We start from the raw sequence: 50,580 nt of genomic DNA on the forward strand, positions 1-50,580 counted from the left end.
CATCCCAGGACATGACGGCTTCGATGGCGGCGAAATCGGCGCGGAGGGGGTCGCCTATGCGCGGCATGCGGGTTTGGCCTTCGAGACCCAGCACCTTCCGGACAGCCCGAACCAACCCAATTTCCCATCGACCGTGTTACGGCCTGGGAGAGCATTCCGGTCGATCACCATCCTGCGCTTCGCGGTGAAATGACGGGGCGGAGCGATGGCTGAGCTACAGCGCTGGCGCCGGCGGCCCTGCGAGATTCTCTCCGATTGACGCGAACACGACGCGCGTGTGGTCCACGAACACGCTCACTTTCAGCGTCACGTCTCTATCCAGCTTCTCCGTTTCGACTGTGCAATGACGCCGCCGTCTAAGCAAACCTCGCCTTTCTGGAGGGGCGCAAAAGTCCGCTAGTGGCGCATTCTAAGTCTTCGAGATGGGCCTCAAGGTGTGTAGCTCACCTGCGTGCAACAGTTTACGAAGGTCACGCGGGTGCGGTTGTTCGAGCGTCGTGCCGGCTTCCATTCGGTGACCGCCTTGCCTTCGCTATGGTAAGCGTCGCGCGATAATTCCCACTCGGTTTCATCCGCGCGCGCCAAGATTCCGTTTGCGAGGGTCCAGCACGCTTGAACATGCGGTCGATCCAGACGATCGCCAATCGTGCAGCGCTTTAGGCTGGGCGGCTATCGCCCTTCTCGATTCCTCCCCACCGATGTCTCCGTCGCTATTGTTTGACGGAAAATTCCTGGCCGTGCATCGCTGTACGTGACGACCACAAGAACAAGGGCGGGAAACGGTGTCGGAGGGACGCGCGCGCGTCGTGGCTTGGCTGGGGCGGGAGATTCTGCCCCATGAAGCCGCCGTGCGCGCCTGGCTGAGGCGCTCGTTCGCCGCGGCCGGGGATGTGGACGACATCATCCAGGAGACCTATTGCCGCTTGGCCGCGCTGACCACCACCGAGCATATCGATCAGCCGCGCGGCTATTTCTTCCAGGCCGCGCGCAGTGTCGCCTTGGAGCAGATCCGCCGCGCCCGCGTGGTGCGGATCGAGACCGTTAGCGAGATCGAGGCCTTTGATCTGGCGCTGGAGGACCCTTCGGCGGAACGGATCGTGTCCGGGCGTCGCGAGCTCGAGCGTGTCAGGGGGCTGATCGCCGATCTGCCGGAGCGCTGCCGCCGGATCTTCGAAATGCGCAAGATCGAAGGCATGCCCCAGCGCGAGATCGCCCGGCGGCTGGGCGTCAGTGAAAACGTGGTCGAGAACGAGGCGGTGAGGGGGCTGCGCGCCATCCTCGCGGCGATGACCGAGCAGGACGCAAACCCGAGCGTCCGCGGAAAGAGAGATCGAGAAGGGCGAGAGAAGACCGATGGTCGAACGCGAAAGCGCCGCTGACATCGAGGCGGACGCCGCCCGATGGGTGGTCCGCGTCGACCGTGAGGGCGAAAATCCCGGCCTCCGCGCCGAACTGCAAGCCTGGCTCGCCGGCGACCGCCGTCGCGTCGGCGCCTACGCCCGGGCGGAGGCGGCCTGGACCCACATGGACCGCGCCAGCGTGCTGGCGTTCGTTGACATGCCGCGGAAGGCGGGACCGTCCCTGGTCCGCCGTCGGGGCGTGATCGCGGGCTTTGGAGCCTTGGCCGCGAGCCTCGCCGCCGCGGTCGTGGCGCCGCGCCTGCTAAGTCGCCGCTACGACACGGCGCTTGGCGAGATCCGGCGCGTGCCGATGTCCGATGGATCGGTGGCGGCGATCAATACCGACTCGGTCGTCGAGATCGCCATGCGGCCCCGCCTGCGGGCCGTGAAGCTCGAGCGCGGCGAGGCCTGGTTCGCCGTGGCCAAGGATCCCGAGCGCCCGTTCGTGGTTGAAAGCGGTCCCGTGCGCGTGCGCGCCGTGGGCACGGCCTTCTCGGTGCGCAAGCGTGATGGCGGCAGCGACGTCCTGGTCACCGAAGGGGTGGTCGAGGTGTGGACGCAAGGGGATGCGGGGCCTCCGCGTCGGGTGGCGGCCGGCCAGAGGGTCTTCGCCGAGAACGAAGCGGGTGGTCCCACCGCGCCAAGCGCCGACGCCGATCTGGGGCGGCAGCTCGCCTGGCGGGATGGCCAGATCGTGCTGGACGGGCAGACGCTGGCCGAGGCCGCCGCCGAGTTCAACCGCTACAATGACCGCAAGATCGTGGTGGCCGACCCGCGCCTCGCCAATGAGCGCTTCGTCGGCTGGTTCCGCACCAACGACCCGGAAGGTTTCGCCGAGGCCGCCGCCACGACCTTTAAGGGCGGCGTCACGCGCGGGCGGGACACGATCGTTCTGCGGGGCGGCTGACGCTGGCGCGAACGCGGCCGCGAAAAATTTTTGACGGTTGATGACGGAAACCGGTTTCCGGCTCATCGCTTCAGGCAGGTGCTCCAAGAAGCGCCGTTTGAACGACACCAAGAGGGAGGGGCCGTATGCGGACGTCGCTGCGCTACCACAACACCAAGTCCTGTCTGATGCTCGCCGCCGGGGCGACCGCCGTGATGGCCGCCGCCAGCGCCCACGCGCAGGTCCGGACGTTCGACGTGGCGGAGCAACCCGCCGCCACCGGCATCCCCCAGTTCGGCAAGCAGGCCGAGCTGCAGATCCTGGCCCCGCAGGGCGCTGTGCAGGGCAAGCGCGTCAACGCCGTGCGCGGCGCCTACACCGTCGAGGAAGGCCTGGCGCGCCTGCTGCGCGGCGGCGACCTGACCGTCGTCTCCAACAACGGCCGCACGGCGGTGCTGGGCCAGACCGCTTCGCTGCAGCTGACCTCGACGGCGCCCGCGCCGCTGATCGCCGCCCAGGCCGCCGCGCCCGCCGCCGCCCAGGAGCCAGAGGCCGCGGCACAGGTCGAAGAGATCGTCGTGACCGGCTTCCGCGCCAGCTTGCAAAGCGCGATGAACATCAAGCGGCGCGCCAGCGGCGTGGTCGACGTGATCAAGGCCGAGGACATCGCCGACTTCCCGGACGCCAATCTGGCGGAGTCGATTCAGCGCGTGCCTGGCGTGTCGATCGCCCGCGACGCCGGCGAGGGCCGCCAGATCACGGTCCGTGGCCTTGGGCCTCAATTCACCCGCGTGCGCATCAACGGCGTCGAAGGGCAGAGCACCACCAGCGGCACCGACAGCTCGGGCGGCGCCAACCGCAACCGCGCGTTCGACTTCAACGTGTTCGCCTCGGAGCTCTTCAACAGCATCACGGTGCGCAAGACCGCCTCGGCCCAGACCGAGGAAGGCTCGCTGGGCGCGACGGTCGACCTGCAGACGGGCCGTCCGTTCGACTACAAGGGCGCGACGCTCGTGGTCTCGGCCCAGGAAGGCTACAACGACCTCTCCAAGTCGTGGGATCCGCGCCTGGCGGTCCTGGCGTCGAACACATGGTTCGACGGCAAGCTGGGCGCTCTGGTCTCGCTGGCCTACACCAAGCGTGAGCTGCTGGAGGAAGGCCACGGCTCGGGCGGCTGGCTGAACGGGACGGAAGTGGGCGGCTTCAACAAGGCCTCGCCCTTCGCCCAGGCCAGCTCGGCCTCGGTCTTCACCCCGCGCTTCCCGCGCTATGGCCGCCTGACCCACAACCAGGAACGCCTGGGGATTACCGGTTCGTTCCAGATGCGTCCGAATGATCGCACCCTGATCGGCCTCGACGTCCTCTATTCGGACTTCAAGGCGACGCGCGAGGAGAACTGGCTGGAAGCCCTGTCGTTCGCTCGCAACGCCTCCCAGGGCGGCCGGCCCGAGATCATCGCCCGTGACGGCGTCGTCAACGCCAAGGGCGACATGGTCTACGGTCTGTTCGACGACGTCGACGTCGAGAGCGAGACCCGCTTCGACAAGCTGGACACCAAGTACAGCCAGGCGACCTTCACCGCCGAGCACGAGTTCGGCGACCGCTTCAAGCTGAGCGGCCTTGTGGGCTTCTCGAAGTCCGACTTCGACAATCCGATCCAGACCACGGTCATCCTGAACCGCGAAAACGCCGACGGCTTCTCGTACGACTACCGGAACAACGCCAAGCTGCCGGCGATGAACTTCGGTTTCGATGTCACCGACCCGCTGGCCTATAACTTCGGCGCGGCGCGCTCGGAGATCCGCCTGCGGCCGCAGGGCGTGATGAACAAGATCGGCACGGCCCAGCTGGACGGCGACTACCGCATCAATGACGCCTTGTCGCTGAAGGTCGGAGTCAACTTCAAGAAGTACAACTTCAACTCCTGGGCCCAGGCGCGGGTCAACGAGTCCGTGGTGCCGGCCCTGCCGGCGGGCGTCACGCTCGCCACCCTGACCAAGATGGTCTCGGGCTTTGGTGACGGACTGGGCGCTTCGGGTGTTCCGACCCGCTGGGCGGCTCCCGACCTCGACGCCTTCGCCAAGCTGTTCGACATCTATAGCGGCAAGGGCCTGTTCGAGCTTTCGGGCGCGACTAACTCCAACGCCCGCGGCAACATCCGCAGCGTCGAGGAAAAGGACAGCGCCGCGTACGCCCAGCTGGACTTCCGGACCGACAGCTTGGCTTGGCCGATCCGGGGCGATGTGGGCGTCCGCTACGTGAAGACCAAGCAAAGCTCCACGGGCTACCAGCTGGTCGCCGGAGCGGCCCAGCAGACCACGGTCAACCGCGACTATGACGACATCCTGCCGGCCCTGAACCTGACGGCGGAAGTGACGCCGGACTTCCTGCTGCGCTTTGGCGCGGCCAAGGTGATGACCCGGCCGAACCTGGGGAGCCTGACCCCCGGCGGCAGCCTGTCGACCGTGGGCGTGTTCAGCGTCAGCTCGGGCAACCCGTACCTGAAGCCGATCCGCGCCACGACCTACGACCTGTCGGCCGAATGGTACTTCGCCAAGGACGCCCTGCTGTCGGTCGGCCTGTTCTACAAGGATATCGACAGCTACATCCAGACCTCGCGGATCTCGCAGCCGTTCAACGCCTCCGGCCTGCCGGTAAGCTTGCTCGACGGCCTGGGCGTCTCGGCCAGCGACACCTTCCTGTTCAGCCAGCCGGTCAACACCAAGGGCGGGCCGCTGAAGGGCGTCGAGATCAGCTATCAGCAGCCGTTCAGTTTCCTGCCTGGCCTGCTGCGCCACACCGGCGCGATCTTCAACGTGACGCTGGTCGACTCCAAGATCGACTACATCTCGGCCCGCTCGCCGACCGGCTTCGTCCAGAACGATCTCGTCGGGCTGTCGAAGAACGCCTTCAACGCCACGCTGTACTACGAGGATGAAAAGTTCAGCGCCCGCGTCTCGGCGGCCTACCGCGCCAAGTACCTGACCGCCGTCCCCAGCGGCACCAGCACCAACGACATCGACGGCGTGCGCTCGACGACCACCATCGACGCTTCGGCGTCCTATGCGGTCAACAAGCGCCTGAAGCTGACCTTCGAGGGGCTGAACCTGACGGACGAGTTCAACGACCAGTACACCGACAGCGTTCGCAACAGCGTCTACGTCTATTCCCACACGGGGCGGCAGTTCAATTTGGGGCTGCGGTACTCGTTCTAGGCCATTCCTCCTCCCGAGGAATCTGGGCGCCGGTCCTTCCCGTCCGGCGCCCGCTCTTTTTCGGACTCACGCTCGTGGACGGACGCATGCCTGCTTCGCACCTTGCTCGCCGAACGGTCCTGGCCGGGGCGGGCCTGTTGGTTCCAGGCCTCGCCCTGGCCGCTCCCCGCTACGACGCGGTGCTTTGGCGCGGGGAGGGGAGGAACCCCTATGGCGCGCCCGGCTATCGGAGCCTTTCGAAGGCCGTTGCGGCCGCTCCGGCTAACGGCGCCCGGCCGTTCAGGATTCTCGTGACGCGCGGCGTCTGGGATGAGCAGGTCGTCATTGACAAGCCGTTCATCCACCTCGTGGGCGAGGACCGCAGGGCCTCGGTGATCAGCCATCTCGCCGCTTCGGGCCTGACCGCGCCGGACGGCAAGCGCTGGGGGACGTTCCGCACCCCGACCCTGTTCGTGCGGGCGCCGGACTTCGCCGCCACCCGTCTGACGATCCAGAACGCCTTCGACGGGCTTGCCGAGATGACCAAGCCCGGGGGATTGCACTCCCACGACGGCGCGGGTCCGCAGGCCGTCGCCCTGATGCTGGACAAGGGCTCCGACCGCGCTCGCCTGAGCGAGGTCGATATCCTCAGCTACCAGGACACCCTGTTTCCCGACGCCGGGAGCAGCCTGTTCGAGCGCTGCCTGGTCACCGGCAGCTACGACTTCATCTTCGGGGCGGGGCGGGCGCTGTTCGATCAGTGCGAGATCCGCTCGCTAGTCCGCCCCGTGGATCCGGTCGAGGGCTATATCGTCGCGCCCAGCACGCCGATCGACCAGCCGGTGGGCTTCGTCTTTCACCAATGCCGCCTGACCAAATCGGGGGCGACCAAGCCTGGCTCGGTCTATCTCGGCCGGCCCTGGCGGCCCTCCAGCGCATTTCCGGACGGCCGCTACGGTGATCCCAGATATGTCGGCATGTCCGCCTTCATCGACTGCTGGATGGACGACCACATCGCGCCAGAAGGCTGGACGGAGATGTGGTACACCGGCAAGGACGGCAACCCGCGCACGATGCTGCAGCCCGAGGAGGCCCGCTTCTCGCAGTTCCGTCCCAGGGGACCGGGTGTGGGCCCCTTCAAGCGCGGCCGCTGGCTGTCGTCGCGCGAAGCCAAGGCCCTGGTCGCGGCCGCCCGTCTCTAGGTCACGGCGCGGTCTTCATGGCGCCCGGGCCTGAAGCCTAAGCGCCATGAAGAGCCGTCGCCTTCGCTATTCGCGCGCCGAGGACGCGGCCTTGCGGTAGTCGAGCGCTGGGGGACGGTCGCCCAGCATGGCCTTGTAGGTGAAGTTGGGGCCACGGCGTTCCGCGAGCTCGGCCTTGGCCTTCTTGACGATGTCGGGATTGGCGAACAGATCCGCGCCCGTCAGCGCCAGGGTCTTGGCGGCGTTGACCGCGCCTTTGACGCCGATCGACGAGCCCGCCGCGGCGACGTTCTGCCAGCTGTGACCCGCCGAACCGGGCACGAAGGTCGCGGTGCCCAGGCCCACGGTCGGCGTGACCCAGCTGATGTCCGAGACGTCGGTCGAGCCGCCGCCGCCTTCCAGTTCGATCTTGTAGGGCTCGACCGTCTTGACCGAGTCGATCGAGGGCGGGTTGACCAGCGAGGTCTGTATCTTCTTGGCGAAGGCGATTTCTTCCGGCGTCCAGGTGATCCCGCCGACCTTGCGCAGGTTGGCGTCCATCACGCGGCCCAGCGTGTCGTTGGGCAGCAGAGCGTAGACGCCGCCGGTGATCTCCTTCTCGACCGTCGTGCCGGTGGCGAGCGCCGCGCCGTCAGCGGCCTTCTCGACCCGCGACCAGACATCCTTGACCACCGCTGGATCGGGATGGCGAACATAGTAATAGACCTCGGCGAAGTTGGGCACGACGTTTGGCGCCGTGCCGCCGGCGGTGATCACATAGTGGATGCGGGTCTTGTCCGGCGTGTGCTCCCTGAGGAAGTTAGTGGCCACGTCCATGACCTCGACCCCATCCAGGGCCGAGCGGCCTTTCTCGGGCGCGGCGGCGGCGTGGGCGGAAACGCCATGGAAGCGGAACTTGCCGCTGATATTGGCCATTGAGACGCCCTGGACGGCCGAATTGCTGTTAGCGGGGTGCCAATGCAACGTGGCGTCGACGTCGTTGAACAGGCCGTCGCGGACGAAATAGACCTTGCCCGAGCCGCCTTCCTCCGCGGGTGTGCCGTAGACGCGCAGCTCGCCCTTGACGTTGTTCTTGACCATCCAGGCCTTCAGCGACACCGCGGCGCCGACCGAGGCGGCGCCGAACAGGTTGTGGCCGCAGCCATGCCCGGCGATCTGCCCGGGGATGCCGGTCTTCACCGGATCGGCGGTCTGGGCCAGGCCGGGCAGGGCGTCGAACTCCGCCAGGATGGCGATGACCGGGCCGTCGCCGTTCTTGTAGCTGGCGATAAACGCCGTCGGCTCGCCGGCCACACCGGCCTTGACCGTAAAGCCGGCCGCCTTCAGCTGGTCTTGGAGCAGGGCGGTGCTCTTGGTCTCCTGGTAGCCGACCTCGGCGAAGCTCCAGATCTTCAGAGCCGCGTCCTGGATGTTTACCGCGTTGGCGTCGACGGTCTTGAGGATCTGGGCCTTGTCGGCCTCGCTGATCGGCTTGGCGAAGGCGTGCGGCGCCAAGACCGCGGTCGCCATCGTCGCCGACAGCAGGGCGGCCTTGTGGGTGGATAGCTTCATTGGAACGTTTCCCCGGGAAAGCGAAGGATCGCGCCGCCCGACAGCAAGCGGAGGCGGTCGTTTGGTAAGACGCGGCGCATGGCCTCGTCCTCACCCCAGGGGGGGAGAAAACCTGCTGGGCGACGTCAGAGCTTTCGCGCGGGCGGAACCAACTCGATGGCGCGCGGATCGCTGCGGCCGATCTCGGCCAGGCCGTAGGTGCGCAGGGCCGTCGCGAACGCCTCGACCTGACCGGTCTTGAAGACGCCGCTGACCGGGGTCGCCGCCAGCGCCGCATCCGATACCGTCAGCTTGCGCGTCGAGAAGCGGTTCATCTCGGCGACCACCGTCGACAAGGGCTCGCCATCGAACACCAGCCGACCTTGCACCCAAGCGGCCTCCTTGGCCGTGTCGATCGAGGCGATCGTCCAGTCCGCGTTGTCGGCGGCCACGAACCGCGAGCCGGCGGACATCTCCACGCGCCTGGGACCGTTGGGCGAGGCGCCGGCGATCCGTACGCGTCCCTCGACAAGGGTGACCGAGAGCTTGCCGGGGTCCAGCCTGACGTCGAAAGCCGTCCCGACCGCAGTAACCGCCTTATCCCCGGCGGCGACGATGAACGGACGCGCCTTGTCTTTGGCCACCTCGAAATAAGCCTGCCCTCTAAGTAGGGTCAGACGTCGCTGCTGGTCCCAGTGGTGGACGCGAATGGCGGAGTCGGTGCCAAGGGTGACCACCGAATTGTCGGGCAGGCGGAACGTCGAGCGTTCGCCCACGGCGGTGGTGAAGACAGGCTCGTCGGGCGCGGGAGGGACGGCTTTGTCGCCGGTGAGCCAGCGCCAGCTCAGGGCGGCGCCGCCAGCGGCGGCGATCAAGCCGGCCGCGGCCAGGCCGAAATCGCGCCGGCTCGGCCGCCGCGGCCGGGAAGCGTCGATGCTCAAGGCGTCTGCTCGCATCGCGGCCAAGGCCGGATCGTCTTCCAGCCGTGAAAGGTCGTCCCAGGCGGCGTTGACCGCGCCCCAGGCGTCGGCGTGCCGCGGATCGGCGTTCAGCCAGCGCTGGAAGTCGCGCTGGTCTTGCAGCGAGACGTCGCCGTCTTGCAGCCGCGCGAACCAGGTCGCCGCCGCGCTAGCCGGGTCTGCGGGTCTCTCGTGCTCCGACGGTGTCGACGTCATCCTGGTCCCGCAGGCGTTCGTGCAAGTGCCGAAGCGCCTTCATAACGTGTTTCTCGACAGCGCTGACGGAGACACCCAGGCGCTGGGCGACGAGCTTGTAGCTCATCTCCTCGAAGCGCACGAGAATGAAAACCCGTCGCGTGCGTTCCGGCAGCGCTTGGATGGCCGCCATCATCCGCGCTACCTGCTCGCGTCCCTGTAAGACGCGCTCGGGAGACATTTCATCAACGGGGTGATGCGATTCCTGCAGTTCGCAGTGGTCGGAGCGCCGGCGGGCGCGGTCGCGGCGACCGCGATCGATCAGGACATTGGCCGCCACCTCGAACAGGTAGCCCTCGACATTGCTCACGACGGAGGCCGGGTCGCGCTTCTGAATCCGCAGCAGGACTTCCTGCACAAGGTCCTCGACGTCGGAGGAAGGCGCACGGCGGGAGAAGAAGGCGCGCAGCGCCGGTATGAAGCGCGTGCCGCTATCGACGAGCGGGGTCGCCTGCGCCTTCGGCGCTTTGTCGCCCCAGATCATGAACATCGCCTCGGCATGTGACGGTTAGGTGAAATGCTGCCTTCTTGCCTGTCAAGCGTCGTGGGGCGATCGCGGCGACCGCGCGGATGCTTTCGTCTGTTGCCTAAAGCCTGTGCAACGGGCGATCTTGGCGAGGACGCACGACAACGCCGGAGCGGGCGATACGAAAGTGCGTCATGGTGCGCGCCCTCGGCCTCGACCGGTCGGAGCCGCGGGGGAGGGTTTGGGAGTCTTTGGTGTGCGAGTCGGGAGCGTTGGAGACATCGCGCAGGCATGGACTCGCGAAAGTCTTGCTGCGCGGACTCGTCGCCTGCGCCCTGGTCCCGGCTGCGGTGTGCGCCGCCCCCGCCTTATCGTCGCAGGCCCCGCGCCGCTTTGACCTGCCGGCGATGCCCCTTGGCCAGGCGCTCAACCAGCTCGCCCTCCGCAGCGACCGAGAGATCCTGTTCTCCCCCCGCCTGACTTCGGGCCGCATGAGTCCGGCGCTGAGCGGGACCTTCACTCCGGAGCAAGCCCTGGCCCAGCTCCTCGCGGGTTCGGGGCTCACCCTGAGAGGCGAGGGGCGCGGCTTCCTGATCGTGCCGGCTTCGCGGGACAAGGGCGGAGAGCCTTCCGCATCGGTCGTCTCCGTGGTCGATCTCGACGGGGTGATCGTCACGGCGCTGAAGCGCTCGAGCCTCGTCCAGCAGACGCCGGTCAGCATGGTCGTGGCCGACGGTGAGCAGCTTGCGCGCCTGGGCGTCACCGATATCGAGCGGGCCGCGCCGATGTTGCCAGGCCTGAAGCTGATCTCGACCGCCTTCGGGCGTCGACTTGTGCTTCGCGGCGTTTACGGGGCGGGAGAGGCGACCACAGGCCTCTATTACGACGAGACCCCAATGACCGGTCCCGTGGGCACGACCGCCGACCCGGGCGTGATGGCGCCGGAACTGGCCCTGGTGGATGTGGAGCGGATCGAGCTCCTGCGAGGCCCGCAGGGGACGCTATACGGTTCGGGGGCGATGGGCGGCGCCTTGCGAATCTTGTTCAAGCGTCCCGATCTCGAAAACGACACCGGAGCCCTGGCGATGTCGGCCGCCAGCCTCGCGCATGGCGGCGAGGCCGTCAGCGGCAGCGCGGTCATGAACGCCGTGGCGCTGCCCGAAGCCTTGGCGCTTCGCCTGACGGCCTACGACCAGCGCCAGCCCGGCGTGATCGATAATGTTCGGCTGGGTCTGTCAGATGTGGATGGCGTGCGCACCCGCGGCGTTCGCGCCGCCGTCCTCTGGCAAGGCGGTCCCCAGGTCTCGGCCCTGATCTCGGCCGCCCATCAATCCAGCCGTCGAGACGATATCGCGGCCTGGAACGATACGGCCGGTCCCTGGAGAACGGTCCACGCGGGGCGCGCGCCGTTCGACAGCGACATCGACCTGGCGTCGGTCGTGCTGAAGTGGCGCGGTCACGCCGTCGACGTCACCGCCGTCTCGTCCTGGTATCGCTGGGCGCTAGTCCGCCGCTCCGACTACAGCGGCGTCTTGATCGGCGAGCGGACCAACGCCGCCGGCTGCATGCGCATGTTCTCCATCGCTGCGGCCTGCGACGCCACGCAGATGGCCAGCTATTCGGCCTACGTCGACAGCGTCTATCCCGCGATCCTGAACCAGCCGGCGGAACTGACCGCCCGGATCCACGAAATCCGCGCCGCCTCGTCTGGTCCCGGGCCTATTGGTTGGAGTCTCGGCGCCTATAGCGAGGTCCGCGAGGACTACATCGACAGCCAAGTCCGCCACGTCGATCCCGCGACCGGCGCCCCGGTGGAGCCGCCGGTGCTGATCGGTCGACGCGGCATCGAGAACCGTCTGTCCCAGACCGCCGTCTTTGGCGAGCTTTCCTATGCCTTCGCGCCGGGTGGAGAATTGACGGTCGGCGCGCGGCGTTTCGACTACGTCAAGCGCGATCGGGGCGGGGTGCAGATCGCCAATGTGATTTCCGGCACCTGGATGGACTACGCCATCGACGCCCGCAGTCGCGAACGCGGCTGGAGCCTTAAGGCGCTGGCTTCGCGCCAGCTTGCGCCCGGGCTCTTCGCCTACGCGCAGATGTCCCAGGGGTTTCGGCCGGGCGGCGTCAATGTGGTTCCGGGACTGCCCGAGGCCCTGGCCGTCTACCGCTCCGACCGCCTCGACAACGCTGAGCTAGGGCTGAAAGGCCAGAGCGCGGACCGCCGCTTCTCGCTGAACCTGGCGCTCTATCGCGCGCGCTGGCGGGACATGCAGTATGCGGCCCAGACTCAGAACCGCGCTTTCAACTATGTCACCAATATCGGCGCCGCGCGCATTCAGGGTCTCGAATTGGAAGGCGTCGCGCAGCGACTGGCTGGGTGGGAGCTCGCAGGCAGCCTGACCCTCACAGACGCGCGCCTGACCGCCGATCAGTTGAGCAACAGCGCCATAGGCCTTGGACGTGCAGGCGATCGCCTGCCGATCGTGCCAAGGCTCACGGCTTCGGCGAGCCTCGAGCGGCGCTGGAAGTTCGGCGATGGTCTTGTCGGCCGCTTGCGGTTCGACGGCTTCTATGCGGGCCTGGCCCGGTCAGCCTTCAATGCGGCCAATCCGGACTATCTGAAGATGGGCGGCTATGCGGTCTTCGGCGTCAGCGCCGGCTTCGAGAAGGCCGCCTGGAGCGTCGATCTGGGCATCGAGAACCTTCTGGATCGCGCCGGGCGGGCGGTGGCGGCGCGAAACGCGTCAGGACCGATCGAGTATTTCGGCGTCCTGCCGCGCGCCGCGCGGCTGACGGTCGAACGCCGTTTCTGAGCATCGCCTTTTTGCCGGCGCGAGGTGAGGGAACCTGTCGGGCTTGCGTCTGATCCTACAGGCCGCCGGCGAGCGGACCGACAAGAGGGGATCAACATGATGCAGTTTCGAGGGCTTCGGGCCCTGGCCCTGGGCGCCACCGCGCTCAGCAGCCTGATGGCGAGCCAGGCGCTGGCCCAGCAGGCGTCCGACGGCGCCACGATCGAGGAAGTGGTCGTCACCGCGCTGAAGCGCTCCACCACGGTCCAGACCACGCCGATCAGCGTCAGCGCCGTGACCGAGAAGTCGCTGCAGGCCCTCGGGGCCTCGGGCATCCAAGACTATTTCCGCACCGTGCCGAACCTGCAGGTGGACGGCAACTCGCCCACCAGCCGCCGGCTGACCCTGCGCGGCGTGCGCAGCGCCGGCGAGGCCACGGTCGGCCTTTACTATGACGAAACCCCGCTGACGGGTCCGGCCGGCACGACCGCCGACGCCAGCTCGACCAGCGCCGATGTCAACCTGTTCGACGCCGAGCGCATCGAGGTGCTGCGCGGTCCGCAGGGCACCCTTTACGGTTCGGGATCGATGGGCGGCACCCTGCGGGTGATCCTCAACAAGCCCGACAGCAGCCGCTACGCCGGCGCCGTCGAGGCCCAGGGCAATTCCGTCAAGGGCGGCAGCAACGGCTATTCGGTCAAGGGCATGGTCAATGTGCCGCTGATCGAGGACAAGCTCGCCGCCCGCCTCGTGCTCTACAAGACCGAGGGCGGCGGCTATGTCGACGACGTGCTGCTGAAGAAGAAGGACATCAACGACCAGCACTCCAGCGGCGGTCGCCTGATGCTGGGCTTCACGCCGACCGAGAACCTGACGATCAACGCCACCGGCCTCTACCAGAAGACCATGCTGGATGGGCAAAACACCTGGTATCCGGCGCTGGGCAAGGAAGCCTATTCGACGAATGCTCGCGTGATCGCTCCAACCAGCGACAACCTGCGGCTCTATAACGTCACCGGCAAGTGGGACCTGGACTTCGCCACGATCACGGCCACCTCGTCCTATTACAAGTGGACGCTGCTGCGGAACTCCGACTACAGCCCGACGCTGTCTGGCAGCCGCGCGAACGCCACCGCCTGCCGTAACTGGGTGGCTGGCGGACCGGCCCCGACCGGCTCCACCAACCCGGCCTGCACCGCGGCCCAGCTCAGCGCCTTCACCGCCTACGCCGACAGCCGCATCCCTGGCGCATTGTACCAGCCGATGGGCCTGACCTCGTGGAACCACGAGCTGCGCGCCAACGGCTCGCTGTTCGACGACAAGGTCGACTGGACCGCTGGCGTCTATCTTGAGAAGCGTGACGACTACATCGAGAGCAAGGTCGCCAAGGGCGACGCGGCCACCGGCATCATCAACCCGAACGATCTGACCGCCTGGCGTCATGTCGGCACCGAGACCAAGCAGACCGCCTTCTTCGGCGAAGTTTCCTACAAGCCGGTCGAGAAGCTGACCCTGACCGGCGGCCTGCGCCGCTTCAAGTACGACAAGACGGTCTCGGGCCAGGTGCTGATCAGCAACTTCATCACCCAGTCCTATGTCGGTCCGGCCGCCGAAGTCGACGCCAGCGCCGATGGCTGGGTCAGCAAGCTGAACGCCTCGTACCAAGTCACTTCGGACATCATGGTCTACACCGTGGCGGCCAAGGGCTTCCGTCCGGGCGGCGCCAACAACGTGCCGGGCCTGGCCAGCGCGCTGTTGGCCTATCAGCCCGACAGCCTCTGGAACTACGAAGGGGGCGTCAAGAGCCAGTGGTTCGATCGTCGCCTGACCCTGAATGCGGCGGCCTATCAGATCGATTGGTCGAACATGCAGATCTCGGCGACGAGCGCCAACGGCGCCTTCAGCTACCTGACCAACGCCGGCAAGGCCAAGATCAAGGGCTTCGAGATCGAGGCCACGGCCCGTCCGATCCAGGGCCTGACGATCAGCGGCACCGCCGCGGTGGTCGACGCCAAGCTGACCGAGGACCAGGCCAACTCGACGATCCTGATCACCGGCTCGACCGGCCTGCGCGGCGACAAGTTCCCGAACGTGGCCAAGTACAGCGGCTCTGCGTCGGTTGAGTACACCTGGCCGATCCAGGGCGAGCTGAACGGGCTGGTCCGCGCCGACTACGCCTATGTCGGCGAGTCCGCCTCGCAGTTCCGTCCGACCTACGTCTATTACGAAAAGCAGGGCGACTACGGCTATGCGAACGTGCGGGCCGGCGTCGAAGGCGCCGACTGGGGCGCATATCTCTTCGTCAACAATCTGACCGACGAGGTCGGCTTGATGAGCGTGACCTCGGCGGTCAACAACCCCAAGCAGGTTGTCAGCATCGCCCCTCGCACCGCCGGCTTCCAGGTGCGCAAGCGCTTCTAGGGCGCTTGGGCCAGCGCGCGTTCGAGAGATCGAACGCGCGCGACCTGAAGGAGCGAAATGCCGTCGGTTCGGGTTGCTCGCCTTGAAGCCGACGGACCTGCGTGAGGCGGCGGTGGGCGTAGCTTCGATCGTGTCGAAAAGAGTCGAAGTCTCTTACCCGCAGCCAATCTGACCTTAGCCAGACCCGCCAGCTCTTAACGGCTGGCCGCGCGCGACCCGTGAACCAGCGCCTGGGCGGCGATCGCCGCCTGCGTGCGGTTGTGGACATTGAGCTTGCGCATCAGGGCGGTCATGTGGGCCTTGACCGTGGCCTCGGCGATGCCGAGATCGAAAGCGATCTGCTTGTTCAGCAGGCCCGAGTTCACGCCCTCCAGAACCTTCATCTGGGTAGGCGTCAGGCCACAGAGCGCCGTTTCCAGGTTGCGATCCTTGGCGCGAACTTCCGTGGTCATGTCCGATCCCCTTGCTTCATCCCTGCGCACCCTTCTTGTGGCGGTGCGTCCCCAGCTGGCTGATCGCCGGCGCTTGGTCGCTCCGGTCGAGTCACGCTGAGACACTAGTGTTATCTGTTGGACAAGTTCAAGCGATTTCGACGATGTGAACGTGAACATCGGCGCTATTATCGCCAACAACCAAAACCTGTCATACAGATTTAGGCCATCCCGCGCCAAGCGGCCGCAGCTTGGCGTAAGCTTTGCCAACCGGAGCGAATGGCCCGATGGTGTTGAAAAATTGGGAGATCTGCGGAATGAGCGAAGGCCGTCTGGCGGACCGGGCCTATACGGGCATCGTCGAGATGATCAACAGCGACGGCCTGGAGGTTGGCGATCGTCTGCCGTCGGAGTCGCGCCTGGCCGAGATGTTTGGCGTTTCGCGCACCGTCGTGCGTGAGGCGCTGGTCCGCCTCGCCGCCGACGGCATCACCGAGGCCCGGCGCGGCGCCGGCTCCTATGTGAAGAGCCGGCCTTCCGACAAGCTGGGCGCCTACATGCCCCTGTCGGAGCTGCCGTCAACGCTGGGGAGCTACGAAGTGCGCTTCGTGCTGGAGGGCGAGGCCGCCCGTCTGGCGGCGGTGCGCCGCTCGAGCGAGGAAATGGCCCGGATCGAGGAGGCGCTGGCGCGGCTGCGCGCGGCGCTGCTGTCGAACGCCCCCGCGCATGCCGAGGACATGGATCTGCATCGTCAGATCGTTCTGGCCACCGCCAACCCGGCCTTCTTGGTCGCCTTCGAGGCGCTGGAGGCCGATGTCGACCGGATCATGCGTGCGGGAGTGGATATCTCGCGCTCCCGACCGCCCGAAGCCATCGGCGAAATGATGCGCGAGCACGAGATGATCGTCGAAGCCATCCGCGCCCAGGACGGAGACGGCGCGGCCCTGGCCATGCGCTGGCATCTGTCGCGAGGTCGCAAGCGGCTGATGCCTTAGCGCCTGTTGGTCAGAGGCGGCGCTCGCCCAGCCAGTCGCGCGTGATCTGGCTCAGCCGCTCGGGTGGCAAGCCGGCGTCCAGTGTGAAGATCGCCTCGTCCGGCTCGGGGCGTTCCAGGGTGGCGAGTTGGCTGTCTAGCAGGCTCGCCGGCATGTAGTGGGCGGAGCGCCGGGTCAGGCGTCCGAGAATATCCTCGTAACCGGCGTCCAGCAGGACGAAGTATGTCGGGGCGGGAATAGCCGCCCGCAGTCGGTCGCGATAGGATCGGCGCAGGGCCGAGCAGGCCGCCACGACCGGGCCGCCCGACGCCAGGGCCTCGCCGACGGCCGCCGCCAGACGGTCAAGCCAGGGCCAGCGGTCATTGTCGTCAAGGGCCTGGCCAGCGCGCATCTTCGCCACCGCCTGGAGGTCGTGGAAATCGTCGCCTTCGAGGAAGGGGCAGTCCAGGTCCCGCGCCAGAAGGCTCCCCAAGGTGGACTTGCCGCATCCGCTGACGCCCATGGCGAAGAGGACGAAACCTGAGTCAGCGGCGAAAGGATGGGGCGGTGGCACGCATTGTCCCGAGGCTGGCGGCCCCGTCTCTGTCGCGGTGTCGACATATGGGGCCCTTCCACGGGTTCTACTCACGTGCCAGCGAGGCGTAACTACGACCATGGTCGAGGGTGGTGAGGGCGACGCGGGACCGTATCAATGGTCGAAGTACGATCGGGGAGTGGCATGAGAGCGATCCTGTTGTCTTTGATGCTGGCGGCTTCGTCCCCGGTCTTGGCCCAGGCCTCGTCGGGCTCTGCGCTCCCCTCCGCGCCTGACGATCCTCGCGCCATCACGGTCAAGGGCGTGGGCGACGGCAAGGCCGACGACTCCGAGGCCGTACAGAAGGCCATCGATGCGGCGAGCGGCCCCACCGGTCACGGACTGGTCTTCCTGCCGTCGGGGCGCTACCGCCTGAGCCGCACGCTGCTGGTGCCGCCGGGGGTGCGGGTCTTCGGAGTGGGGGCGACCCGTCCCGTCTTCGTTCTGGGCGCCAACACCCCCGGCTTCCAGACGGGTGTCGCGACGATGATCGTCTTCACGGGCGGCGATCAGTATCAGGTCGGCGACATCCCGGTCCCGGTCCCGACCGTCCGCCCGGCCAGCGTCAAGGTGCGCGACGCCAATTCAGGCACGTTCTACTCGTCGATGAGCAATATCGACGTCGAGATCGGCGACGGTAATCCGGCCGCCGTGGGCGTGCGGTTCCGCATGGCCCAGCACGCCTTCCTTCGCCACATGGACTTCCGGCTCGGCTCTGGCTTCGCCGGCGTCTACCAGGCCGGCAACATCATGGAGGACGTCCACTTCCATGGCGGCCGCTACGGAGTCGTGACCGAGAAGACGTCGCCCGCCTGGCAGTTCACGATGATCGACTCGACCTTCGACGGGCAGCGGGACGCGGCCATCCGCGAGCACGAGGTCGACCTCACCTTGGTCAATGTCGCGATCCGCAACACCCCGGTCGGCATTGAGATCGATCGCGGCTACAGCGACAGCCTGTGGGGCAAGAACGTCCGCTTCGAGAACGTCAGCAAGGCCGGCGTCGTCATCTCCAACGAAGATAGCGTCTTCACCCAGGTTGGCTTCGACAACGCGGTGGCCTCAAACACCCCGGTGTTCGCCCGCTTCCGCGACAGCGGCAAGACCGTCGGGGGGAAGGGCAAGGTCTACAGGGTTGGGGCGTTCTCCTACGGCCTGACGCTGGCGGGCCTTGGCCGGACAGGCGTGTACGAGACGCGCGCCGACGTGGCGCCGCTGAAAACGCTGCCGATCCCGAAGACGGCGCTGCGGGCGCTCCCGCCCATGACGGCGTGGACCAACGTCAAGACGCTTGGCGTCAAGGGCGACGGGACCAGTGACGACACGGTCGCCCTGCAGGGCGCCATCGACACGCATCGGGTGCTTTACTTGCCGACCGGCTTCTATCGAGTCAGCGATACGCTGAAGCTAAAGCCCGACACCGTGCTGATCGGCCTTCATCCGGCCCTGACCCAGCTGTTCATCCCGGACAACAATCCGGGGCACGTAGGCGTCGGTTCCGTCAAGCCGATCCTTGAGACACCCCGGGGCGGGGACAACATCGTCTCGGGCCTTGGCCTGTTCACCGGGCGGGTTAACCCGCGCGCCTCGGCGCTTCTGTGGCGGTCGGGCGAGACGTCCCTCGTCAGCGACGTGAAGATCATGGGGGGCGGCGGGACCCCGACCGCCGACGGCAAGCCCCTGGGCGCCCTGCAGGCGCGGAGCGGCGATCCGGTCGCCGACGGGCGCTGGGACGCGCAGCAGCCGAGCATCTGGGTCACCGACGGCGGCGGCGGGACCTTCGCCAACGTCTGGAGCCCCAACACCTTCGCTTCGGCGGGCTTCTACATCAGCGACACAAAGACGCCGGGCTTTGTCTACCAGGTCTCGGTCGAGCACCATGTCCGCAACGAATTCGTGTTGGACAAGGTCGAGAACTGGGAGTTCCTCGCGCCTCAGACCGAGCAAGAGGTCGGCGACGGTCCGGACGCCGTTTCGCTGGAGGTTCGCAACTCTAGGAACATCCTGTTCGCCAACTATCACGGCTATCGCGTCACCCGCTCGTATCATCCGGCCGAGACCGCGGTGAAGCTGTTCCACTCGTCCGACATCCGGTTCCGCAACGTGCACGTCAACGCAGAGAGCGGCATCGCCCTTTGCGACCCGGCGGGCTGCGGAACCTACCTGCGCGCCAGCAAGTATCCGTTCGAGAACGCGATCCAGGACAAGACCAGCGGTATCGAGGTGCGCGAGCGCGAGTTCGCGGTTCTCGACGTGCCCGCCGCGCCGCCGGCTGTGGCGCCGATCGCCGCCGCCAAGGTCCGCAAGCTGGAAGACGGTTTCTTCTCGATCTCCGGCGCGGCCGTCGCCGCGGACGGGGCGCTCTACTTCGTCGAGAAGCGCTTCCAGCGGATCTATCGCTGGACCAAGGCCAATGGCCTTGAGGTGATCCGCGACCTGTCGCTGGATCCGACCAACCTAGCGGTGGATCGCTCGGGCAAGCTTCTGGTTCTGTCGTCGCTGGGCGCCGAGGGAGCGGTCTACGCGATCGATCCGGACGGCCCCAAGGACGAACTGACGGTGATCGCGCCCACGCCGATGGCGGCGGGCGGCGAGGCTAAGACGCTGCTGCCGGTCAACTGGTGGAACAATGGTGAGTTCCAGGACCAGTACGATCCGGCGACGGACCATTTCGCGACCCTGGCCGAAATGTTCGCGCGCGATGTCGCCAAGCCCAAGGCGCAGGAATATCGTTCGGCCGACGGAAGCCTTTCCTTGCCGGCCTTTCGTGTCTGGCGGCAAGGACCTCCGGATCACACGGGCTGGCGCTGGGCCGACACCCTCCAGGCGCACGGCCTGATCGCCGGCGCGGTGGGCGAGCGACTATTCTTCACCAACGGATCGGAGAACAGGACCTATAGCGGCACGGTTGGTCCCGCGGGGACCCTGGTCGGCTTGAAGGTGTTCGCCAATCGCGGTGGCGAGAGCGTGGCGGTGAGCCCCACGGGCGAGGTGTTCGTCGCCAATGGCCAGATCTTTCGCTACGCGGCGGACGGCAGGCTGATCGAGCAGATCGATACGCCGGAGCGGCCCCTGCAGCTGATTTTCGGCGGCGAGGGCGGGCGGACTCTCTTTGTCTTGAGCCACCACGGCCTTTATGCGGTGGCGCCGTGAGGTCGGGCGGGTTGATGTCGGCGCCGTCGGTCGCCCTTCGTGAGGCCAGGAGATATCGCATGAACCGCTGCATGGTCGCCTTGGGCGCGCTGTCGATCGCCATGGCCTCGGGCGCGGGTAATCTGGCCTGGGCGTCTTCAACGTCTGTCTTTGCGACCATGCCCGACGATCCCGCCGCGGTGGTCGTGAAGGCCAAGGGCGATGGTCGCGCGGACGATGGGGCTGCGATCCAGGAGGCGATCGACGCCGCGGCGGCCAAGGACGGCGGTGGCCTCGTGTTCCTGCCGTCGGGCCGCTACCGCATCAGCCAGACGCTGTATCTCTGGCCAGGGGTGCGCCTGTTCGGCGTCGGCGCGACCCGGCCCGAGATCGTGCTAGGCGACGCCACGCCCGGGTTCCAGAAGGGCCTGGCGAACATGGTGATCTTCGCCGGCGCCAAGCCCGATCCGACGCGCAAGGTCGCCTTCCCGCCAGCGGGTAGCGTGCCGTTCAACAAGGACGTGCCGGACGCCAATTCAGGAACCTTCTACACCGCGATCAGCAATATTGATTTCAAGATCGGCAAGGGTAATCCGGCCGCAACGGCTATCCGCTTCCACGCGGCCCAGCATACCTTCGTCAGCCACGCCACGTTCGACATCGGCTCGGGCCTGGCCGGTCTCTACCAGGTGGGCAACGAGGCCGAGGACCTGCACTTCAAGGGCGGTCGCTACGGCATCCTGACCGAGAAGCCGTCACCGGCCTGGGGTTTCGTCCTGCTCGACTCCACGTTCGAGGGGCAGCGGGAGGCGGCGATCCGCGAGCACGAAGCGGGCCTGACCCTGGTCAATGTCGCCATGCGCAACACGCCGGTCGGCGTCGAGATCGACCGCGGCTACGGCGATTGGCTGTGGGCCAAGGACGTCCGCTTCGAGAACGTCTCGAAGGCGGGCGTGATCATCTCGAACGAGCGTAACGTCTACACCCAGGTAGGCTTTGACAACGCCACAGCCATCAACACGCCGGTCTTCGCCCGCTTCCGCGATAGCGGCAAGACAACGGCGGGCGCGGGCAAGGTCTACACCGTTTCGACCTTCACCCATGGCCTTACGCTGCCGGCGGCGGGGGAGATGGGCGATTATCGGACGAACGTCCAAGCCCGGGCTCTGGCCAAGGCGCCGAGCTTGCGGTCCCCAGCCATTCGCGCTCTGCCGCCGACCGCCGAATGGACCAATGTCAGGACGCTGGGCGCCAAGGGCGACAACGTCACTGACGACACGGCCGCCATCCAAAGCGCGATCGACAGCCATCGCGTGGTCTATTTCCCGAGCGGCTTCTACCGCGTCACCGATACGCTGAAGCTCAAGCCCGACACGGTTCTGATAGGTCTGCACCCCAGCCTGACGCAGATCGTGCTGCCCCACGCCACCCCGGCCTACCAGGGCGTCGGCGCGCCCAAGGCCCTGGTCGAGTCGGCCAAGGGCGGCGACAACATCGTCTTTGGCCTCGGGCTCTATACGGACGGCGCCAATCCGCGCGCCACGGCCCTGCTGTGGACCGCCGGCGAGCGCTCGATGGTCAACGACGTCAAGTTCCAGGGCGGCCACGGCACCAACCTCTACGATGGCTCACGGTTCAATCCCTACAACAACAACGCAACCGCCGATCCCGATGCGGCCAAACGCTGGGGCGGGCAGTATCCGAGCCTGTGGGTGACCAACGGCGGCGGCGGGACGTTCGCCAACGTCTGGAGCCCCAACACCTACGCCTATTCCGGCATCTATGTCTCCGACACCACCACGCCAGGCTATGTCTACCAGGCCTCGGTCGAGCACCACCTGCGCAGCGAAATCAGCCTGAACCGCGTCGCCAACTGGCAATTTCTGGCGCCACAGACCGAGGAGGAAGCCGGGGAGGGCGAGGACACGGTTTCAGTGGAGATCCGGGACTCGCGCAACATCCTGCTGGCCAACTATCACGGCTATCGCGTCACGCGGACGCGCCGGCCAGCCCTGGCGGCGGTGAAGATCTACAATTCGCAGGACATCCGGCTTCGTAACGTGGCCGTCAACGGCGAGAGCGGCTATGGCGGCTGCGACGATAACGGCTGCACGACCTTCACGCGCCTGACCAAGTTCCCGTTCGAGAACGCGGTCGTCGACGTGACCCATGGGGCTGAGGTGCGGGAGCGGCAGTTCGCGGTCCTGGACCTGCCGGGCGCGACGAAGCCGCCGCCGCCCTCCGTCTATCCCGAGGGCGCCAGGCTCGAGAAGCTCGCCGACGGCTTCTTCTCGCTGGGCGGCGCGGCGGTCGATAGCACGGGAACGCTCTACTTCGTCGATCGCCGCCACCAGCGGATTCACAGCTGGTCCGAGGGGAGGGGGCTGTCGATCGTCCGCGACAACACCTTGGACCCTGTCAGCCTGGCGGTCGACGCCTCCGACAACCTGCTGGTCCTTTCCTCGGATGGCCCGGCCGGCTCGGTCTACAGCTTCAAGCCCGGCGCGCCGGACACTGAGGTGACGGTGATCAGGCCCACGCGTGGCGCTGTCAGGCCTGAGGCGGCCTTGGCGCTGCCGGTCAACTGGTGGGTCAATGGCGAGTTCAAGGATCAGCTGGATCTCGAGACCTACCAGTTCAAGACCTTGGCCGAGATGTTCGCCGGCGAGACAGCCGCACCGAAGCCGGAGGCCTATGTCTCACCGGACGGCAGCCTGGCCTTGCCGGCTTTCCGGGTGATCCAGGCGGGTCCGCCCGATGCCCGCGGCCTGCGCTACTCGCATACGCTGGACAGCTATGGCCTGATGACCGCCAAGCCGGGCCGCCGGGTGTTCATCGCCAACAGTTCGGAGAACAAGACCTATAGCGGCCTGGTCGGTGCGGGAGGGGCGATCAGCGACCTAAAGCCGTTCGCCGATCGGGGGGGCGAGAGCGTCGCCACCGATCCAGAGGGGCGGGTCTATGTCGCCAACGGGCAGGTGTTCGTCTACGCGCCGGATGGCCGCGAACTCGGTCGCCTGGATGTGCCCGAGCGGCCGCTGCAACTGGTGTTCGGTGGGGCTGGCGATCGGACCCTCTACATCCTGACGCACCGGTCGCTCTACGCCCTGAAAAGGAAGTAACGGCCCAAGCCGGGGACGACCTACGACCATGGTCGTATAGTTAGCGGTCACATCGTCTGACAAATTCCTCCCAGGCCGTCGGTGATGGTCTCAACGAAAACTGGGAGGGTTGCAGGATGAGTGCTATCGAAGGCGTGAAAAGAGGGACGTCCCTTTTGAGCGTGCTGCTGGCGTCGAGCGCGGTCGCGACGCTGTTCGCGGGCGGTGCGGCGCAGGCGCAAACCGCGCCCGCCTCCGACTCCGTCTCGGAGATCGTGGTCACCGGCACCCGGATTCGCTCGACCGGCTTTACCGCGCCGACCCCGACCCAGGTGCTCGGCACGGCCGACCTGGAGCGGGCCGCCCAGCCCAACATCTTCACCGCCATCACCCAGCTGCCGTCGCTGCAGGGCTCGAGCGGCGCGACCACCGGCACCTTCAGCACCTCGAGCGGCCAGCAGGGCCTGAGCTCGTTCTCGTTGCGTGGCCTTGGCACCATCCGCACCCTGACCCTGCTGGACGGCCAGCGCGTCGTCCCGGCGAACGTGACCGGCGTTCCGGACATCAGCCTGTTTCCGCAGCTGCTGGTCGAGCGCGTGGACGTCGTGACCGGGGGCGCCTCGGCCTCGTACGGTTCGGACGCGGTCGGCGGCGTGGTGAACTTCATCACCAACAAGCGGTTCGAGGGCCTGAAGGCCAATGTCATGACGGGCGTCACCACCTATGGCGACAACCATCAGTGGCTGGCCCAGGTCGCGGCGGGCAAGAACTTCATGAACGACCGCCTGCACGTGCAGGTCAGCGGCGAATATGACTGGGAGGAAGGCGTCCCGGCCGGGGGCTTCGGCGAAGACGCGCCGGGCAGCCGCGACTGGTACACCACCGCCACCCTCGTCAACCGCGGGATCACCAACGACGGCTCGCCGCAATACCTCTATCGCGAGCATGCCCAGGCCTATCAGTACACCAAGTATGGCCTGATCAGCTCGGGTCCGCTGCAAGGCACGGCCTTCGACCAGGCTGGCAACCCGTTCCCGTTCCAGTACGGCGGGGGCGGCGTGCCGTCCAAGGCGGCCAATGGCGCGGTCAGCGGCTGCTACACCAACGGCGGCTTCTGCGTCGGCGGCGACCTGTCGGGCAATGTCGGGGTCGGCACCTCGCTGCAGTCGCGCATTAAGCGCATGAACAGCTACAGCCGCGTGGGCTTTGATCTGGACGCCAACAACGAGATCTACGCCACCTTCAACGCCGCGCGCGTGGAGAGCAGCAACCAGCCCAATCCGGGCGCGGCCACGACGGGCCTGACCATGTCGTGCTCGAACCCGTATCTGCCGGCGTCGGTGGTGGCGGCCTGCGCCGCCAATGGCATCACCACCTTCACCTTCGGGACCAGCAACGCGCTGCTTCCCCGCAACATCTCGGTCCACCCGACGCGGACCCAGTATCGCGGCGTGGTAGGCGCGGACGGCAAGTTCAACGCCCTGGGCACGGAATGGCGCTACGACGCCTATTACGAGCACGGCGAGAACACGACCAACATCCATGTTCGCGACATCCTGCTGACGCCGCGCTATCGGGCGGCGGTCCAGGCCACGCTCGTCAACGGCCAGATCGTCTGCGCCGATCCGATCGCCCGCGCCAACGGCTGCGTGCCGATCAACATCTTCGGCGGCCAGCGCCCGAGCGAAGCGGCCCTAGCCTACATCACGCCAAAGAACGGCCCGTACCAGCACTCGGTTCAGAAGCAGGACGTCGCCAGCATCAACTTCAGCGGCGAGCCGATCAACGGTTGGGCCGGGCCCATTTCGCTGGCCATCGGCGGCGAGTGGCGCAAGGAGCAGTACCACGTCCAAGGCGACCCCTATGGCGACGGCAACACCGACTCGCCCAACACCGCCGACTATCCCGCCGACCCGATCCTGAACGCGTCCGGCGCCAACTGGTTCGCGGGCAACTATCACTCGGGCAAGGGCGAGTACTCGGTGAAGGAAGCCTATGCGGAAGTGAATATTCCGCTGGTCAATTCCGACGCCGCCGGCAAGGCCAACCTCAACATGGCGGGCCGCTGGACCGACTACAGCACCTCGGGCACCGTCTATACCTGGAAGGTCGGCGCCACCTGGGATACGCCGATCGAGGGCGTCCGCCTGCGGGCGGTGACGTCGCGCGACGTCCGGGCCCCGAACCTGTCGGAGCTGTTCGCCGCGCCGGTGACGACGACCCTGCCGAACTTCACCGTGCCCTCGAACGGCAAGCCCCCCGCTGGCCAGCCCGCGGGCGGCGCGCTGACGGTTCTGCAGAACGTGGTCGGCAACCCTGACCTGAAGCCGGAAATCGCTAAGAACTTCACGCTGGGCGCCGTGCTCTCGAACCCGAAATGGCTGCCGGGCTTCAGCATCTCGGTCGACTGGTACAACATCGTCCTGAACGGGGGCATTTCCAGCCTGGGTGCTCAGCAGATCGTCAACTTCTGCTATGCTGGCCTGACCCAGTTCTGCGGCGCGTTCAACCTCAACCCGCCGTCGGCCTTCGTGAACTCCCAGACGTTCAATCTGGCCTCGATCAAGACCAGCGGCTTCGACATCGAAAGCAGCTACCGCTTCGAGCTGCCTAGCGTTCCGGGCCGCTTCACGGTCCGTGGCCTGGCCACCAACGTCCACAAGTTCGTCACCAATCCCGGCATCCCCGGGGCCGTAGCCGTCGACTCGGCGGGGCAGAACTCCGGCGCCACGCCTGACTGGAAGGTCCTGGCCGTTCAATCCTGGGAAAACGATCGCTTCGCTCTCAGCGTTCAGGAGCGCTGGTTCAGCGACGGCCGGTTTGGCGGCACGACGACGGAATATATCGAGTGCAAGCCCGGCAGCTGCCCCGTCTCGACGGGTAGCCGCCCGACCATCGACTACAACCACATGAAGGGCGCGACCTATGTCGACATCAGCGCGTCCTACAAGTTCGGCAACGGCCTGCAGCTGTACGGCAAGGTGGACAACCTGCTGAACCGCGATCCGACCCCGTCGCCGCAGACCAACACCGGTCTGGACGCCAACCCGGCGCTCTACGACCTGCTGGGACGGTTCTACCACCTGGGCCTCCGCTACAGCTTCTAGGACGCCGAAGGCTCCTGCGTCCCGGGCCGCCGTCTCCACCTCCCCCTTGGCGGCCCCGCCCGGGCCCGACCGGCGCTAGCTGGTCGTGGCTCGGGCGTCTTCTTTGCGCTGTGGCTCTCGACCAAGGGTAGGAGATCGTTGACATGACCGTCTCGACGACCGCGCCGCCGAGCCCAACGCCAAAGGCGTCGATCAGGGGCGCGACGATGGCTGACGTCGCCATGCGGGCTGGGGTGTCTCGCATGACGGTGTCGCGGGTGATCAATGACGGGGCCAAGGTCCGCGAGGAGACGCGGGCCGCGGTCCTGGCCGCGATCCGGGACCTGAACTTCCAGCCCAACCTCGCCGCTCGCAATCTGGTCATGGCTGGCGAGCTGCGGATCGCCGTGGTCTACGCCAATCCCAGCGCCGCCTTCATGAGCGACTTTCTGGTCGGCGTGTTCGAGGAGGCCACCAGCGCCGGCGCGCGGCTGATCCTGGTGCGTGGCGAGAACGGGCTCGCCCCGAGCGATCGGGACCTGGAAGCCCTGCTGGGCGCGGGCGTACAGGGCGTGGTGCTGGCCCCGCCGCTCGGCGAATCCGGCGCCGCACGAGACATCCTCCGGGCCGCCAACATTCCTGTCGCGGTTGTGGCCGCGGGGCGTCCGCTCGCTGACGCCATCAGCGTCCGCATCGACGACCGACAGGCCAGCTGCGCCATGGCCCGGCATCTTCTAGACCTGGGACATCGGCGGATCGGCTTCATCACTGGCAATCCCGAACAGACCGCCAGCGCCGTCCGTCTCGAAGGCGCCCGGGCGGCGATCGCCGAGGTCGACGGCGCCGAGCTGGTGGTAGCGGACGGCGCCTTCACCTACGCCTCGGGCCTTCTGGCCGCCGAGACGCTGCTCGACGCCGTCCAGGCGCCGACAGCGATCTTCGCCAGTAATGACGACATGGCCGCCGCCGCTGTGTCGGTCGCGCATCGCCGCCATCTCGATGTGCCCGGTGACCTGACCGTGGTCGGCTTCGACGACACCACCGTCGCCACCACGCTTTGGCCGCCGCTGACTACGATCCGGCAGCCTGTCCGTCAGATGGCCGCGGTGGCTCTGGATCGACTGCTGCGGGTCCTGCGCGAGGCGTCGCCTGCCCGCCAGGGACTGGGAGATCACATCCTGGAACACGCCTTGATCCAGCGCCTGTCGGCGGCGCCGCCGCCGTAGCCGGCGCCTAGTCGCCGCGCAGGACTGGCGCGGGCCGCTGGGACAAGGCCAGGCTGGCCGCGATCAGGCCGCCGACCGTTGTCAGCGTGGTCGCCCCGGCCAGCAGCAGCAGCACGCCGCTCCAGTCGACGCTCCAGCGCGCCTCGAAGATCTTGACCACGACAGGCCAGGCCGCGGCAAAGCCGAACAGCACGCCCGCCGAGCCTGCGATCAGGCCGACCGAGCCATACTCGATCAGATAGGCCACGAGGATCTGCGCGCGCGTGGCGCCCAGCACCTTGAGAGTCGCGGCCTCCCGCGCCCGGGCCCTCGCGCCCGCGGCGATGGCGCCGGCGAGCACCAGCACGCCGGCCAGACCGGCGACCGCCGCCGCGCCCCGAACCGCCAGCGCCAGCCGATCGAACAGGGCGGCGGCGGCTTCGAGCTGTTCGCGCACGCTGATCACGTTCACGCCGGGAAAGCGCTCGCCGAGCTTTCGGGTCAGCGACGCCTCGCGGTCCTTGTCCAGCCGAACGATCGCCACGTTCCGCAGCGCCGCGCCTTCGAGAGTCGCCGGATTGAAGATCAGCGCGAAGTTTGGCCCGAAGCCGCCGAAGTCGATCTTCCGCAGCGCGGCGATACGAGCCTCGATCTCGCGGCCCAGCACGAGCACCGTGATCGTGTCGCCGACCTTGAGGCCCGCGGCCTGCGCGATCTCGACGCTCATGGCGACTTGCGGCGGGCCCGACGCGTTCGCCGGCCACCAGTGGCCTTCGACGACGCCGGCGTTCGCGGGCTCCCTGGCGAACAGCGAAAGACTGATGTCGTTATCGAAGGCCCAGCGCTGCGAAGGCTTGATTGCCTGGGTGTCCACGGGCTTGCCTTTGACAGCGACGATGCGACCGGTCGCGAAGGGCATACGAAGGTAGGTCGCGGCGTTCAGGGGGCCTGCCACCTCGGCGACCGTCGCGTCGAAAGCCTCGGTGCGATCGGCCGGGATTTCGGTGAAAACCATAGCCGGCGCGGTGCGTGGCGCCACGTCGCTCACCTGGGCCAGCAGGGCCGACTGGATCAGCACGACGCAGGCCAGCAGGGCGACGCCCAGGCCGATGGCCGGGCTTGCGGTATGGGCGGCCGAACTGGGCCCCGCCAGATTGGCCAGGCCCAGCTTGACGGGGCCGCGCGTAAGGCCCCGTGCGCGCCCGGCCGCGAAGGCCGCCGCGCGGCCGATCAAGGCCAGCAGGCCAAAAGCCACGGCGACTCCCGCCATCATGATCGCCGCCGCGATCGGCGTCGGCGCGGCGACGACGGCCAGCGCGGCCAAGCCTGCGCCGGCCAGACCAGCGCCCAGGGTCTCGACGCCGAGGGGCGGTCTCCTCTTGGGCGCGCGCCGGAACAGGGCGGAGGGCGGGGTCGCCCGGGCGCGCGCCAACGGGATCAGCGAGAACGCGGCCGCCGCCAACAGGCCAAAGGCGGCCGCCTTGGCGAGCGGCGCGGGATAGATCTTGAACAGGGCCGGGACGGGAAGGCTTGAACCGGCCAGTTTGCCCAGGATCAGCGGCGCCGCGCCCCCGATGACCAAGCCGATCGAGACGCCCAGCAGCGCCAGCACGCCGATCTGGATCAGATGGAGGTCGCGTATGAGCCCGCTGCGCGCGCCGAGCGCTTTCAGCACGGCGATCGCGGGCGCGCGGGCCGAGAGATAGGCCGACACAGCGCCGGCGACGCCAAGGCCGCCGGCGACCAGGGAGGCCAAGCCGATGAAGCCGAGGAAGTACTCCAGCTGGTCGATCAGCCGACGCGCGCCCGGCGCGGCGTCCACCCTATCCCGGATCCGAAAGTTCGCGTCGGGGAACGCCTTCTGAAGCGCCTGTCCCGCCGCGCGGGGGTCCTGCGTGGCCGGCAGCGCGACGCGCACCGTTCGGCTCGAAAGCCCGCCGGGCGCCAGCAATCCCGATTGTTCCAGCACGTCCGCGCGGACCAGCACCCGAGGCGCGATGGCGAAGCCTCGCGACAGTCCGTCCGGCTCGCCGAGCAGGCGCGCGCGGACAACCAGGGTCATGGCCCCCGCCTGGAAGCGGTCGCCGATCTTCAGGTGCAGCCGATCCAGCAGCGCCGGCTCCACGGCGGCGCCGGCGACGCCGTCGTGATCCGCCAGCGCGGCGGCCAGGGAGGGCGAGCCGTCCAGTTTGACGGCGCCGGCCAGTGGAAACCGTCCATCGACGCCCCGAATCATCACCAGGCGTCGGTCTCCGGCCGTGTTCGCGGCCATGGCCCGCGCCCCCGCCGAGTAGGTAACGGGCCCAAGCCGTTCAATCGCCGCGCGCTCCTTGGTGGTGAAGTCGCGGTTCTCGACCGAGACGGACAAATCGCCTCCGAGGATTTCTCGCGCCTGGCTGGCTAGCCCGTGCCGGAAGGCCTCCGCGGTCGAGCCGGCGGCGGCGATGGCCGCGACGCCCAAGGCGAGGCAGGCCAGGAAGATGCGAAAGCCGCGCACGCCCGACCGCAGCTCGCGTGCGGCCAGCCTGAAGGCGAGGGGAAGGCGGAACGCCGTCATGCTCACCCCTGGATCCGGCCATCGGCCATGCGCACGATGCGATCGGCGCGCGCGGCGAGGGCGGGATCGTGGGTGACCATGACGAGGGCGGCGCCCACCTCGGCGACGAGGCTGAACATCAAATCGGCGACCGAGGCGGCGGTGGCGCCGTCCAGGTTCCCGGTGGGTTCGTCGGCGAACAGCAGGGCCGGACGGGCGGCGAGGGCTCGGGCCAGCGCGACGCGCTGCTGCTCACCGCCGGAGAGTTGGTGCGGATAGTGGGTCAGTCGTCCAGCCAATCCCACGCGCGCCAGCCAATCGCGGGCGGTCGCCACGGTGTCACGCGCGCCGGCGATCTCCAGGGGCGTGGCGACGTTCTCTTCTGCGGTCATGTTGGGCAGCAGGTGGAACGATTGGAACACCAGCGCCGCGCGACCGCGCCGCAGTTGGGCGCGGCCGTCTTCGTTGAGCTCGGCGAGGTTCTGGCCGAAGAGGCGAGCTGTCCCTGCCGTGGGCTCTTCAAGACCAGCGCCAACGGCGATCAGGGACGACTTTCCGGATCCCGAGGGGCCGGTAATCGCGACGCGTTCGCCTGCGCCGACGGTAAGGTCGACCCCCCTGAGAATATCCACGGGTCCGGCGGCGGAGGGCAGGGTCAGGGCGACGGCGTCCAGAACCAGGGGCGCGGCGGTCGAAATCTCGGGCATCGGGTTTCCTGCAGCGCCGACCCTTGTTCCACCGGCGTGTCGACTACATAGGAAGACATGAGCCGGACCGCACACCGTTTCGCCAGCCGTCGCCGTTTTTTGCTCGGGATCGGCCTGTTGAGCCAGATCGCGGCCGCGCCACGTCCTCCGATCGTCACGGTTCTCGGAGACTCGATCACGGCGGGCCTTGGGCTTCCCGCGCGCGACGCCATGCCCGCCCAGCTGCAGGCGGCGCTGGCCCGGCGCGGCGTTTCGGCCACAGTCCGGGCCGCGGGCGTGTCCGGCGACACGAGCGGCGGCGGCCTGGCCCGGGTCGGCTTCAGCGTGGCGTCGGACACCGCCGTCTGCGTCGTCGCCCTGGGCGGCAATGACCTGTTGCAGGGCGTGGAGCCTTCTCAGACGAAGGCGAACCTGAGAGGCGTGTTGCAGAACCTGAAGGGCCGGGGCATTCGCGCGATCCTTGTCGGAGTCGCCGCGCCGCCGGCGATCGGCCAAGCTTACGTCCGCGAGTTCAACGCGCTCTATCCCAGTCTGGCCAAGGAGTTCAGGGTCCCGCTCTACGCCAACATCCTGGCGGGCGTCGGCGGCAACCCCGGCTTGGTGCAAAGGGACGGGATCCATCCCAACGCCGCGGGCGCGAAGCGGATCGGCGAGGCGCTTGCGCCGCTGGTCGCCCAGGTCCTGAAGGGGCCGTCCCGCTAACGCGGAAGCGCGTAGGCGATCAGGGCGTCGCCGATCGGCGTCTCCATGAAGTGGTGTCCGCCGGCCATGATCACCAGGTACTGGCGACCGCCAACCTCGTAGGTCATGGGCGTGGCCTGTCCGCCGGCGGGCAGGGCGTCCTGCCACAGCGTCTTGCCGGTCTTCAGATCGATCGCGCGGATCATGTTGTCGGTGGTCGCGGCGATGAAGATTACCCCGCCCGCCGTGACGACCGCGCCGCCGTTGTTCGGCGTGCCGATCTCGATAGGCAGGTGCGAAGGGATCCCGAACGGGCCGTTGCGCCGCGCCGAACCCAGCGGGCGATCCCAGAGCGTCTTGCCGGTGCGCAGGTCGATGGCGCGTAGACCGCCGTAGGGCGGCTGCTTGCAGAGCAGGCCGGTCACCGGAAGGCGCCAGCCGGCGTTGACGGAGATGCCGTAGGGCGTTCCGGCTTGCGGGTCGCCAGCGCCCTCCGCGCCGCCTTTCAGGGAGCCGCCGCGTTCCTCGCCCCGGGGCGCCCAGCCCTTCTTGTCCGCCTCGGCGCGGGGCACGAGCCGGTTATAGTTGGGCATATCGTTGTAGTTGGCCACGATGACGCCCTTGCGCGGGTCCACCGCGACGCCGCCCCAGTCCGAGCCGCCGTTGTAGCCGGGATATTCGACATAGCGGCCGTCCGAGATGGGCGGCGTGTAGAAGCCGTCGTACTTGGCTTTGCGGAACTGAATTCGGCAGATCATCTGGTCGATCGGCGACATGCCCCACATGGTCCGCTCGGTAAGGTCCGCCTTGCGCAGGGTATGGAACAGCGAGAACGGCTGGGTTGGCGAGCGCTGGCCCGGTTCGACGCCGCCTTGCGGGACCTTGCGTTCCTCGACGCCGGTCAGCGGGCGCCCCGTCCGGCGGTCCAGGACATAGAGATCACCCTGCTTGCTGGGCAGCACCAGGGCCGGGATCACACCCCCGCTCGTGGGATAGTCGACCAGCGTCGCCTGGGACCCCAGGTCGTAGTCCCAGACGTCCTTGTGGACGGTCTGGAACTTCCACACTTCGCGACCGTCAGCCACATTGAGCGCCACCAAGGAGGTCGAGTGTTCGTTCTCCAGCGACGATCGCATGCCGCTCCAGTAGTCGACGGCGCTGTTGCCGAGCGGGAGGTAGACAAGGCCCAGCGCTTCGTCGCCGCTGGCCGTGGTCCACATGTTCGGCGTGCCGCGCGTATAGGTCTCGCCGGCGGGTGGCGCTCCCGGACGATCGGGGCGCACCATGTCCCAGGCCCAGCGGAGCTGGCCGGTGACCGCGTCGTAGCCCTGGATGACGCCGGACGGCGCGTTTCGCTTCTGACCGTCCAGCACCTGGTGTCCCGTGACGATCACGCCGCGAACGATGGTCGGAGCCGAGGTGATCGAGAACATGCCGGGCGCGGCTTCGCCGATCCCCTCGGCGGTGTTCACCTGACCGCCAAAACCAAAGTCGGCGCAGGGGCGGCCGGTGTTGGCGTCGACGGCTATCAGGCGCGCGTCCAGCGTTCCCTCGATGATGCGGGTCGCACAGGCCGAGCCGGGCGACGCTCCGGGAACGGCGTAGTAGGAGACGCCTCGGCAGGCGGCCGTATAGGGAATATGGGCGTCGGGCACCTTGGGATCGAACCGCCAGCGCGTTGCGCCGGTCTCCGGATCCAGCGCGATCATGATGTTCTTGGGCGTGCACAGATAGAGCGTGTTGCCGACCTTCAGCGGGGTCGTCTCGGCGCCGTACATCTTTCGCGCCGTTTCAGAAGCGGGAAGGTCGCCGGTGTGGATAAGCCAGGCACGCTGCAGCTTGCCGACGTTTTGGGGCGTGATCTGTGCGAGGGCGGAATAGCGTTGCGCGCCGTATGTGCCCCCATAAGCCGGCCAGTCAGATCCCGCCGACGGACCAGCCGCCAGCTCCGGGCCTGAGGGCTGTCCGTGCCGGGCGGGTTGGCCGGCGATGAAGGCCGCTAGAGACAGCACAAGCAGGCCCGCGACCGACACGACAAGCGCTCGCCAGGCGAGGCGTCGTGGCCGGCGATCGACGGTCAGCGTCGGCGCGAGCAGAAGCGCTAGAACCAGCAGGACCGTAGGGCCGACGAGGCGCGGAATAAGCGCCCATCCGTCCAGCCCCACCTCCCATAGCGCCCATATGACTGTCGCCAGGAAGACCGCGAGGTAGACCCAGACGCCAACGACGCTGCGGCGGATCATCAGGACCCCAGCGATGATCAGGCCAAGACCCGCCGGGAGGTAGTAGAGCGAGCCGCCCAGCAAGAGGAGCTGAAGGCCTCCCGCCGCCAGCACCAGGCCGATCAGCAGCAGGACGGCGCCGAGCAGCCGCGCCGGCCAGGCCGAAGCCGCTTTGTACGGGACTTGGGTCTTCATGGATCTGGCGCTTCCCTGCGGATATCGGCTGTCGTGGAAATGCGCGAGGCTGCTAAAGGCGCCAAAACTCGTGTCGGGTTTCCAACGTTGCGGCAGTCAGGCGGCGCCGGCCCGCCTCTGCTGATCGTCGGAGCGCGTTCTTCACATTTGACCGACGCGCGCACCCGTACGGCCGACGACCGTTCCAGGGCGGACTGTCGACGACTGGCTGGTTGCGACGCTGAAGATCAGTCAACGGATGATGAGCCAAGTTACGATCAGTGTCCGGCCGCTCCGCCGCGGGTGGTGGGTCGATTGCGGGCCAGGCTTTGCGGTGCAGGTGTTCATCGCCGGCGGCGCGGCGGAACGAACGGCTGTGCGCCTCGCCGCGGCCTTTAACCAAACGGGCCGCGGAGTCCGGATGGTCATTCACGATCGCCTGGGCAGGGTGGCCGGCGAACTGATCTTGGGCCCCTATATCGACCCGCAGCAAAGACGGTTCGCCATCCACTGAACTCTTGGACTTCCGCGCGCGACGGGCCGCCGCCAGGCCCCGCCGCGCCCGGAGACGAGCGTGAACCGCGTCCGCAGGACCCGCGGGCGACGCCGCCGGGCCGCGACTGAAATCGACCGCATCATTTGCTGACTGCGGGAACGGCGTCACCGCCTCTGCGATCCCCTTGGATCACTTTTCAACCATGAGGTCTGGCATGTCGCTCGACGCCCCCCCGACACCCTCGCCGCGGCGCCGTTCGCGTGGCGATGGCGAAAGCTCGTTGGCGCAGGAGCTGCGCTCCTGGAGCGAAGAGCGCCGCGCCAAGACGCCGCCGGCCACCGCGCCCACGCGGACGTTCCGCCTTCCTGGCGGCAAGCAGATGACGCTGTCGACGGATCGCGTGCGGGCTGCCCCCGCCGTCTCGCCGCAGATCTCAATGGTCCTCGGCCAGAATGCGCTCGGCTTGGGCCTCTGGGGTTTGCTTGCGCCCGATAGCGTGAACCGCTTCCTGGGCATCCGAGGCTCGGCGCACACCACGCGCGCCCTGTTCGGGGCGCGGGAGCTGGCCACCGGCGTGATCCTGGCCTCCGACCCCACCAAGTCGAGCGCGCTGTGGGCGCGGGTCGCTGGTGATGTCTTCGACATCCTCGTCCTGCGGCGTCTGTCGCGGCGGGACAATCCCAAACGCGGCAATGCGCGCCTGGCCATGGGCGTCGTCTTGGCGATCACCGCCCTCGACGTCATGGCCGCGGTGCGAATGACCAACGTCAAGCGCGATTGCGCATAGGAGGCGGCGATGAAGGCGATCTGCTGGCAAGGCAAGAAGGACCTCCGCTGCGAGGAGGTGCCGGATCCGATCATCGAGGATCCGAAGGATGCGATCATCCGCGTCACGTCGACCTGCATCTGCGGGTCAGACCTGCACCTGATGAACGGCTTCGTGCCGACGATGTGCGCGGGCGACGTGATGGGCCATGAGCCCATGGGCGAGGTGGTCGAGGTTGGCGCGGAAGCCAGGGCCAAGGGCTTGAAGGTCGGCGACCGCGTGGTGGTGCCGTTCCAGATGATCTGCGGCGAATGCGAACAGTGCCAGCAAGGCAATTATTCGGTCTGCCAGACCACCAACCGTAACGCGGACCTGGCCAAGGCCTTCTTCGGCGACACCACGGCGGGGCTGTTCGGCTATTCGCACATCACCGGCGGCTACGCCGGCGGACAAGCGCAGTACATGCGGGTTCCCTATGCCGCGACGACCGTGATCAAGGTTCCGGACTCCGGCGAGGACGAAAAGTACCTGTTCCTCAGCGACATCCTGCCGACCGGCTGGCAGGCGGCCGCCTTCGCCGATATCCGCCCGACGGACACCGTCGCGGTCTGGGGCTGCGGGCCGGTGGGCTTGTTCACGATCCAGTCGGCGCTGGTGATGGGCGCCAAGCGGGTGATTGCGATCGACGATGTCCCGGAGCGGCTTGAGATGGCCGCGGGCCTGGGCGCGGAGATCCTGGACCGCAGTCAGGTCAATGTGCTGCACGCCCTCAAGGATATGACCGACGGTCATGGGCCCGAGCGCTGTATAGACGCCGTCGGCTTGGAGGCCCATGGCCCAACGCCGGTGCTGGGCCTGATTGACCGCGCCCAGACGGCGCTGAAGCTGGAGACGGAACGTCCCGTGGCGCTTCGCGAGGCGATCATGGCCTGCAAGGCGGCGGGCGTCGTGTCCATCCCCGGCGTCTATGGCGGGCTATCGAACATGATTCCGATGGGCGCGGTCATGAACAAGGGCCTGACGATCCGAACCGGCCAGACGCACGTCAAGCGGTGGTCGGCGGATCTGCTCCGCCGGATCGGCGAGGGCGAGATCGATCCCACCTTCGTCGTGACGCATACCGCGCCGCTGTCGCAGGGACCGGAGCTGTACAAGACCTTCCGCGACAAGAAGGATGGCTGCGTCAAGGTCGTGCTCAAGCCCTGACCGTGTCTTTTGCTTAGGCTTCGAACGTTTTCGTCTCCCGGCTGTTCAGCCTCGACCACTTTTGGGAGACGAATATGGCTCGATTGACTTTTGTGGCCGCCGCGTCCGTGGCGGCCCTTTCTTTGGCGGCTTGTCAGCAAAAGGACGCGACGCCCAATCCCAACGATCCGGGCACGAGCAACTCGGCCGTCAACGCGGCCCAGGACGCGACCTCGGCGGCTGTGGGAACGGCCTCGGCGGCCACCGCCGGACCGATGTCCACCGACGCCTTCGTCACCAACGCCGCCATCAGCGACATGTACGAGATCGAGGCGGGCAAGATCGCCCAGCAGAAGGGCAAGGCCCAGGGCGTCAAGGACTTCGGCAAGATGATGGTCGCCGACCATACGGCGCTCTCCAACACCATGAAGCCGCTGATCGCCGCGGCGGGCAAGACCGCGCCTCCAGGCCTCGACGAGCGCCGCAAGGGCATGATCGACAATCTGAACGCGGCGGCGCCGGCCGACTTTGACAAGGTCTATCTCGACCAGCAGGACGCGGCCCACAACGAAGCCCTGACCCTGATGCAGGGCTACGCCCAGCGCGGCGATGACGCCGGACTGCGGGATGCGGCCACGAAAGCGGTTCCGAAGATCCAGGCTCACCTGGATCACGTGCAGACGCTGAAGGCGGGTGGCGACGCCGCTCACTAGGCATATGCGGCGGGGGCGTGGCGATCGCCGCCACGCCCTCGTTCGCTCAAGTCAGGCGACCAGCTGCGCGCCGCTCTCCCGAGCCGCCCGCGGCGACTGGGCATCGAACCAGCCGATCGTCGCCCGCCGGCCGGGATGCGGTGAGCGCGGCCGCCTCTACGGACCGCAGACCGCCGTCATCGAGAACCTGCAGGGCTCACTATGCGACTCCGCCGCCGCGGCGGCATAGCCCCAGTTCGTTGATCGAGGTGAGGCTGAAGAGCCGCCGGCCGCCGCCGGCGGCTCCTTCCGTTACGCGTCCGCCTGAGTGACGTCGACGAAGGCGTCTGCGTCCAGGTCGGTCATCAGTTCCCGCGCCCAGAACCGCAGCTGGCCGCACAGCGCGAGGAAGGCGGGCACGTCCTGCGGGCCTTCCAGGGCGATCATGCCGTCGTCGAATTCCTCCGCCGCGACGCCCGCCCGCATCAGCAGCGGCTCCGCCGCGGCGGTGTAGCCGATGAACTTGCAGTGGGCGAAGGCGTCGCTGACGAAGTCCCTGGCGGCCTTGTCGCGCGCCAGCCTGGCCGCCCCTTCCGGCGACAACGCCAGGACGACGGCGTCGTAGAGAACCGATGGGCCGCCGTCGATCTTCTGCTTGGCCTCTGCGAGGGTTCCGTCGTCGAGCACCGCGCCCGCTGTCTTGGGCGCGATGATCTCGTAGACCGCCGGCAGGCTCTTCACCGCTTCGACCAGGGCCTCCACCAAAGCGGCGGGCGCGCCGTCGCTTACAAGGATGCCGAGCTTGCGGCCAGCGAAGCTGCCGGGCGTGCGCTTGAGGATTGAGAGGGCGTCGGAAGGCGGCAGGGTGGTGAGCGTCGGAGATGCGGCCGGGGCGGGATCGGGCAGGGCGGTCATGCCCAGCCCCGTGGCGACCACCGCCGCCAACTTCTCGTCGATATTGCGCAGATGGGCGACCATGCGCTGGCGGATGTCGATCCGCTCACACTTGGACAGCTCGAAAACGAGAGCGTCGCCGATGTGCTTCTGCTCGATGGCGGTCTGGCTGATGAAGAACTGCCGCGCCTGGCTGTAGTGATCGGAGAAGGTCCCCGATCGCTCCTGGATCTTGCGCCCGTTTTCCTCGGCCTCGAAGTGACGATAGCCGTTGGTCGGGCTCTCGCGCGGGCCGCCCCAGCTGTTGGGCTCGTAGTTCACGCGGCCCTTGGGGTTGCGCATGTTCATGTGCCCGTCCTGCTGGAAGTTGTGGACGGGGCAGCGCGGCGCATTGATCGGGATATGGGTGAAGTTCGGCCCGCCCAGCCGCTTCAGCTGGGTGTCTAGATACGAGAAGTTGCGGCCTTGCAGCAGCGGATCGTTGGTGAAGCCGATCCCCGGCACGACGTTCTGCGTGCAGAAGGCCACCTGTTCGGTCTCGGCGAAGAAGTTGTCGACCAGCCCGTCGAGCACGAACTCGCCGATGATGCGCACCGGGATCTGTTCCTCGGGAATGATCTTGGTGGCGTCGAGCACGTCGAACTCGAACTGGTCGGCGAAATCGTCGTCGAACAGCTGAACGCCCAGGTCCCAGGTCGGGGGCGCGCCTAGGTCGATGGCGTCCCACAGGTCGCGGCGATGGAAGTCCGGATCCGCGCCGTTGATCTTTAGCGCCTCGTTCCACAGCACCGACTGCAGGCCCAGGCGCGGCTTGAAGTGGAACTTGACGTAGGTCCCCTTGCCCTCGGCGTTGATGAACCGGAAGGTGTGGACGCCGAAGCCCTCCATGAACCGATAGGAGCGGGGGATCGCCCGATCCGACATGGTCCACATGATCATGTGCATGGCCTCGGGCGTCAGGGTGATGAAGTCCCAGAAGTTGTCGTGGGCAGTCTGGGCCTGGGGAAATTCACGGTCAGGCGCGGGCTTGGCCGCGTGGACCAAATCCGGGAACTTGATCGCGTCCTGGATGAAGAACACCGGGATGTTGTTGCCCACGATGTCCCAGTTGCCCTCCTTGGTGTAGAACTTGACCGCGAAGCCACGCACGTCGCGCGCCAGGTCGAACGAGCCCTTGTTGCCGATCACGGTCGAGAACCGGACGAACATCGGCGTGCTCTCACCGACCTCGGTCAGCACCTTGGCGGTGGTGACGTCGGCCAGGGATTCCTTCAGGGTGAAGGTTCCGTGCGCCCCGTAGCCACGGGCGTGGACGACGCGCTCGGGGATGCGCTCATGGTCGAAGTGGAAGATCTTCTCCCGGAAGTGAAAGTCCTCGAGCAGGGCCGGACCGCGCGCTCCGACGCGGAGCGTGTTCTGGTCGTCGGCGACCGGAGCGCCTTGCTGGGTGGTCAGGACCGCGCCGTCTTGTCCTTCGTCCGAGGCGATCTGATGGAGCTCTCCGGCCTGACCCAGGCGCGTTTCAAATTCGGCGGCGTGCGAGGTTGCGCCGGTGTCCTTGCCGATCACCTTGGGCATTCGAAATCCTTGCGAGGGAGGGTTGCTCAAGGCTCAACCCTCCCTCGCGACGTCCGTTGCCGTCGGCGCCTTTTGATGCCGCCGGGGGGGGCAGATCAGGGCCGCTGACCGGCCACCGCTTCCAGAGCCGGCCGGTCTAGGATCACCACCTGGGCGCCGCGCACCTCGATCCGGCGCTCGCGACGCAGCTGCTGCAGCGTGCGGTTCACATGCACGAGGCTGAGCCCGAGGGCGTCGGCCAGGACCTCCTGCTTTACGGGAAGGTGGAAGCCTTCCGGGCGAGCTTCACCGATTTCCAGCAGGCGACCGTGCAACTCCAGCAACAGGTGGGCCATGCGTTCATAGGCGGTCTGGCGGCCCAGCCTCACGATCTGGTCCAGCAAGCGGCTCTGTTGCGCCGCAGCGGCGCCCGCGAAGACCCGGCTCAACCTCTCGGAGAGCGTGGGCAGACCCTGCTTGGCATGCCTGACCTTCAGTGGCGTGAGCGCGACCACATCGACCGACGGGCGATTGCGGGTCAGGAGGTCGAACCCGACGCCTTCGCCGGGCAAAAGGAACGCCAGGATTTGGCGCCGTCCATCGCCAAGCGAGCGCGAGAGGCAAGCCCATCCCGAAACAAGAAAGAACGGCGGGCTGTCCGCCTCGACTACACGGTTCGCGGCGTAGGTCTCGGTGCGGATGAGAAGGGTCTCCAGCTCGACCCAATCCTCTTCCTTCAGGACGCCATAGCGACGAAGTCTACGGACGTAGTTTCTGTCGGCCAGCGGCTGAGCAACCGCGGCGACGGCTAGCATCGCGCCGATCTGATGCTGGCGCGTCCTGTCTCAACGCAATCGATCATTATTGCTCGCTCCGTATTGGCGAGCCCCATCCCGGTATAAATAGTGCATCATTTAAAGTGTCTCGTCGAGTGGTAAGCAAATTCTATAAGAACTTGGCTATAGCGCTCCGTAAAGCTTTGTTTCTGGGTGGAATTATTAGTGATGATTTGCTGCGTAGGATTTTCTTGTTTTTCACGGCTGACCGCATGAACCGCTAAAGGCGCCGCTTCGTTGTAGGCACGGTCGAGCGTTTCGGCCGACTTAAGGGGCGATCGCGTGACGCTGCAGCAGGGTCTTTCGTTCGGGTTGATCGGAGCGACGGTGCTCTGCTTTCTGTGGGGACGCTGGCGATATGATCTGATCGCGCTGGGCGCTCTGGCTGTTGGGGTGGCGATCGGCCTGATCCCCGCCAAGTCGGCCTTCGACGGCTTTTCGAACGATATCGTCGTGATCATCGCCAGCGCGCTTGTGCTGAGCGCGGCGATATCGCGCTCGGGTCTGGTCGATCGACTGATGGCCCCGCTGCTGCCGCGCCTGGGGACCGAGCGCACCCAGGCGCCCGTGCTGGTCACCGTCACCACGCTGCTGTCCATGATGACCAAGAATGTCGGCGCCCTGGCGCTGATGATGCCGTCCGCCCTCCAGATCGCCAAGCGGACGGGCGTGTCGCCCGGACGGCTGCTGATGCCGATGTCATTCGGCTCCCTGGTGGGAGGCCTGGCGGTGCTGGTGGGCACGTCGCCGAACATCATCGTCTCGGAGGTGCGCGGCAAGGCGCTGGGCGAGCCCTTCCGGATGTTCGACTTCATGCCCGTCGGGGGAAGCCTGGCGCTGCTGACCATCATCTACCTGTCCGTGGCCTATCGCCTGCTGCCAAAGCATCGCGCCGCGGCGATCGACGTCGACGCCGCTCTGGCCGCCAACGCCTATGTGACCGAGGTCGAGGCGCCGGAAGGCTGGCGGTTCGGGGCGGGGCGCGTGGCGGATCTTCGCGCCGCCGCCGACGGGGCGGTGACCGTCGTTGCGATCCTGCGCGGGCGCAAGCGGATGGCGTCTCCTCACCCCAACCGCCTGATCCAGCCGGGCGACCAGCTGTTGCTGGAAGGCGAGCAACAGTCGCTCAATGAGCTGATCGTCAAGACCGGCCTGAAGCTCACCGACGCCGACCGCCCCGTGGTGATGAACGAGCCCACTGACGAGGTCCGGGTGGTCGAGGCGGTGATCGGCGGCGAGTCCGATCTCATCGGCCAGACCGCCCGCGGCCTGAAGCTGAATGAAGTCCACGGGGTCAATCTGCTGGGGGTCAGCCGCAGCGGCTATCGCATGGCGGGACGCCTGGCGACGGTGCGGCTGCGCGCCGGGGACATCCTGGTGCTGCAGGGCGGAGAGCAGCAGCTGCCGCTGGCGCTGTCGGCCCTGGGGTGTCTGCCCCTGGCCGAGCGGGAGGTCCGGCTGGGTGGCGCGCGGCACGCGCTGCTGCCGACCTTTATCCTGATTGGCGCGATGTTGCTGGTCGCATTCGGTGTCCTGCCGGCCGCCGCCGGCTTCTTCGGAGCGGCGGTGCTCGTCGTGGCCTCGGGCGCGTTGCGCATGCGAGAAGCCTACGCGGCGCTGGAAGCACCGGTCCTGGTGCTGGTCGCGGCCATGATCCCCGTCAGCGACACGGTGCAGTCCACCGGCGGGGCCGATTTGATCGCCGGCTGGCTGTCGGGCGCCTTCCACGGCATGCCGCCGCTGCTGACCCTGACGGCGATGATGGCGGTGGCTATGGCCGCCACGCCTTTTCTGAACAACGCCGCCACGGTTCTGATCGTCGCGCCGATCGGGATGGGTCTCGCCGAGCGCTTGGGCCTGAGCCCGGATCCGTTCCTGATGGCGGTGGCCGTCGGCGCGGGCTGCGACTTCCTCACGCCGATCGGACATCAGTGCAACACGCTGGTGTTGGCGCCTGGCGGCTACAGGTTTGGCGACTACGCCCGACTGGGCGCGCCGCTGACCTTGCTGATCCTGCTCGTGTCGCCCGCGCTGATCGCCTTCTTCTGGCCGTTTACGCGGTAACCGCCAGGGGAGGCGCTAGGGCGCGCCGTTCGCCGGCCCGGCCGCCGGACGGTCCTCGCTGAGACCTCCGCCCATGCCGGCGCCGGGGTTGCGGGCCAGGGTGAACGCCGCGGCGACAGCCAGGACGATCATGATCGCCACCAGCATGAGGATCGCGAGCGTGTTCCGGTTCCGCCCGGGCGTGGTGTGCGCGTTCGGCTCGCGGCCCCCGCTATGGTCTTGCTGCACGGTCGCCATGATCCAACTCCTGCTGTGGATGCTTGGGCAACGCGCCAAGGGCCGTCTGTTTCCCGAGAGCAGGATGGATTATTGCGCCGTCTGAGCCGATCGGCGGAACGCCCGTCGGCGCTCGACGTTGCGCGTCCATGGCCGCCACAGGACCCCGCAGCAGCGCCGCGATCGTCGTCTACGCCGCTTTGGCCGGCAATCTGGCGATCGCCGTCACCAAGCTGGTGGCGTTCCTGATGACCGGCTCGTCGGCGATGCTGACCGAGGCCATCCATTCCACCGTCGATACCGGCAACCAGGGCCTGCTGCTGCTGGGCTTGCGGCGCGCAGCCAGGCCGCCGAGCGAAACCCATCCCTTCGGCTATGGCATGGAGCTCTATTTCTGGGCCTTCGTCGTCGCGCTGCTGATCTTCGCGCTTGGCGGCGCTTTCTCGATCTACGAGGGGTGGCGCAAGATCCTGCGGCCCGAGCCGATAGACCGCGCCTGGATCAACTTCCTGGTCATTGGCGTCGCCGCCCTATTCGAAGGGGCCTCGTTCCTTGTCGCCTGGAAAGCGTTCAAGGTTACGCGAGGCGAGACGCCCTTCTTGACGGCGCTTAAGCGGAGCAAGGATCCGTCGGTGTTCGCCGTCTTGCTGGAAGACGGCGCGGCCCTGCTGGGGCTTCTGATCGCCGGCTTGGGCGTTCTGGGCGCGTCGGTGCTGAACCTGTCATGGGCCGACGGCGCGGCCTCGATGGGCGTGGGCGGGCTCCTCGTCGTCGTGGCGGTCTTCCTGGCCAACGAGACGCGTAGCCTCCTCACCGGCGAGGCGGCGTCCCCCAGGATCGTGGCGGGCGTAAAGGCGGTGCTGTCCGCCGATCCCAGGATAGAGAGCGTCGCCGAAGTCCTGTCGATGCATCTTGGCCCGCGCGAGATCCTGCTAGGCCTCACCCTGGACTTCAAGGACCACCTGACCGCCCGACAGATCGAAGACGCCGCGGACGATCTGGCCAGCGGCGTCCGATCCGTGGACCCTCGGATCACTCGTGTCTTCGTGCGTTCCGGACGCGCCCGGGACGCCTACGCCCAGCCGCTTGCCGGATAGGCTAGGGCGGCCATGGGCGCCGTCATGGGCCTGGCGACGCTTTCGGCCGAGCGCACCTGTTTCGCGCTGCGAATTTCATCGGTCTGATCAAGGCGAAGATTGACGAACCGCAACGTCGCCCGGTCGCGCCGGCCTTAAGGCTTAGGCGCTCAATCCTTCGTCGAGATGGTTCATGTCGATCAAACCCATTGACCTCAGCCGCATCGGCGACCTGCCGCTGCTGGCCGCCGCCAGCCAGCAGTCGCTGTCCCTGATCGCGCAGGGCGCCTTTCTGCAATGGACGCCCAAGGGCGCGGAGCTGGTCGCGGAGGGCGAGGTCAACGACTTCCTCTACATCCTGCTGGAAGGCTCTATCGAACTGGAGGGGACTTGGGGGGATCGCGACTCGACGCTTGCGGTGCTGCAACCGCTCTCAAGCTTCGTGCTGGCGTCGATCGTGCTCGAGGCGCCGGCCCTGATGACCGCGCGAACGCTCAGCCGCAGCCAGCTGCTGATGATCCCGGGCGAGCTCTTTCGGCGCGTGATCCGAGAGGATCAAGGGGTCGCGCAGGCTGTCATCGAGGAACTGTCCGGCTGCTACAGCGGTCTGGTTCGCACCATCAAGAGCCACAAGCTGCGGGCGCCTCTGGTCCGGCTGGCCAACTACCTGCTTGTGCAGCAGCGCCGCCAGGGGGGCGGCGGCGTCCTGAGGCTGCCCGTCCAGAAGCGGATGCTGGCCTCCTTGCTGGGCATGACTCCCGAGAACCTCTCACGCTCGTTCGCCGCCCTGGCGGACTACGGCGTCAAGGTCGACGGGCCGCTGGTCACGATCACGCGCCCGGCCGCCCTGACACGCCTGGCCAGGCCAGATCCGCTGATCGACAACCCGTCGCCGGTGGCGATGATGGGGCAGGCTGGGCGGGAGCGCGCCGCCCATGCTGAGGCGCCCAACTGATGGCCTATCGGTCGGTCAAGACCTATGGCGCCGAACGCGGGCTATCGTGCGCCTATCGCCAGTGGGCGGCCGACAGCCACTGTCAGCTGCTGCATGGCTACTCCCTTGGGTTCTCGTTCGACTTCGCGGCCGAGCAGCTAGACGCGCGGGGCTGGGTCGTCGATTTCGGCAAGTCGGGCTTTGGCGCGATCCGCGACTGGCTGCACTACATGTTCGACCATACGCTTCTGGTGGCCGCCGACGATCCGTCCCGCCTGGAGTTCGAGCGTCTCCAGCGGCTAGGTCTAGCGCAGGTGAGGGTGGTGCCCGGTGTCAGCGCCGAGGCGCTCGCGGCCCATGTGTTCGAACACGCCCAAGGGCTCGTGGTTTCCGCCACCAAGGGCCGCTGCTGGATCGCTTCGGTCGAATGTCGCGAGCATGGCGCCAACGCCGCCGTGTTCGAAAACCCCGACCGCGTTCTGCGGCAGGTCAGCGCCGAGGCGTTGACTCTGGCCCTCAGAGACGGCGTCGCTGGCTGACGCCACTCCGAAGATCCCACGATTCGAGCTCTCAAAATGTGGCTTGACGATCCACAATGTGGAAATCTAACGCTAGTCCGTTAGGACTGGCCGACCTTGGTTCGGAGAAGCGGGCTCGGCGGAAAAGGTCTGGGAGGACACTTTGAGCCGAGCCCCCATGTCGGTCTTGTCGCGCCGCGAGGTTCTTGCCCTGTCGGCCGCCGTCGCCGCCCTTGGCGTTGGGCGGCCGGACGAGGCCCTCGCCGCACCGACGCCGCCGATCACCGATCTGCGCTGGCTGGATGGCGAAGCTCCGCTCAGCCAGGACGGTGGAGCTTTTGGCGTTCCCTGGCCTCGCGGCGCTCTCAAGCCCTCGCAAGCCTTCAAGATCGTCGGGAAAACTGGCGAGGAGGCTCCCGCCCAGTCGTGGCCGATCGCCTATTGGCCCGACGGCTCGCTGAAGTGGTCGGCGCACGCGATCGCGGGCGGCGAGGGTCGCGATGGCCTGTCTATCGCTCTTGGCAAATCCAAGAACCCCGCCGCGCCGGTGAGCGTGAGCAAGACGGCTGGGATGATCACGGTCTCGACAGGCGATCTCGTCTGGCGTTTGCCGACGTCGGGACCCGTGCTCGTGGCCGAGGCGTCGGTCCAAGGGCGGGTTACGCTGAAGGACCTGGGCCTGGTCGCCATCGCCCAGGACCAGCCTGAGCTGGAGGCCGACGGCACCGTTCGCTCGCGCCGCTATGGCTCGAGGTTCGAGACGGTGACGGTCGAGCAGGCGGGGCCGGTGCGGGCCGTGGTCCGCTTCGACGGCGTCCATTCCGGCGACGGACGCGCGTGGCTGCCGGTGACGGTTCGTCTCTATTTCCATGCCGGCTCGGACGCGGTCCGCATCGTTCACAGCTTCATCCATGACGGCGATCCGGCCAAGGATTTCATCCGCGGCCTGGGCGTCACCGCCGGCGTGCCGATGAGCGACGAGACCCACAACCGCCATGTCCGTTTCTCCGGCGAGGAGGTTGGGGTGTTCGGCGAGGCCGTGCGCACCCTGACCGGGCTAAGGTCGCGCGGCGACCCGGGCGCCGCCGTTCGCGAAGCCCAGGTCGCCGGCCGCGCCGTGCGTACGGAGGCCCTGCCGCCCAAGCTCCGCGCCGGTCTCCAGTGGATCCCGGAGTGGGGCGACTATTCGCTGTCGCAGCTGACGCCCGACGGCTTCGCCCTGCGCAAGCGGACCAGCACGGGCCACGCCTGGATCGACTCCAATGCGGGCCGCAGGACCCGGGGACTGGCCTATGTCGGCGGTGCGTCCGGCGGGGTCGCCTTGGGGCTCAAGGACTTCTGGCAGCGGGCGCCGACCGGGCTCGACATCCGCAACGCCCATACCGAGCTGGCGCAGCTGACCGCCTGGATGTGGTCGCCGCAGGCGCCGGCCATGGACGTGCGGCCCTATCGCAGCCCCAACGGCATGGACACCCATGCCAAGGAGCTGGAAGGTCTCGATATCACCTACGAGGACTACGAGGCCGGATGGGACGATGCGCGCGGGATCGCGCGGACGTCCGAACTGACCTTATGGGTCCTGGATAAGACCCCGTCGCACGACGCGTTCTCGGCGATGGCCGGACGGGTCGCCAATCCGCCGCGCCTGACGGTGTCGCCTAAGCGGCTGAAGCAGGCCGGCGTGTTCGGCGATTGGGACGTTGTCGACGCCTCGACGCCGGCCCGCAGGCGGATCGAGGATCGTCTCACCTATCTGATCGACTACTACATCAAGGAGCAGGACCAGCGACGCTGGTATGGCTTCTGGTCCTATGGCGACGTGATGCACACCTATGACCCGGACCGCCACGTGTGGCGCTACGACGTCGGCGGCTACGCCTGGGACAATTCCGAGCTCTCGACCGATCTCTGGGTCTGGTACACCTATCTGCGCACAGGCCGGGCCGACGTCTTCAGGTTCGCAGAGGCGATGACGCGCCACACGGGCGAGGTCGATGTCTATCACCTGGGCCGCTTCAAGGGCTTCGGCACGCGGCACGGCGTGCAGCACTGGTCCGACTCGTCCAAGCAGCCGCGGGTCTCGAACGTCGCCTATCGCCGGATCTACTATTACCTGACCGCCGATGAGCGGGTGGGCGACCTGATGCGCGAGCTGGTCACGTCAGACTCGGCTCTTGAGGTGGTCGACATCTCGCGGAAGCTGCCGCCGTCGCCAGGGCGCGAACGGCCCAAAGGCGTCGTGGCTTCGGGCTTCGGAACCTCGTGGGGCGCGTTCCTGGGGGCGTGGCTTACCGAGTGGGAGCGCACGCGCGATCCACGCTGGCGCGACCGGATTCTCAACGGCATGACCACGATCGCGGCGATGAAGCGGCGCTGGTTCGCTGGCGAGGCCCCGTACGACCTCAAGACCGGCAGGTTCCTGGGCGATGGCGACTACGTAAGCGTTTCGCACCTGAACGCCGTGTTCGGCGTCGTCGAAATGACCTCCGAGCTGCTCGACCTGCTCGACGTTCCGGCCTACCGCAAGGCCTGGCTGGAATATTGCCGCTACTACAACGCCCCGCCCGCCGAGCTGAAGGCGCTGCTCGGGCAGGTCCCGGGGGGGCGCAGCCTCAATGACGCCCATTCACGCCTGACCGCCTACGCCGCCAAGTACGAGAATGATCACGCCCTGGCGCTGCGCGCCTGGTCGGAGTTCTTTGGCAAGGCTGGGCGGGAAGGCGGCGACCTGCTGTCCAGTCAAAGCCGTCGTGTCGGCGGAACGGCGGTGCTGCGTCCGATCGACGAGGATCCGATCCTGTCGACGAATGGCGTGGCGCAATGGGGGCTGGCGGCCATCCAGAACCTGGCGCTGATCGGCGACAGCCTGGAGGAAGCGGCGGCCGCGAGCCGCTGAGGCTCGCCGCGCCCTCAGGCGCGGCGCAACGTCGCGGTCGGCTCAGTGCGCGCCGTCGACGGTTAGAATCGCCTGCGCTTCACGCTGGGTTTGTCGGCCAGCAGCGAACAGCGACGCCAGGAAGGCGATCGACAGCGCGGCCGCCACGTAGCAGGCGGGACAGTGGCCCGCGAACACGAAGGCGTCGCCGCGCGTGCTGCAAATCGGGCCCGCAAGCATGCGGGGCAGCGACTGCTGCAGGGCGATCGCCCAGGCGACAAGGGCCGCCACGCCGGTGGCCGAAGGGAGGTGACGAGAAAACGCTTTGAGCATGGCGGACTCCGAATTGGCCCACAGGGTCCAACAGGTTCGCGGACTTGGCTTTGAGACAGATCAAAGCACGGGTTGAGCCGGTGTGACACCCCTGGGGTCCAGGTTCGACTCATGGAGTCCGCATGTCCGCCCCTTCAAACACCAGTGCTGGTCCGCCCGCGGGCTCCAGCCTCCTTCTAATCATCTCTGTTATCGGCGCCTTCCTGGCGCTGTTGGGGGCGGGCCTGACCCATGACCCCATTTTCCGGCTTCAGGCCGGCACCATCGCCCTGGCCGGCGTGATCGCCGCCTTCGTGCTGAACGGCGGTCTCGCCGGCGGCACGCTGCGCGACCATCCCGACCAGTATTCCGACAACGTCATCAAGGCCGGCGTCATCGCCACCATGTTCTGGGCGGCGGCCGGCCTGCTGGTGGGGGTGATCATCGCCGCCCAGCTGGCCTGGCCAAGGATCTTCTACTTCCCCGAGTTCGGGTTCCTGAATTTCGGGCGGTTGCGGCCCCTGCACACCTCGGCGGTGATCTTCGCGTTCGGCGGCAACGCCCTGATCGCGACGTCCTTCTGGGTCGTGCAGCGCACCTGTAAGGCGCGCCTCGCTGGCGGCATCACGCCGTGGTTCGTGTTCTGGGGCTACCAGCTCTTCATCGTGCTGGCTGCGACCGGCTACCTGATGGGCGCGACCCAGGGCAAGGAATACGCCGAGCCCGAATGGTACACCGACCTGTGGCTGACGATCGTCTGGGTGGCCTATCTGCTGGTCTTCCTGGGCACGATCTGGAAGCGTAAGGAGCCGCATATCTATGTGGCCAACTGGTTCTACCTGGCCTTCATCGTCACCATCGCCCTGCTGCACCTGGTCAACAACGCCGCCGTTCCGGTCGGCCTGCTGAACCACAAGTCCTACGGCGTGATGTCCGGCGTCCAGGACGCCCTGACCCAGTGGTGGTACGGCCACAACGCGGTCGGCTTCTTCCTGACCGCCGGCTTCCTGGCCATGATGTACTACTTCGTGCCCAAGCGCGTTGAGCGGCCGGTCTACAGCTACCGTCTGTCGATCGTGCACTTCTGGGCCCTGATCTTCATCTACATCTGGGCCGGCCCGCACCACCTGCACTACACGGCCCTGCCGCAGTGGGCGCAGACCCTGGGCATGACCTTCTCGATCATGCTGTGGATGCCGTCCTGGGGCGGCATGATCAACGGCCTGATGACCCTGTCGGGCGCGTGGGACAAGCTCCGCACCGACCCCGTCGTCCGGATGATGGTCGTCTCGATCGCCTTCTACGGCATGTCGACCTTCGAAGGTCCGGTGATGTCGATCCGCGCGGTCAACGCGCTGAGCCACTACACCGACTGGACCATCGGTCACGTGCACTCGGGCGCCCTCGGCTGGGTCGGCTTCATCAGCTTCGGCGCGGTCTACTGCCTGGTGCCGTGGCTGTGGAAGAAGCCGGGCCTGTACTCGAACAAGATGGTCGAGTGGCACTTCTGGATCGCGACCACCGGGATCCTGCTCTACATCGCCGCGATGTGGGTGTCGGGCATCATGGAAGGCCTGATGTGGCGGGAATACACCCCGCAAGGCTTCCTGGCCTACAGCTTCATCGAGACCGTCTCGGCCAAGCATATCGAGAACATCATCCGCACCGTGGGCGGCCTGATGTACCTGACCGGCGCGCTGATCATGATCGTCAACCTCTGGAAGACGATCAGCACGCCCTCCGCCGAGCTGGCCGACGCTCCGGCCGCCCCCGCCACCGCGATCGCCTGAGGTTCCGATGTCTCTCTGGAAGCAACACTCCAAGCTTGAGCGGCATTCGCTGCTGCTCATCGTCGGCATCCTCCTGGTCGTCTCCATCGGCGGCCTGGTCGAGATCGCCCCGCTGTTCTGGCTGCAGAGCACGATCGAAAAGGTGCAGGGCATGCGTCCCTACACCCCGCTCGAGCTGGCCGGCCGCGACATCTACGTCCGTGAAGGCTGCTATCTCTGCCACTCGCAGATGATCCGCCCGCTGCGCGACGAGGTCGAGCGCTACGGCCACTACAGCCTGGCCGCCGAGAGCATGTACGACCACCCGTTCCAGTGGGGGTCCAAGCGCACCGGTCCCGACCTGGCGCGCGTGGGCGGCAAGTACTCGGACACCTGGCACCGTGACCACCTGATCGATCCGCGCTCAGTCGTGCCGGAATC

Annotated in this window: 35 protein-coding genes and 1 pseudogene; 24 read left to right on the forward strand and 12 right to left on the reverse strand. The window is 67.3% G+C overall.

The window, feature by feature from the left end:
* The 5 genes and pseudogenes from DI526_RS10655 to DI526_RS10675 form a co-directional block, all read left to right on the forward strand.
* Nucleotides 1-193, forward strand: a pseudogene (locus DI526_RS10655) (galactose-1-epimerase); the annotation flags it as partial.
* A gap of 589 nt (nt 194-782) precedes the next feature.
* Nucleotides 783-1,379 (forward strand): RNA polymerase sigma factor, encoded by a 597-nt coding sequence (locus DI526_RS10660; RefSeq protein WP_304277419.1) that lies wholly within the window; start codon nt 783-785, stop codon nt 1,377-1,379.
* Complete coding sequence (locus tag DI526_RS10665) at nt 1,354-2,307, forward strand: FecR domain-containing protein (protein WP_304277421.1); 954 nt, start codon at nt 1,354-1,356, stop codon at nt 2,305-2,307. The genes DI526_RS10660 and DI526_RS10665 overlap by 26 nt, the downstream gene beginning before the upstream one ends.
* 125 nt (nt 2,308-2,432) lie before the next feature.
* The gene (locus tag DI526_RS10670) at nt 2,433-5,501 is read left to right on the forward strand and encodes a TonB-dependent receptor (protein WP_304277423.1); all 3,069 of its coding nucleotides are present in this window, start codon (nt 2,433-2,435) and stop codon (nt 5,499-5,501) included.
* An 86-nt stretch (nt 5,502-5,587) separates the two neighbouring features.
* On the forward strand, nt 5,588-6,682 hold the full coding sequence (locus DI526_RS10675; protein WP_304277425.1) for a pectinesterase family protein: 1,095 nt from the start codon (nt 5,588-5,590) through the stop codon (nt 6,680-6,682).
* A gap of 66 nt (nt 6,683-6,748) precedes the next feature.
* Here the strand turns inward: DI526_RS10675 and DI526_RS10680 are convergent, their stop codons facing one another.
* The 3 genes from DI526_RS10680 to DI526_RS10690 form a co-directional block, all read right to left on the reverse strand.
* Complete coding sequence (locus DI526_RS10680; protein WP_304277427.1) at nt 6,749-8,233, reverse strand: amidohydrolase; 1,485 nt, start codon at nt 8,231-8,233, stop codon at nt 6,749-6,751.
* A 125-nt stretch (nt 8,234-8,358) separates the two neighbouring features.
* A complete protein-coding gene (locus tag DI526_RS10685) occupies nt 8,359-9,387 on the reverse strand; it encodes a FecR domain-containing protein (RefSeq protein ID WP_304277429.1) in 1,029 nt (342 codons plus the stop codon).
* Nucleotides 9,341-9,910 (reverse strand): RNA polymerase sigma factor, encoded by a 570-nt coding sequence (locus DI526_RS10690; protein ID WP_304277431.1) that lies wholly within the window; start codon nt 9,908-9,910, stop codon nt 9,341-9,343. The genes DI526_RS10685 and DI526_RS10690 overlap by 47 nt, the downstream gene beginning before the upstream one ends.
* Nucleotides 9,911-10,200: 290 nt before the next feature.
* Between DI526_RS10690 and DI526_RS10695 the strand changes: the two genes are divergently transcribed.
* Both DI526_RS10695 and DI526_RS10700 read left to right on the forward strand, forming a co-directional pair.
* Nucleotides 10,201-12,705, forward strand: a complete 2,505-nt coding sequence (locus DI526_RS10695; protein WP_304277433.1) for a TonB-dependent receptor — start codon at nt 10,201-10,203, stop codon at nt 12,703-12,705.
* A gap of 96 nt (nt 12,706-12,801) precedes the next feature.
* Nucleotides 12,802-15,105, forward strand: a complete 2,304-nt coding sequence (locus DI526_RS10700; RefSeq protein WP_304277435.1) for a TonB-dependent receptor — start codon at nt 12,802-12,804, stop codon at nt 15,103-15,105.
* Between the two features lie 194 nt (nt 15,106-15,299).
* On the opposite strand, the gene DI526_RS10705 is transcribed toward DI526_RS10700, so the two are convergent.
* Complete coding sequence (locus DI526_RS10705) at nt 15,300-15,557, reverse strand: helix-turn-helix transcriptional regulator (protein WP_304277437.1); 258 nt, start codon at nt 15,555-15,557, stop codon at nt 15,300-15,302.
* A gap of 296 nt (nt 15,558-15,853) precedes the next feature.
* Between DI526_RS10705 and DI526_RS10710 the strand changes: the two genes are divergently transcribed.
* Nucleotides 15,854-16,531 (forward strand): FadR/GntR family transcriptional regulator, encoded by a 678-nt coding sequence (locus DI526_RS10710; protein WP_304277440.1) that lies wholly within the window; start codon nt 15,854-15,856, stop codon nt 16,529-16,531.
* Between the two features lie 10 nt (nt 16,532-16,541).
* Here DI526_RS10710 and DI526_RS10715 read toward each other — a convergent pair whose 3' ends face one another.
* Nucleotides 16,542-17,084 (reverse strand): gluconokinase, encoded by a 543-nt coding sequence (locus DI526_RS10715; RefSeq protein WP_304277442.1) that lies wholly within the window; start codon nt 17,082-17,084, stop codon nt 16,542-16,544.
* 165 nt (nt 17,085-17,249) lie between these two features.
* Between DI526_RS10715 and DI526_RS10720 the strand changes: the two genes are divergently transcribed.
* The 4 genes from DI526_RS10720 (at nt 17,250) to DI526_RS10735 (ending at nt 27,650) form a co-directional block, all read left to right on the forward strand.
* Nucleotides 17,250-20,258: a glycosyl hydrolase family 28-related protein gene (locus DI526_RS10720; protein WP_304277443.1), complete on the forward strand. Its 3,009-nt coding sequence runs from the start codon at nt 17,250-17,252 to the stop codon at nt 20,256-20,258.
* A 59-nt stretch (nt 20,259-20,317) separates the two neighbouring features.
* A complete protein-coding gene (locus DI526_RS10725; RefSeq protein ID WP_304277445.1) occupies nt 20,318-23,359 on the forward strand; it encodes a glycosyl hydrolase family 28-related protein in 3,042 nt (1,013 codons plus the stop codon).
* A 116-nt stretch (nt 23,360-23,475) separates the two neighbouring features.
* A complete protein-coding gene (locus DI526_RS10730; RefSeq protein ID WP_304277447.1) occupies nt 23,476-26,445 on the forward strand; it encodes a TonB-dependent siderophore receptor in 2,970 nt (989 codons plus the stop codon).
* Between the two features lie 143 nt (nt 26,446-26,588).
* On the forward strand, nt 26,589-27,650 hold the full coding sequence (locus tag DI526_RS10735; RefSeq protein WP_304277449.1) for a LacI family DNA-binding transcriptional regulator: 1,062 nt from the start codon (nt 26,589-26,591) through the stop codon (nt 27,648-27,650).
* A 7-nt stretch (nt 27,651-27,657) separates the two neighbouring features.
* Here the strand turns inward: DI526_RS10735 and DI526_RS10740 are convergent, their stop codons facing one another.
* A complete protein-coding gene (locus DI526_RS10740; protein WP_304277451.1) occupies nt 27,658-30,186 on the reverse strand; it encodes an ABC transporter permease in 2,529 nt (842 codons plus the stop codon).
* A gap of 2 nt (nt 30,187-30,188) precedes the next feature.
* Nucleotides 30,189-30,872 carry an ABC transporter ATP-binding protein gene (locus DI526_RS10745; protein WP_304277453.1) on the reverse strand — a complete coding sequence of 228 codons (684 nt, stop codon included), beginning with the start codon at nt 30,870-30,872 and terminating at the stop codon, nt 30,189-30,191.
* Between the two features lie 57 nt (nt 30,873-30,929).
* Here DI526_RS10745 and DI526_RS10750 point away from each other — a divergent pair, with 57 nt between their 5' ends.
* The gene (locus tag DI526_RS10750; RefSeq protein ID WP_304277455.1) at nt 30,930-31,574 is read left to right on the forward strand and encodes an arylesterase; all 645 of its coding nucleotides are present in this window, start codon (nt 30,930-30,932) and stop codon (nt 31,572-31,574) included.
* Here the strand turns inward: DI526_RS10750 and DI526_RS10755 are convergent.
* A complete protein-coding gene (locus DI526_RS10755; RefSeq protein WP_304277457.1) occupies nt 31,571-33,970 on the reverse strand; it encodes a membrane-bound PQQ-dependent dehydrogenase, glucose/quinate/shikimate family in 2,400 nt (799 codons plus the stop codon). The two genes, DI526_RS10750 and DI526_RS10755, sit on opposite strands and share 4 nt — an antisense overlap.
* A 313-nt stretch (nt 33,971-34,283) precedes the next feature.
* Here DI526_RS10755 and DI526_RS10760 point away from each other — a divergent pair, with 313 nt between their 5' ends.
* The 4 genes from DI526_RS10760 (at nt 34,284) to DI526_RS10775 (ending at nt 37,109) form a co-directional block, all read left to right on the forward strand.
* Nucleotides 34,284-34,463 carry a hypothetical protein gene (locus DI526_RS10760; RefSeq protein WP_304277458.1) on the forward strand — a complete coding sequence of 60 codons (180 nt, stop codon included), beginning with the start codon at nt 34,284-34,286 and terminating at the stop codon, nt 34,461-34,463.
* A gap of 196 nt (nt 34,464-34,659) precedes the next feature.
* On the forward strand, nt 34,660-35,232 hold the full coding sequence (locus tag DI526_RS10765; protein WP_304277460.1) for a hypothetical protein: 573 nt from the start codon (nt 34,660-34,662) through the stop codon (nt 35,230-35,232).
* Between the two features lie 9 nt (nt 35,233-35,241).
* Nucleotides 35,242-36,417, forward strand: a complete 1,176-nt coding sequence (locus DI526_RS10770) for a zinc-dependent alcohol dehydrogenase (protein ID WP_304277462.1) — start codon at nt 35,242-35,244, stop codon at nt 36,415-36,417.
* A gap of 74 nt (nt 36,418-36,491) precedes the next feature.
* Nucleotides 36,492-37,109, forward strand: coding sequence for a DUF4142 domain-containing protein (locus DI526_RS10775; protein WP_304277464.1), 618 nt, complete (start codon nt 36,492-36,494; stop codon nt 37,107-37,109).
* Nucleotides 37,110-37,400: 291 nt separating this feature from the next.
* Here DI526_RS10775 and DI526_RS10780 read toward each other — a convergent pair whose 3' ends face one another.
* Both DI526_RS10780 and DI526_RS10785 read right to left on the reverse strand, forming a co-directional pair.
* Nucleotides 37,401-39,560: a catalase gene (locus DI526_RS10780; RefSeq protein WP_304277465.1), complete on the reverse strand. Its 2,160-nt coding sequence runs from the start codon at nt 39,558-39,560 to the stop codon at nt 37,401-37,403.
* Between the two features lie 95 nt (nt 39,561-39,655).
* The gene (locus DI526_RS10785) at nt 39,656-40,354 is read right to left on the reverse strand and encodes a Crp/Fnr family transcriptional regulator (RefSeq protein WP_304277468.1); all 699 of its coding nucleotides are present in this window, start codon (nt 40,352-40,354) and stop codon (nt 39,656-39,658) included.
* Between the two features lie 303 nt (nt 40,355-40,657).
* On the opposite strand from DI526_RS10785, the gene DI526_RS10790 reads away from it, so the two are divergent.
* Nucleotides 40,658-42,439: an SLC13 family permease gene (locus DI526_RS10790; protein WP_304277470.1), complete on the forward strand. Its 1,782-nt coding sequence runs from the start codon at nt 40,658-40,660 to the stop codon at nt 42,437-42,439.
* Nucleotides 42,440-42,454: 15 nt separating this feature from the next.
* Here DI526_RS10790 and DI526_RS10795 read toward each other — a convergent pair whose 3' ends face one another.
* Entirely contained in the window at nt 42,455-42,676 is a 222-nt protein-coding gene (locus DI526_RS10795) for a hypothetical protein (protein ID WP_304277471.1), read from the reverse strand.
* 128 nt (nt 42,677-42,804) lie between these two features.
* Here DI526_RS10795 and DI526_RS10800 point away from each other — a divergent pair, with 128 nt between their 5' ends.
* From DI526_RS10800 to DI526_RS10815, 4 genes are all read left to right on the forward strand, one after another.
* Complete coding sequence (locus DI526_RS10800; protein ID WP_304277473.1) at nt 42,805-43,752, forward strand: cation diffusion facilitator family transporter; 948 nt, start codon at nt 42,805-42,807, stop codon at nt 43,750-43,752.
* A gap of 172 nt (nt 43,753-43,924) precedes the next feature.
* Nucleotides 43,925-44,686, forward strand: coding sequence for a cyclic nucleotide-binding domain-containing protein (locus DI526_RS10805; RefSeq protein ID WP_304277476.1), 762 nt, complete (start codon nt 43,925-43,927; stop codon nt 44,684-44,686).
* A complete protein-coding gene (locus DI526_RS10810; RefSeq protein WP_304277478.1) occupies nt 44,686-45,204 on the forward strand; it encodes a 6-carboxytetrahydropterin synthase in 519 nt (172 codons plus the stop codon). The genes DI526_RS10805 and DI526_RS10810 overlap by 1 nt, the downstream gene beginning before the upstream one ends.
* A gap of 157 nt (nt 45,205-45,361) precedes the next feature.
* Nucleotides 45,362-48,079: a Tat pathway signal sequence domain protein gene (locus DI526_RS10815; RefSeq protein ID WP_304277480.1), complete on the forward strand. Its 2,718-nt coding sequence runs from the start codon at nt 45,362-45,364 to the stop codon at nt 48,077-48,079.
* 42 nt (nt 48,080-48,121) lie between these two features.
* Here DI526_RS10815 and DI526_RS10820 read toward each other — a convergent pair whose 3' ends face one another.
* A complete protein-coding gene (locus DI526_RS10820) occupies nt 48,122-48,391 on the reverse strand; it encodes a hypothetical protein (RefSeq protein WP_304277482.1) in 270 nt (89 codons plus the stop codon).
* A 122-nt stretch (nt 48,392-48,513) separates the two neighbouring features.
* Between DI526_RS10820 and ccoN the strand changes: the two genes are divergently transcribed.
* Nucleotides 48,514-50,160: a cytochrome-c oxidase, cbb3-type subunit I gene (gene ccoN / locus DI526_RS10825; protein ID WP_304277484.1), complete on the forward strand. Its 1,647-nt coding sequence runs from the start codon at nt 48,514-48,516 to the stop codon at nt 50,158-50,160.
* 7 nt (nt 50,161-50,167) lie between these two features.
* Nucleotides 50,168-50,580, forward strand: a 413-nt coding sequence (ccoO, locus tag DI526_RS10830; RefSeq protein ID WP_304277486.1) for a cytochrome-c oxidase, cbb3-type subunit II, incomplete at its 3' end; no start/stop codon positions are given.

Source organism: Caulobacter segnis (assembly GCF_003243465.1).
In the GTDB taxonomy this organism is placed as follows: Bacteria; Pseudomonadota; Alphaproteobacteria; order Caulobacterales; family Caulobacteraceae; genus Caulobacter; species Caulobacter segnis_A.

Bases quoted from the DNA above. Each gene is read 5' to 3' on its own strand.
- DI526_RS10665 (WP_304277421.1), top strand. From the start codon at position 1,354: ATGGTCGAACGCGAAAGCGCCGCTGACATCGAGGCGGACGCCGCCCGA.
- DI526_RS10670 (WP_304277423.1), top strand. From the start codon at position 2,433: ATGCGGACGTCGCTGCGCTACCACAACACCAAGTCCTGTCTGATGCTC.
- DI526_RS10675 (WP_304277425.1), top strand. From the start codon at position 5,588: ATGCCTGCTTCGCACCTTGCTCGCCGAACGGTCCTGGCCGGGGCGGGC.
- DI526_RS10680 (WP_304277427.1), bottom strand. From the start codon at position 8,233: ATGAAGCTATCCACCCACAAGGCCGCCCTGCTGTCGGCGACGATGGCG.
- DI526_RS10685 (WP_304277429.1), bottom strand. From the start codon at position 9,387: ATGACGTCGACACCGTCGGAGCACGAGAGACCCGCAGACCCGGCTAGC.
- DI526_RS10690 (WP_304277431.1), bottom strand. From the start codon at position 9,910: ATGATCTGGGGCGACAAAGCGCCGAAGGCGCAGGCGACCCCGCTCGTC.
- DI526_RS10700 (WP_304277435.1), top strand. From the start codon at position 12,802: ATGATGCAGTTTCGAGGGCTTCGGGCCCTGGCCCTGGGCGCCACCGCG.
- DI526_RS10705 (WP_304277437.1), bottom strand. From the start codon at position 15,557: ATGACCACGGAAGTTCGCGCCAAGGATCGCAACCTGGAAACGGCGCTC.
- DI526_RS10710 (WP_304277440.1), top strand. From the start codon at position 15,854: ATGAGCGAAGGCCGTCTGGCGGACCGGGCCTATACGGGCATCGTCGAG.
- DI526_RS10720 (WP_304277443.1), top strand. From the start codon at position 17,250: ATGAGAGCGATCCTGTTGTCTTTGATGCTGGCGGCTTCGTCCCCGGTC.
- DI526_RS10725 (WP_304277445.1), top strand. From the start codon at position 20,318: ATGAACCGCTGCATGGTCGCCTTGGGCGCGCTGTCGATCGCCATGGCC.
- DI526_RS10730 (WP_304277447.1), top strand. From the start codon at position 23,476: ATGAGTGCTATCGAAGGCGTGAAAAGAGGGACGTCCCTTTTGAGCGTG.
- DI526_RS10735 (WP_304277449.1), top strand. From the start codon at position 26,589: ATGACCGTCTCGACGACCGCGCCGCCGAGCCCAACGCCAAAGGCGTCG.
- DI526_RS10740 (WP_304277451.1), bottom strand. From the start codon at position 30,186: ATGACGGCGTTCCGCCTTCCCCTCGCCTTCAGGCTGGCCGCACGCGAG.
- DI526_RS10745 (WP_304277453.1), bottom strand. From the start codon at position 30,872: ATGCCCGAGATTTCGACCGCCGCGCCCCTGGTTCTGGACGCCGTCGCC.
- DI526_RS10750 (WP_304277455.1), top strand. From the start codon at position 30,930: ATGAGCCGGACCGCACACCGTTTCGCCAGCCGTCGCCGTTTTTTGCTC.
- DI526_RS10755 (WP_304277457.1), bottom strand. From the start codon at position 33,970: ATGAAGACCCAAGTCCCGTACAAAGCGGCTTCGGCCTGGCCGGCGCGG.
- DI526_RS10765 (WP_304277460.1), top strand. From the start codon at position 34,660: ATGTCGCTCGACGCCCCCCCGACACCCTCGCCGCGGCGCCGTTCGCGT.
- DI526_RS10770 (WP_304277462.1), top strand. From the start codon at position 35,242: ATGAAGGCGATCTGCTGGCAAGGCAAGAAGGACCTCCGCTGCGAGGAG.
- DI526_RS10775 (WP_304277464.1), top strand. From the start codon at position 36,492: ATGGCTCGATTGACTTTTGTGGCCGCCGCGTCCGTGGCGGCCCTTTCT.
- DI526_RS10780 (WP_304277465.1), bottom strand. From the start codon at position 39,560: ATGCCCAAGGTGATCGGCAAGGACACCGGCGCAACCTCGCACGCCGCC.
- DI526_RS10785 (WP_304277468.1), bottom strand. From the start codon at position 40,354: ATGCTAGCCGTCGCCGCGGTTGCTCAGCCGCTGGCCGACAGAAACTAC.
- DI526_RS10795 (WP_304277471.1), bottom strand. From the start codon at position 42,676: ATGGCGACCGTGCAGCAAGACCATAGCGGGGGCCGCGAGCCGAACGCG.
- DI526_RS10800 (WP_304277473.1), top strand. From the start codon at position 42,805: ATGGCCGCCACAGGACCCCGCAGCAGCGCCGCGATCGTCGTCTACGCC.
- DI526_RS10805 (WP_304277476.1), top strand. From the start codon at position 43,925: ATGTCGATCAAACCCATTGACCTCAGCCGCATCGGCGACCTGCCGCTG.
- DI526_RS10810 (WP_304277478.1), top strand. From the start codon at position 44,686: ATGGCCTATCGGTCGGTCAAGACCTATGGCGCCGAACGCGGGCTATCG.
- DI526_RS10815 (WP_304277480.1), top strand. From the start codon at position 45,362: ATGTCGGTCTTGTCGCGCCGCGAGGTTCTTGCCCTGTCGGCCGCCGTC.
- DI526_RS10820 (WP_304277482.1), bottom strand. From the start codon at position 48,391: ATGCTCAAAGCGTTTTCTCGTCACCTCCCTTCGGCCACCGGCGTGGCG.
- ccoN (WP_304277484.1), top strand. From the start codon at position 48,514: ATGTCCGCCCCTTCAAACACCAGTGCTGGTCCGCCCGCGGGCTCCAGC.